59 protein-coding genes, 1 tRNA gene, 1 pseudogene and 1 riboswitch (2 of these 62 cut by a window edge) are annotated in these 54,467 nt (G+C 65.2%); of the genes and pseudogenes, 19 read left to right on the top strand and 42 right to left on the bottom strand.

From position 1 onward, the window contains the following. Positions 1–302, top strand: partial view of a cation:proton antiporter domain-containing protein gene (locus QA639_RS25710; protein ID WP_167350417.1) — the 3' portion only. Its footprint begins 1,963 nt before the window's first position; the window shows 302 of its 2,265 coding nt (coding positions 1,964–2,265); its start codon lies off the left edge, out of view; it ends in the stop codon at positions 300–302. Between the two features lie 63 nt (positions 303–365). Here QA639_RS25710 and QA639_RS25715 read toward each other — a convergent pair whose 3' ends face one another. Further along, positions 366–812 (bottom strand): hypothetical protein, encoded by a 447-nt coding sequence (locus QA639_RS25715; RefSeq protein WP_018272072.1) that lies wholly within the window; start codon positions 810–812, stop codon positions 366–368. 212 nt (positions 813–1,024) lie between these two features. Between QA639_RS25715 and QA639_RS25720 the strand changes: the two genes are divergently transcribed. Together QA639_RS25720 and QA639_RS25725 are read left to right on the top strand one after the other, a co-directional pair. Continuing rightward, positions 1,025–1,297, top strand: a complete 273-nt coding sequence (locus QA639_RS25720; RefSeq protein WP_028337633.1) for a hypothetical protein — start codon at positions 1,025–1,027, stop codon at positions 1,295–1,297. 100 nt (positions 1,298–1,397) lie between these two features. Beyond that, positions 1,398–1,474: transfer RNA gene (locus QA639_RS25725), tRNA-Arg, on the top strand. A gap of 281 nt (positions 1,475–1,755) precedes the next feature. Here QA639_RS25725 and QA639_RS25730 read toward each other — a convergent pair. Next, the gene (locus QA639_RS25730) at positions 1,756–2,766 is read right to left on the bottom strand and encodes a helix-turn-helix domain-containing protein (protein WP_283087627.1); all 1,011 of its coding nucleotides are present in this window, start codon (positions 2,764–2,766) and stop codon (positions 1,756–1,758) included. A 162-nt stretch (positions 2,767–2,928) separates the two neighbouring features. Here QA639_RS25730 and QA639_RS25735 point away from each other — a divergent pair, with 162 nt between their 5' ends. Then, entirely contained in the window at positions 2,929–4,074 is a 1,146-nt protein-coding gene (locus QA639_RS25735; protein ID WP_157348669.1) for an alkane 1-monooxygenase, read from the top strand. A 26-nt stretch (positions 4,075–4,100) separates the two neighbouring features. Here QA639_RS25735 and QA639_RS25740 read toward each other — a convergent pair whose 3' ends face one another. The 6 genes from QA639_RS25740 to QA639_RS25765 form a co-directional block, all read right to left on the bottom strand. Next, a complete protein-coding gene (locus tag QA639_RS25740; protein ID WP_157348668.1) occupies positions 4,101–4,898 on the bottom strand; it encodes a class I SAM-dependent methyltransferase in 798 nt (265 codons plus the stop codon). 188 nt (positions 4,899–5,086) lie between these two features. Next, positions 5,087–5,458, bottom strand: a complete 372-nt coding sequence (locus tag QA639_RS25745; protein ID WP_016846479.1) for an SANT/Myb-like DNA-binding domain-containing protein — start codon at positions 5,456–5,458, stop codon at positions 5,087–5,089. 224 nt (positions 5,459–5,682) lie between these two features. Further along, complete coding sequence (locus QA639_RS25750; protein ID WP_028337629.1) at positions 5,683–5,976, bottom strand: hypothetical protein; 294 nt, start codon at positions 5,974–5,976, stop codon at positions 5,683–5,685. Positions 5,977–6,200: 224 nt separating this feature from the next. Beyond that, entirely contained in the window at positions 6,201–6,623 is a 423-nt protein-coding gene (locus QA639_RS25755; protein ID WP_198400343.1) for a zinc-ribbon domain containing protein, read from the bottom strand. Positions 6,624–6,844: 221 nt separating this feature from the next. Continuing rightward, positions 6,845–7,297: a MaoC/PaaZ C-terminal domain-containing protein gene (locus QA639_RS25760; RefSeq protein WP_028337627.1), complete on the bottom strand. Its 453-nt coding sequence runs from the start codon at positions 7,295–7,297 to the stop codon at positions 6,845–6,847. A 129-nt stretch (positions 7,298–7,426) separates the two neighbouring features. Continuing rightward, positions 7,427–8,290, bottom strand: coding sequence for a bifunctional 5,10-methylenetetrahydrofolate dehydrogenase/5,10-methenyltetrahydrofolate cyclohydrolase (locus QA639_RS25765; RefSeq protein ID WP_028337626.1), 864 nt, complete (start codon positions 8,288–8,290; stop codon positions 7,427–7,429). 15 nt (positions 8,291–8,305) lie between these two features. After that, positions 8,306–8,385: riboswitch (ZMP/ZTP riboswitch) on the bottom strand. 217 nt (positions 8,386–8,602) lie between these two features. Between QA639_RS25765 and QA639_RS25770 the strand changes: the two genes are divergently transcribed. Next, positions 8,603–9,010 (top strand): hypothetical protein, encoded by a 408-nt coding sequence (locus QA639_RS25770; protein ID WP_028337625.1) that lies wholly within the window; start codon positions 8,603–8,605, stop codon positions 9,008–9,010. A 120-nt stretch (positions 9,011–9,130) separates the two neighbouring features. Here QA639_RS25770 and QA639_RS25775 read toward each other — a convergent pair whose 3' ends face one another. Beyond that, on the bottom strand, positions 9,131–9,658 hold the full coding sequence (locus QA639_RS25775; protein WP_198400342.1) for a hypothetical protein: 528 nt from the start codon (positions 9,656–9,658) through the stop codon (positions 9,131–9,133). A gap of 215 nt (positions 9,659–9,873) precedes the next feature. Next, complete coding sequence (locus tag QA639_RS25780; protein WP_051376369.1) at positions 9,874–10,509, bottom strand: hypothetical protein; 636 nt, start codon at positions 10,507–10,509, stop codon at positions 9,874–9,876. A gap of 262 nt (positions 10,510–10,771) precedes the next feature. Here QA639_RS25780 and QA639_RS25785 point away from each other — a divergent pair, with 262 nt between their 5' ends. Next, positions 10,772–11,155 (top strand): VOC family protein, encoded by a 384-nt coding sequence (locus QA639_RS25785; protein WP_283090623.1) that lies wholly within the window; start codon positions 10,772–10,774, stop codon positions 11,153–11,155. A 15-nt stretch (positions 11,156–11,170) separates the two neighbouring features. Here the strand turns inward: QA639_RS25785 and QA639_RS25790 are convergent, their stop codons facing one another. After that, a complete protein-coding gene (locus QA639_RS25790) occupies positions 11,171–11,602 on the bottom strand; it encodes a hypothetical protein (RefSeq protein WP_410712072.1) in 432 nt (143 codons plus the stop codon). Between the two features lie 237 nt (positions 11,603–11,839). On the opposite strand from QA639_RS25790, the gene QA639_RS25795 reads away from it, so the two are divergent. Next, the gene (locus tag QA639_RS25795) at positions 11,840–12,190 is read left to right on the top strand and encodes a GrlR family regulatory protein (protein WP_026192881.1); all 351 of its coding nucleotides are present in this window, start codon (positions 11,840–11,842) and stop codon (positions 12,188–12,190) included. Positions 12,191–12,291: 101 nt separating this feature from the next. On the opposite strand, the gene QA639_RS25800 is transcribed toward QA639_RS25795, so the two are convergent. From QA639_RS25800 to QA639_RS25855, 11 genes and pseudogenes are all read right to left on the bottom strand, one after another. Continuing rightward, the gene (locus tag QA639_RS25800; protein ID WP_283087628.1) at positions 12,292–14,973 is read right to left on the bottom strand and encodes a PAS domain S-box protein; all 2,682 of its coding nucleotides are present in this window, start codon (positions 14,971–14,973) and stop codon (positions 12,292–12,294) included. Positions 14,974–15,122: 149 nt separating this feature from the next. After that, positions 15,123–16,094, bottom strand: a complete 972-nt coding sequence (locus tag QA639_RS25805) for a Bug family tripartite tricarboxylate transporter substrate binding protein (protein WP_283087629.1) — start codon at positions 16,092–16,094, stop codon at positions 15,123–15,125. Positions 16,095–16,232: 138 nt separating this feature from the next. Continuing rightward, positions 16,233–17,141: a DMT family transporter gene (locus tag QA639_RS25810; RefSeq protein WP_283087630.1), complete on the bottom strand. Its 909-nt coding sequence runs from the start codon at positions 17,139–17,141 to the stop codon at positions 16,233–16,235. Positions 17,142–17,390: 249 nt separating this feature from the next. Continuing rightward, positions 17,391–18,154: pseudogene (locus tag QA639_RS41945) on the bottom strand (IS5 family transposase). Positions 18,155–18,395: 241 nt separating this feature from the next. Further along, on the bottom strand, positions 18,396–19,193 hold the full coding sequence (locus QA639_RS25825) for an NUDIX hydrolase (protein ID WP_028337620.1): 798 nt from the start codon (positions 19,191–19,193) through the stop codon (positions 18,396–18,398). A 2-nt stretch (positions 19,194–19,195) separates the two neighbouring features. After that, positions 19,196–20,152, bottom strand: a complete 957-nt coding sequence (locus QA639_RS25830) for a dihydrodipicolinate synthase family protein (protein ID WP_028337619.1) — start codon at positions 20,150–20,152, stop codon at positions 19,196–19,198. A 103-nt stretch (positions 20,153–20,255) separates the two neighbouring features. Next, positions 20,256–21,134 (bottom strand): SDR family oxidoreductase, encoded by an 879-nt coding sequence (locus tag QA639_RS25835; RefSeq protein WP_283087631.1) that lies wholly within the window; start codon positions 21,132–21,134, stop codon positions 20,256–20,258. Between the two features lie 126 nt (positions 21,135–21,260). Continuing rightward, positions 21,261–22,121, bottom strand: a complete 861-nt coding sequence (locus tag QA639_RS25840; protein ID WP_028337617.1) for a MaoC family dehydratase — start codon at positions 22,119–22,121, stop codon at positions 21,261–21,263. Positions 22,122–22,326: 205 nt separating this feature from the next. Beyond that, positions 22,327–22,716, bottom strand: a complete 390-nt coding sequence (locus QA639_RS25845) for a Zn-ribbon domain-containing OB-fold protein (protein ID WP_028337616.1) — start codon at positions 22,714–22,716, stop codon at positions 22,327–22,329. Then, on the bottom strand, positions 22,716–23,873 hold the full coding sequence (locus QA639_RS25850; RefSeq protein WP_225646197.1) for a thiolase domain-containing protein: 1,158 nt from the start codon (positions 23,871–23,873) through the stop codon (positions 22,716–22,718). Before QA639_RS25850 ends, QA639_RS25845 begins: the two co-directional genes overlap by 1 nt. Positions 23,874–24,122: 249 nt before the next feature. After that, a complete protein-coding gene (locus QA639_RS25855; protein WP_157348664.1) occupies positions 24,123–27,614 on the bottom strand; it encodes an indolepyruvate ferredoxin oxidoreductase family protein in 3,492 nt (1,163 codons plus the stop codon). Positions 27,615–27,848: 234 nt separating this feature from the next. On the opposite strand from QA639_RS25855, the gene QA639_RS25860 reads away from it, so the two are divergent. Then, positions 27,849–29,075, top strand: coding sequence for a c-type cytochrome (locus QA639_RS25860; RefSeq protein ID WP_157348663.1), 1,227 nt, complete (start codon positions 27,849–27,851; stop codon positions 29,073–29,075). A gap of 4 nt (positions 29,076–29,079) precedes the next feature. On the opposite strand, the gene QA639_RS25865 is transcribed toward QA639_RS25860, so the two are convergent. Next, complete coding sequence (locus QA639_RS25865; protein ID WP_028338219.1) at positions 29,080–29,721, bottom strand: trimeric intracellular cation channel family protein; 642 nt, start codon at positions 29,719–29,721, stop codon at positions 29,080–29,082. Positions 29,722–29,865: 144 nt separating this feature from the next. On the opposite strand from QA639_RS25865, the gene QA639_RS25870 reads away from it, so the two are divergent. Further along, the gene (locus QA639_RS25870) at positions 29,866–30,306 is read left to right on the top strand and encodes a hypothetical protein (protein WP_028338220.1); all 441 of its coding nucleotides are present in this window, start codon (positions 29,866–29,868) and stop codon (positions 30,304–30,306) included. 66 nt (positions 30,307–30,372) lie between these two features. Here QA639_RS25870 and QA639_RS25875 read toward each other — a convergent pair whose 3' ends face one another. Genes QA639_RS25875 through QA639_RS25885 form a run of 3 tightly spaced genes read right to left on the bottom strand, consistent with a single transcriptional unit; the run spans position 30,373 to position 31,940 of the window. Further along, positions 30,373–31,191: an isocitrate lyase/PEP mutase family protein gene (locus tag QA639_RS25875; protein WP_028338221.1), complete on the bottom strand. Its 819-nt coding sequence runs from the start codon at positions 31,189–31,191 to the stop codon at positions 30,373–30,375. A 56-nt stretch (positions 31,192–31,247) separates the two neighbouring features. Continuing rightward, the gene (locus tag QA639_RS25880) at positions 31,248–31,598 is read right to left on the bottom strand and encodes an antibiotic biosynthesis monooxygenase family protein (RefSeq protein WP_028338223.1); all 351 of its coding nucleotides are present in this window, start codon (positions 31,596–31,598) and stop codon (positions 31,248–31,250) included. 33 nt (positions 31,599–31,631) lie between these two features. Continuing rightward, the gene (locus tag QA639_RS25885) at positions 31,632–31,940 is read right to left on the bottom strand and encodes an NIPSNAP family protein (RefSeq protein WP_050384507.1); all 309 of its coding nucleotides are present in this window, start codon (positions 31,938–31,940) and stop codon (positions 31,632–31,634) included. A 117-nt stretch (positions 31,941–32,057) separates the two neighbouring features. On the opposite strand from QA639_RS25885, the gene QA639_RS25890 reads away from it, so the two are divergent. Both QA639_RS25890 and QA639_RS25895 read left to right on the top strand, forming a co-directional pair. Continuing rightward, the gene (locus QA639_RS25890; RefSeq protein ID WP_028338225.1) at positions 32,058–32,753 is read left to right on the top strand and encodes an ArsR/SmtB family transcription factor; all 696 of its coding nucleotides are present in this window, start codon (positions 32,058–32,060) and stop codon (positions 32,751–32,753) included. A 303-nt stretch (positions 32,754–33,056) separates the two neighbouring features. After that, positions 33,057–33,320, top strand: a complete 264-nt coding sequence (locus QA639_RS25895; protein ID WP_028338226.1) for a GCG_CRPN prefix-to-repeats domain-containing protein — start codon at positions 33,057–33,059, stop codon at positions 33,318–33,320. 69 nt (positions 33,321–33,389) lie between these two features. On the opposite strand, the gene QA639_RS25900 is transcribed toward QA639_RS25895, so the two are convergent. Next, entirely contained in the window at positions 33,390–33,686 is a 297-nt protein-coding gene (locus QA639_RS25900; protein WP_028338227.1) for a twin-arginine translocation signal domain-containing protein, read from the bottom strand. Between the two features lie 134 nt (positions 33,687–33,820). Further along, positions 33,821–34,138, bottom strand: a complete 318-nt coding sequence (locus QA639_RS25905) for a hypothetical protein (protein WP_050384506.1) — start codon at positions 34,136–34,138, stop codon at positions 33,821–33,823. 92 nt (positions 34,139–34,230) lie between these two features. Here QA639_RS25905 and QA639_RS25910 point away from each other — a divergent pair, with 92 nt between their 5' ends. Together QA639_RS25910 and QA639_RS25915 are read left to right on the top strand one after the other, a co-directional pair. After that, on the top strand, positions 34,231–35,478 hold the full coding sequence (locus QA639_RS25910; RefSeq protein WP_157348661.1) for a glycerophosphodiester phosphodiesterase family protein: 1,248 nt from the start codon (positions 34,231–34,233) through the stop codon (positions 35,476–35,478). Between the two features lie 138 nt (positions 35,479–35,616). After that, positions 35,617–35,967, top strand: coding sequence for a cupin domain-containing protein (locus tag QA639_RS25915; protein ID WP_050384504.1), 351 nt, complete (start codon positions 35,617–35,619; stop codon positions 35,965–35,967). A 554-nt stretch (positions 35,968–36,521) separates the two neighbouring features. Here QA639_RS25915 and QA639_RS25920 read toward each other — a convergent pair. Continuing rightward, a complete protein-coding gene (locus QA639_RS25920; RefSeq protein ID WP_028338231.1) occupies positions 36,522–36,869 on the bottom strand; it encodes a hypothetical protein in 348 nt (115 codons plus the stop codon). A gap of 106 nt (positions 36,870–36,975) precedes the next feature. Continuing rightward, positions 36,976–38,508 (bottom strand): acyl-CoA carboxylase subunit beta, encoded by a 1,533-nt coding sequence (locus QA639_RS25925; RefSeq protein WP_050384503.1) that lies wholly within the window; start codon positions 38,506–38,508, stop codon positions 36,976–36,978. A 146-nt stretch (positions 38,509–38,654) separates the two neighbouring features. Here QA639_RS25925 and QA639_RS25930 point away from each other — a divergent pair, with 146 nt between their 5' ends. Further along, complete coding sequence (locus QA639_RS25930; RefSeq protein ID WP_428841063.1) at positions 38,655–39,077, top strand: DUF4260 domain-containing protein; 423 nt, start codon at positions 38,655–38,657, stop codon at positions 39,075–39,077. Between the two features lie 97 nt (positions 39,078–39,174). Further along, positions 39,175–40,176, top strand: coding sequence for a dienelactone hydrolase family protein (locus QA639_RS25935; RefSeq protein ID WP_028335493.1), 1,002 nt, complete (start codon positions 39,175–39,177; stop codon positions 40,174–40,176). Between the two features lie 153 nt (positions 40,177–40,329). Here QA639_RS25935 and QA639_RS25940 read toward each other — a convergent pair whose 3' ends face one another. Further along, complete coding sequence (locus QA639_RS25940; protein ID WP_283087632.1) at positions 40,330–41,193, bottom strand: DMT family transporter; 864 nt, start codon at positions 41,191–41,193, stop codon at positions 40,330–40,332. Between the two features lie 167 nt (positions 41,194–41,360). Between QA639_RS25940 and QA639_RS25945 the strand changes: the two genes are divergently transcribed. Continuing rightward, positions 41,361–42,716 (top strand): aminotransferase-like domain-containing protein, encoded by a 1,356-nt coding sequence (locus QA639_RS25945; RefSeq protein ID WP_157348045.1) that lies wholly within the window; start codon positions 41,361–41,363, stop codon positions 42,714–42,716. 124 nt (positions 42,717–42,840) lie between these two features. Here the strand turns inward: QA639_RS25945 and QA639_RS25950 are convergent, their stop codons facing one another. The 5 genes from QA639_RS25950 to QA639_RS25970 form a co-directional block, all read right to left on the bottom strand. Further along, entirely contained in the window at positions 42,841–43,497 is a 657-nt protein-coding gene (locus tag QA639_RS25950) for a carboxymuconolactone decarboxylase family protein (protein ID WP_028335490.1), read from the bottom strand. Between the two features lie 81 nt (positions 43,498–43,578). Beyond that, complete coding sequence (gene blaOXA / locus QA639_RS25955; protein ID WP_050384499.1) at positions 43,579–44,391, bottom strand: class D beta-lactamase; 813 nt, start codon at positions 44,389–44,391, stop codon at positions 43,579–43,581. A gap of 133 nt (positions 44,392–44,524) precedes the next feature. After that, entirely contained in the window at positions 44,525–44,788 is a 264-nt protein-coding gene (locus QA639_RS25960; RefSeq protein WP_028335488.1) for an EscU/YscU/HrcU family type III secretion system export apparatus switch protein, read from the bottom strand. Continuing rightward, on the bottom strand, positions 44,785–46,368 hold the full coding sequence (gene fliK / locus QA639_RS25965; RefSeq protein ID WP_283087633.1) for a flagellar hook-length control protein FliK: 1,584 nt from the start codon (positions 46,366–46,368) through the stop codon (positions 44,785–44,787). Before fliK ends, QA639_RS25960 begins: the two co-directional genes overlap by 4 nt. 64 nt (positions 46,369–46,432) lie before the next feature. Further along, positions 46,433–47,218, bottom strand: coding sequence for an ATP12 family chaperone protein (locus QA639_RS25970; protein WP_028335486.1), 786 nt, complete (start codon positions 47,216–47,218; stop codon positions 46,433–46,435). 70 nt (positions 47,219–47,288) lie between these two features. Here QA639_RS25970 and QA639_RS25975 point away from each other — a divergent pair, with 70 nt between their 5' ends. Further along, a complete protein-coding gene (locus QA639_RS25975; protein ID WP_038377669.1) occupies positions 47,289–47,744 on the top strand; it encodes a hypothetical protein in 456 nt (151 codons plus the stop codon). 103 nt (positions 47,745–47,847) lie between these two features. Here QA639_RS25975 and QA639_RS25980 read toward each other — a convergent pair whose 3' ends face one another. Together QA639_RS25980 and QA639_RS25985 are read right to left on the bottom strand one after the other, a co-directional pair. Beyond that, positions 47,848–49,155: a metal-dependent hydrolase family protein gene (locus QA639_RS25980; RefSeq protein WP_028352164.1), complete on the bottom strand. Its 1,308-nt coding sequence runs from the start codon at positions 49,153–49,155 to the stop codon at positions 47,848–47,850. Positions 49,156–49,320: 165 nt separating this feature from the next. Further along, positions 49,321–49,884, bottom strand: coding sequence for an HdeD family acid-resistance protein (locus tag QA639_RS25985; RefSeq protein ID WP_028335483.1), 564 nt, complete (start codon positions 49,882–49,884; stop codon positions 49,321–49,323). Positions 49,885–50,086: 202 nt separating this feature from the next. On the opposite strand from QA639_RS25985, the gene QA639_RS25990 reads away from it, so the two are divergent. After that, positions 50,087–50,254 (top strand): hypothetical protein, encoded by a 168-nt coding sequence (locus QA639_RS25990; protein WP_157348039.1) that lies wholly within the window; start codon positions 50,087–50,089, stop codon positions 50,252–50,254. Positions 50,255–50,306: 52 nt separating this feature from the next. Here QA639_RS25990 and QA639_RS25995 read toward each other — a convergent pair whose 3' ends face one another. Next, complete coding sequence (locus QA639_RS25995) at positions 50,307–51,959, bottom strand: MFS transporter (RefSeq protein WP_028335481.1); 1,653 nt, start codon at positions 51,957–51,959, stop codon at positions 50,307–50,309. A gap of 70 nt (positions 51,960–52,029) precedes the next feature. After that, positions 52,030–53,028, bottom strand: coding sequence for a glutaminase A (gene glsA / locus QA639_RS26000; RefSeq protein ID WP_283087634.1), 999 nt, complete (start codon positions 53,026–53,028; stop codon positions 52,030–52,032). Between the two features lie 428 nt (positions 53,029–53,456). Between glsA and QA639_RS26005 the strand changes: the two genes are divergently transcribed. After that, complete coding sequence (locus QA639_RS26005) at positions 53,457–53,666, top strand: hypothetical protein (RefSeq protein ID WP_028335479.1); 210 nt, start codon at positions 53,457–53,459, stop codon at positions 53,664–53,666. Between the two features lie 152 nt (positions 53,667–53,818). Here QA639_RS26005 and QA639_RS26010 read toward each other — a convergent pair whose 3' ends face one another. Then, positions 53,819–54,121: a hypothetical protein gene (locus QA639_RS26010; protein WP_028335478.1), complete on the bottom strand. Its 303-nt coding sequence runs from the start codon at positions 54,119–54,121 to the stop codon at positions 53,819–53,821. Positions 54,122–54,209: 88 nt separating this feature from the next. Beyond that, positions 54,210–54,467, bottom strand: the end of a protein-coding gene (locus QA639_RS26015; RefSeq protein WP_283087635.1) for an amidohydrolase family protein. Its footprint extends 957 nt past the window's final position; the window shows 258 of its 1,215 coding nt (coding positions 958–1,215); its start codon lies off the right edge, out of view; the stop codon is at positions 54,210–54,212.

A 54,467-nucleotide genomic window follows, 5' to 3' on the forward strand; every position in this document is an offset into this window, starting at 1 on the left:
AGGGCGCCCGCCGCACCAGCCCCAGTATGTCGCTGGCGCATGAGGAAGCAATCCTGAAGGACATCGCGGCGACCGCGGCGCGCTACGACATCAACGTGACGACGCGGCTGCGCGCCAACACCGCACCTGAGGTCGCGATCCAGCAGGAGATCGCGTCAAGCCGGGCAGACCTCGTTGTGATCGGCGTCGACCGCATCCAGGGCGACAGCCTGAATTTCGGCAGCGTCGCCACGGCCGTGCTTGGCAAGTCGAAGGCGTCCGTGCTGCTGGTGTCGGATGGCGACGTCAGGCCCAGGACCTGAAATCCCAAGACTTGAAGCCCCAAGAGAGACCTGAGGAGGTTCGAAGCGCGAGCGCGTCCGCGCCTACCACTCTTCCGGACAGGGATCGACGATCTTCCAGAGATCGACCCCGTTCTTGATCTTCTTCATCTCGGTGGTGAGCCCGCCATTGCGGCGGATCCAGTCCTTCACCGTATCGGGGTAGTAGGACATCAGATCGGAGGTGCCCTCGAGGCTGGTGACCTTGATACCGAAGGTGAAGGCCTTGTCGTAATAGGCCTGGTGGAAGCCGATGCTGGCCCGCGGCGTGACGCAGATCTTGTTCAGCGGCACGATGCCGAACACCAGCGTGCAGGCCGAGTTGCAGATGCCGTCGATCACGACGCGCTCGCGGCGCTCGCGGATCTGCTTGTACTTGGCCTTGTACTCCTCGACATAGCCGCCATGGTCGCGCGTGATGTGCAGCACCGCCCGCGCGGGCGTCGCGGCCAGAACCGAGAGCAGCAAGGCGACAAGGGGCGTGATGCGCATGGATCGTTCGAAACCGCGGGAAAGGCCGGGCCCGGGCGGACCTGACCGCAAGACTCTGGCCGGACTGTGTTGGCAATCCGTTAAGCATCCGCAAAAAGGCAAAATTTGGCGCGCTGTGACTGATTTCCCGCAGCTTTTGGCCCCGATTCCAGGTTAAATGGGGCCCGGGGCGGCCCACAATGCCGATTCCCGTAAATGACCGGAGGCCGCCCATGACCAAGACCAAGCTTTTCGCCGCCCTCGCTCTGGCCGTGATGGCCCTGACCCCGGCGGCTGCGGCCGACCTCACGGCCCATCCGCGCCACCACCGGCATCACCACCACGCCCATTGGGGCCTGCCCTACCACATCAGCTATTTGCACAATTACGGCCCCGGCCCGACTGCCGGCACGTTCGCCTATTACGATGGCTCCCCGCGCAACAAGTGCTACCAGGGCGCGGCCGCCTATATCGGCCAGGACCACCGACGGCATCCCTGCTTCTGACGGCTTTAAGGGAGAGGACCGCCGGGGCGCCGGCACCGCCGGGTGCCGCGCTTCGTGCCTGCTGGCCCTCCCCGCCCAAGTCTGATAATCGACCCGCAACGCGCTCGTAGCTCAGCTGGATAGAGCATCGGATTTCGATTCCGAGGGTCGGGAGTTCGAATCTCTCCGAGCGCGCCATCATTTGGACGCCCCCGTGGCAGCGTGCGACGGCAGCCACGAAACCATTTTCATCAGCGGACGAAACCGGGCGGAAACATTTGACCGGTACCACTTCTCCCAAACAATAATGGGGAAGTGTCATGATGGAAGCGACCATTGTCGCGCTGCTGCTCCTCAGCGCCGCTGTGTTTTTTGCTCACGCCTACGACGCCCTGCATACGCATTGACGGGATCGGCATCGTTTAAGTCTGCGTACCGTCCACCAGGTCTGTGGGCTTGCGCGAGCCGTCAACCGCGCCCTAACCCCGCCCGCCCTTCTCTCCGAACCACCGCCGACACGCCCGGCTGAAGCTCGTCGCATCGGTGTAGCCGAGCGCGGCCGCCATTTCGTCGCGCGATTGGGTGCCGGCCGCGAGCATGATCCTTGCGCGCTCGCGCAGCACGCCATCGAGCAGCGGGCGGAAGGCGCTGCCGGTCTCGGCGAGCCGCCGCACCAGCGTTCGCCGCGAGGTGCCGACGAGGCGCGCGGCCTCCTCCTCAGCGAGACGCCGCGGCAGGCGGGCCGCGATCAGGCGCTCGACGATCCCCGCCAGCGCCGTGGTGTCGGGCTGCGGATTTTCGATCGCCTCGAGCGCTTCGATGGCCTTGGCGTGCAATTGCGGATCGGCAAACGGCGACGGCCGCGCGCCAAGCGCTTTCGGTACCTCGAAGATGAAGGCGGCAGCGTTGAACTTCACCGCGCAGGAATAATGCTCGAGCAGCCGCTCCGCGCCCGCAGGCGGCGGCCAGGGAAATTGCAGCGTCGCCTCACCGATCGCATCCTCGAGCAGCTGGACGTACACCGCGTGCACGTTGAGGCTGACCGCCAGCGCCACGGCGTGCCACAGCGCTTCGTCCATCGCGACGGCGGGAGAGATTTCGATCTGGATCGCGCGCGCGGTCTTGCGCAGCCGGTTGCGGACGAAGGGCGCGCGGGTCGACCCGAAACGCGCGCCGGTCGCCAACGCATCCGCGATGGTCGGCGCCGTCCTGGTCGCGACGTCGAGCGCGCCTTGCAGCGATGTCGACCACACCGCCGCGGCCGACAATGGCCATAGCTCGCCATGCCGGCGGGTGATGTTGGCCGCCAGCACCACCAGCGAGGATACCGGCATGTGACCACCGGGCTGGTCGAGCGCTTCGAGCCGAATTCCGGTGCCCTTCAGCAGCTCGTCGCGATCGCTTCGCGTCTGGCCAAATGCCCGCACCAGGGCCCGCGCATAGGCCGCGGACACCGGCGTGCGAAGGGCATCGGATTCCGATCCGTGCATGGCGTCGGCGACCTCCCCCTCGCGAACGTCCGGCCGAACGAGGCTTGGCGCAAAATGCCACAAGATTGGCCTGTTGTGAACTGGCGGCGCAGGCCCGCCTCGCGGCATGCTCGGCCCAACAATGGCGAACGCCACCTCGCAAGAGACGCTGGAGGGAATGCGATGATCTTCACGGGCACCAATGCTGCTGGCGAAACGATCACCTACCGGGACGGCAAACGCTATCTCTGGATGCTCTCGTTCATTCCGCCGCTGATCCCACTGTTGTCCTACTGGCTGTTCCTGCGGACGCACAATGCGCTGGTGACGCTGATCCCCTTCGTCTTCATCTTCATCCTGATCCCGCTGCTCGACGTCGTGTTCGGCGAAGACACCCACAATCCGCCGGCGGAAGTGGTCGCCGCGATGGAGGCCGATCCCTATTACCTGCGGCTCGCGCGCATCACCGTGGTGTTTCCCTGGATCAACTACGTCGCGCTGATTGCGTTGTTCGGCACCCAGGATCTGCCGTGGTGGTCCTATGTCGCCTTGCTGCTCGGCGTCGGCACCATCAATGGCGGCGCGCTGTTGATCGGGCACGAACTCGGCCACAAGCCGGACAGGCTCAACATCCTGTTCGGCATGCTCGCCAACTGCGCGGTCGGCTACGCGCATTTCCGCGTCGAGCACAATCGCGGCCATCACACCTGGGTCGCAACCCCCGAGGATCCCGCCAGCGCGCGCTTCGGTGAATCGATCTATGCGTTCGCAACGCGCGAGCTGCCCGGCGCCTTCAAGCGCGGCTGGCGCAATGAAGCCGAACGGCTGACCCGGCGCGGCGAGCCGGTCTGGTCGGTCAACAACGAGATCCTGCAAGGCTTTGCGCTGACGCTCGTCGTCGCGGCCGTCCTGATCGCGCTGTTCGGCTGGAAGGTCGCGCCCTTCATCGTCGCGCACCATTTCCTCGGCTGGTACGCGCTGACCCAGGCCAACTATGTCGAGCACTACGGGCTACTGCGCGAGAAGCTGCCGAACGGCCGCTACCAGGCGGTCGAGCCGCGCCACTCATGGAATACCAACCACATCGTCTCGAACCTGATGACGTTCCACTTGCAACGTCACTCCGACCACCACGCCAACCCGATGCGCCCCTATCAGTCGCTGCGCGATTTCGACGACATCCCGCGGCTGCCGAACGGCTACACCGGCATGTTCGGGCTGGCGGCGATCCCACCGCTCTGGTTCCGCGTGATGGACCCGAAGACCCTGGCCTGGGCCGGCGGCGACAAGAGCAAACTGAACCTCCGCGATCGGCCCGCGAGCTCGTGATCGCGGCGATTGCCCGGCTCCCGGTCCTATATCTGCGCCGATCGCCGCTTCATGGCGCCGATGCCGAGGAATGAGCCATTCACCGACGGATACTGGCCGGTGAATTCGTACGTATCGAAGCTTGGCGCTTCCAACTGCTTCAGCGCCTTCCAGAGCAGCGTGGTATCGGGACAGGCTTGGGAATGGATGTCATGATGCACGATGATGCGGGCGTGGGAACGCACCAGCAGATGATCCTGTAGCGCACCGCGCAGGCTGTGATCGCCGTCGATGAAGACGCAGTCCGGCTTCAGTCGGTCGACATGCGCACCGACCAGCGGGGAGGTCGAAAAATCCTGCATGTAGATCGGTTCGATAGCGGCCTGCTGCTGCAGCAGATCGAAATAGGTCGAGATAAAGGGCGTCGGCGCGATCGGATCGAGTGCAATCACGGTCTTCAGGTCGGCGCCGCTGTTCCTGAGCCACTCAGTAACAAGGATGAACATGCCGCCCCAGCGGCAGCCGATTTCCATGTACGAGGAGACGCCGGACGAATTACGCGCAAGCCAGGCGAGGTATGGCGCAAGCTGGTTCGGGTATTGCCAAAGGTGGAGGCCCTTGCCGAAGTTCGGCGCCAGTTCCGGCGGCTGCTCATGAAGCAGTTCGTCATTGAGCCCCAGTGCCGGGATGAATTCGCGTTCGAGGAAGTCCACGTCGGTACGCTGAGCCGGATTCAACCCGGCGATCGCATCGATCGCGTCGCCGACGGTGACAGCGAGATCGGCGAAACGCTGGTATCGGTCGGCTTGGTATCGGTCGGCTTGGGCTAGCTGGGCGTTGAGCATCGGCGCAATCGGATCGGTGGGCTAAAGAGAACACAGAGAGGCCGCAGGTCGTCGTGCCCCCCGATGATTGAACGGACGGGGCGTCCGTCTCGGGCGCGAAATCTTGCATTCGGTCGCGAATGGTCCGCCTTCCCCCACCGGATGCGCGAGCCACTTCGGCATGGCGCGCCCGGCGTGCATCCATTCCTTCAGCCGCTCGGAATCTTCCGCCGTACCGCCTCCACGCCGGCGTCGGTCACGTTGTATCTGCGGCCCATCTCCGGGACGATCCAGCCCTTCTCGATCATTCCGGCAATGGTGCTCGGACCGACGCCCGCGGGAAACGGACGGCGGTTGCGGATCGCGTCGATCGCGACCCGCTCGAGATGGGTGGCGACATGCGAGGGGCGCGCGCGAAACGCCTTTGCCATGATCAGGACCGACAGGACCTCGGCGCGCCGGCGCACGGCCGAAGCGCTGCGGGTCAGTTCGTTGCTGATCTCGAGAGCGTTCTTGCCGGCCCTGGCGAGTTCTCTGAGCTTCTCGTCCTCGTCAGGGCTCCAGCGCCGCACGATCCCCATCTGCCCCTCACCGCCTGGATACCCATCTCAAACCGATGCATACGCAGGCGGCGCTGATTTGCCATGTGACTTTCGGCACCTCTTGATGTGACGTCGGGACTGTCGCCACCAGGACTGCCGATCGCGGGTGCCGCGCGATGCAGCACAAAGAGCATGATCCGATTGAATCGGATCATGCTCTCAATCCCCTTGCTTGGTTGCGTTTGCTTGCGCGCGAAAACGCTTCAGTGCTTGCTGGGTTCAAGCGCGATGAGCACGCCGGTCGGCTCCGGCTCGTGCGGCCGAAGCGACGTCAGCTCCGGATCGCTCCATTCGGCGAGACTGACGACTTCGCCGGTCTGCCCCGACATGTCGGAGGTCTGGGCAGGTTCGAGCACCTTGAGCCCGCTGGTGTCGACGAAGAATGTGTGCTCACCGAACACGCTGTTCAGTTGCGCCACGGCCGGGTGATCGTCCGGAAGTACCTGGGCATTCAGTTGCGTCATGGTCTGCTTGACTTGCGTGGAATTGAGTTTCATCCGCTGCTCCTTCTCGTTGGTTCCGGCCGCGATGGCTTCCTTGACAGGTTTCCTTGACAAGTTTTCCTTGGCTGGTTCCTCCCCGCCCGCACCCCACATCGGGGGCTTCAAGGTCTCGAACCGATCAGGCACCGAAACGTTCCGCACGCGCGACGCATTGACCGCCTGCGCAGCGGTTCCCCGCGTATCAGACGTGAAGTGCGACTCTGAAGTCACGCCCATCGCTACGAGACAGGAGGCTTCTTCCTTGCGAGCCCTTCCAGATGCACACGGCGCGCGGCGGATTTGCGCGCGCGCTCCTTGGTGCGGCAGGCCCGGCAGCGCACCGCCTTCATGAACACGTCGCCCTTGGCGGTCTCGTACCACCATTTCTGCTGCAACGGCGTCCAGACCTCGGCAACGCCACAGTCCTTGCAGATGAAAGGCTCGGGTCGATAGGTTCCGCGCAGCACAAAGTCGGGGGTCGAATAGCTGTTCGAGGGCGCCAGCGCGCTCGTCACCACGGCAACCTCGCCGCGCGCCAGCGCAATCCTGTACTCATGGAGACGGCGCTGTTCGGCGGCGCGCTGCGCCTGCATGCGGCGCCACTCCTCGGCCTTGCGCCGCTTGGCTTCGATCTCCCCGCGCTTCCGCTTGTTGCTCTTCACGCCCACATCCGTCCAGGCTGATACCCCACAGCGCGTAGCTGAACCAACTCCCGGGCAGCACGACCTCGTCGATGTTGACGTCATTGATGCGCTGCTGTTCTGCCGCCGGCTTGTCATAATTGCCGCAACATTGCGCGACGACAAGGTCGCGTGCGGGGAACGCGTAGAGGCGCTGACGGCCGTCCGAGGCGGATGACTTCGGAATGCCCCTCAGGCCGCGCCTATGCCCGCCCCTGCTCCGCCGGCCGCATGCGGATCAGCGCGTCGAGCACGAGGACAAGAACCGGGCGCTGCTCGTCGTTGACCAGCTCCGTCTTGAAGATCACGACAGCGTCGCGCCGCTCCGGCCTGATGGTGATCTTCTGGATCTGGGATTGGCCGGTGAGCGTGGCGCCGGGCCGAACCGGGCTCGGCAGGCGAATCTCGAAGCTCCGCCCGACGATCCCCGCCACCTTGGTCCAGATCGCCTCCACGACGAGCCGCTGATAGATCGCAATGGTGTTGAAGCCGCTTGCGATCAGTCCGCCGAACGGGCCTGACGCAGCCGCGACGGGATCGGCATGGATCGGCACCGGATCATATTTGCCGGCGAACTCCAGGATCTCGGCCTCGCCGATCGTGTAGCTGCCAAGCCTGAACGTCTGGCCCTCGGTGAGATCTTCCGCATACAGCATCGCGCGCCTCCATCTGTCGCGCGACGATAGACGAATGGTGCGGGCTTTCCATTACCCCGGACGTCATGAACTTCGTGCGCGATACGCGAGCGACACCCGCCGCTCGCATATCGCCGCAGGTATCCCGCGCTATTGCAGCCGGGCCGCCCTCGCCTTTGCGGCCTTCAGCGTGTTCTCCATCAGGCAGGCGATCGTCATCGGGCCGACGCCGCGCGGCACCGGCGTGATCGCACCGGCGACCTGCACCGCCTCGTCGAACGAGACGTCGCCGCACACCGCATAGCCGCCGTCCGGCTTCTCGACACGCGTGGTGCCGACGTCGATGACGATGGCCTGCGGCTTGATCCAGTCGCCGCGCACGAGGCCCGCCTTGCCCACCGCGCTCACCAGGATGTCGGCCTCGCGGCAGATCCTGCTGATGCCGCGGGTGTGGATATGGGTCTGGGTCACGGTCGCGTGCTCCTGCAGCAGCAGCGCGGCCATCGGCTTGCCGACGATGTTGGAGCTGCCGATCACCACGGCATGGGCGCCGGTGAGGTCCGGCAGGGTCGATTTGATCAGCCGGAGACAGCCGAGCGGCGTGCACGGCACCAGCGCATCGTCGCCGTGAAACAGCCGGCCGGCGTTCAGGGCGTGCAGGCCGTCGACGTCCTTGGCGGGATCGACCGCCGCCATCACGCGCAAGGCGTCGATATGCGCCGGCAACGGCAGCTGCACGAGGATGCCGTCGATATCGTCGCGCGCATTGAGCGCCTCTACTCCGGCAAGCAGATCGGCCTCGCTGGCATCATCCGGCAGGCGTGCGACCTCGCCGCGCAGGCCGAGCCGTCCGGCCATCCTGACCTTGCTCTGCACATAGATCTGGCTCGCCGGATCACAGCCGACCAGCACGACCGCAAGCCCCGGCGCGCGGGGCAGCCGGTCGAGTTCGCCAGCAATCTTGTCGATGACAATTTGGGCATGTGCATGCCCATCGAGAATGTTCGCCGTCATGGCACCTCCGTTTCGAAGCGGTGCCCAGGCGCGCGGCGTTCAGTCTCTGCGCTCCCCGATGGTGGTCCATCCAAGCGCCAGTCGCGCAGATGGCGTCGTCATAGCCGCCCCGCCGGGCAAAGGCAATTCACGCTCTCCCGCGGGTCGAGCGGCGACGAATTGCCCTCACTTTTGCCGGTGGATCGGTGCCGGGCGGGTCACCTCTGGGGGTAGGATTCGGGCAAGACTTGCGTTAAGTCTCGGCGCTTGCCGGGCTTTTCCGATCCCCGGCGCCATCCTTCCGGTCATCACGCCATTTCGGACATTTTCGACATGAGACATATCATCCTCGCGCTGGCGCTCTTCTGCCCGGCTGCCGCGCTTGCCCAAGGCACCACGCCGGCCCCCGCCGACGCCGACAAGCCGGCGGCGACCTCGCAGCCGATGGTCGGCGACAAGCCGCTGGTCCAGGTCGGCAAGAAGTCGGCCGCCAAGAAGGGCGAGAAGCCTGCTGCGCCCGGCAAGCCGCAATCGGTCGCCCAGAAGCTTCAAGCCTGTCAGGACATCGACGACGCCACCAAGGAGCGGCTGATCTGCTACGACGAGATCTTCAAGCCGCAGCCGAAGCCGAAAGCCGCCCCGGCCAAGGGCGTTAACGATTGCCGCTTCGTGAAGGAAGAGGACGAGCGGCTGACCTGCTACAACGGCTTCGCGGACAAGATTCCGCGCCTGCCGCGCTAAAGGTAGCGGGCGGCACTCGGACGCCTTCCCGCATCCGGCGAGGTGCCTGATCGCGGACGTGAAAATGCCGCCGCAAGTGTTTGCGGCGGCGGATCGATTGCCGGCTGCGGCAGCCTTTTCTTACCAAGTCCCGAAGCCGCCGAAGAAGCCCATGCGCTGCTGCTGCTGCGCGACGCGGTAAGGCTGATACATGCCGGGCTGCGCCAGCCGCATCGGCTGCTGGGGATGGGCATGGTAGCGCGCGACCTTGCGCTTCTTCGGCGCCTGAGGCTGGGCCTGCGCCGGTTGTTCAGCCGATTTTGCCTCAGCCGCGACCTTCTGCGCATCAGCCTTCTCCGGCGGAATGAACTGGGCGAACGTATTGCGGACGCGGGCTTGCGCCGACGCATCGCCCGTAGCCGACGGGACGGCCGCGGCGACCGCGTTGACCTGCGCTGGAACAATGGTCGGCAAATTGGTGTCGTAGACCACCCGCTCGGGCAATTTCTGGGTCGACTTGATGCGCACCATGGTCTTGTCGACACCCGACGACGACAGTCCCTGGGCCTGGCCGGCGACCACGGTCTCCTGCGGCACGATGGCATTGACGACGAAGAGCAGCGCGAGCAGCACTCCACCAACGAACAGGAAATAACGCGCCACAGGCATTTTGGTAGCTCCCCCCGCGCAGCAGGGCGCGGTTCATCTCGGCGCGACGACATCAGTCATCGCGCGGGCGATTTCATCGTCTGCGCATGATCACCCGGACGCTATCCGCGCTCCCGGGTCGGTCACTAACGGCTGGTTTATTAGTTAGTTCCGGCCCGGCCGTTACGGTTCACCCGGCAGGTCAATTTGCGGTCACTTTTTCGAGATGCCGGGAATTAAAGGCGGCTGGCCGTCACGACCGAGCATTTCGCCTTGTTTGCGTTAACGTTGACGAACCCGACCAACATCTGCGAGTAGGTCTTGCGGCTTTTCATGGCGATGGTGTCGGAGATCAGCCGCTTGCGCTCGGTCAGCGGCCGACCGTCCCGGCGGATGAAGGCGCAGGCGATCTCGATATCCTTGACGGCGAAATCATTGGCATTGCGCAGCGTCAGGGTGACCAGCGCCTTCGAACCCAGCCCGCCGCGCCGCCACGATTGCGAGGCGATCCGCAGCTTGTCCAGCGGCGACCTTTCAGCGCCGGGCCCGGACGGCTTGGCCTCCTCTGCTCCCTGTGGGGCGGCGGCAACGCCGACGGTAGTCGGCTCGTCCGCCGGTGCGGCCAGCGCATCCCTCGCGGTCTGATTTGTGATTTGGGCTGGTTGCGCGCCGGTCGGGGCATTCTGCGCGGTACGGATCATGGAGGACACCGGCCAAATATCCTGGTCTCCGGCGTCGCTCGGCTCGGGGAGCATGAACCATGCGGCGATCCCGGCGAGCGCAATCAGCGGCAGCAGCAGGCTGGCGTAGAAGCCCCCTTCACCGAGACGTCCGGCGGCCAACCTCCGAAACGACGCCAAGCCGATCCGCATCGTCGTGCCCTCACCCTGGCAGCCTGATCGGGCCGCCCCCCACACAGAGAGGAAGCCGCACCGCGCGGCTTCCGGGACGGCCGCAGGTCGAGCGGCCACGCGAAGACAATCGCTGACGGCCGCAATGGTTTCATTCCGGGACGACAATCTTGCGGCCGGCAGCACGGAGGGATGGCCTCACGGCCGGCCGCTCGCTAAGTTCGCGCCGCCCGAGAGCGAGTGCCGCGCGCCGAAGCGGCGCGAGAACAGCAAGGAGATCGCAATGCCTGTCGTCACCTGGGACCACGTCCACCTGCGCAGTCCCGATCCCGAGGCCACTGCGACCTGGCTGCGCGACATTCTCGGCGGCGAGATCATCCGCGGCCCCGGCCGCATCGACGTCCAACTCGGCGGTGCCAAGGTGTTCATTGCGGAGGTGACCCAGGGCGACGGCGTCAACGCCGCGCCGGTGACGCCCTATCAGGGGCTCGATCATTTCGGGCTCACGGTGAAGGAAATCGACGCGGTCGCGGCCGAGATCAAGGCCAAGGGCGTCGAATTCACCAAGGAGCCGACCACGATCCGTCCGGGCGTGCGGATCTGCTTCATCCGCGGTCCGCAGGGCATCTCGATCGAACTGCTCGAGCGCGACCAGAAATACGTCTGAGCCACGCGTGCGGCGCTAAGTCATGCTGCCGGGCATGAAGCAGCGGATCGTCACGCCCATGTAGCTGGGAATCGGCCAGACCATGGCGCGGCCGACCCGGTTGGGCTCGGTGACCACGGCCTCGTCGGGGACATCGATCCACGCCCCGTCGAGGCGCACACGATAGTGCCCGTCCTTGGATTCCCAGTCGACATCGCTGACCGCTGTACCGTCGGCATCCGAACAGCACGGCCCTTTGCCGCTGCGCAGGCCATCGAACCATTCCTTCAGCGGCGAATTGGCGTAGCGGCCGTCGGGATCGCGCGCCTGCGCGATTCGCATGGCCGCGACCAACACCAGCGTTATCAGCACGAGGGATACGATCATGTGGCCCGCATAGCGGGCCGGAGTTCCATTGAGCCTGCGAGGGCGTGCCCAATGGCCGCCGGATTCAATCCAGTCAGACATGTGTTTGCTCCAGCACTCACCGGCCAGTGCAACCAGAGCTATGCATTTCGCGGGCCACTTTGATTCGCGCGTACGGTCCGCTGTCATCGCGCCGTCACACTGCCTGGCAGGAACCGAGGGTGTCACCCGAACGCGGAACACCCGGGAATCAACCTGCCGCATTGCACGAGGTTGCTCGCTTTGGCATAAAAAACCAACTGGCTTGCCGTGGGCGCGGCGGCCAGCAATCGGGACATCATGAAGAACGGACTTTACTCAATTCACGTCACCCTGCTGGACGGTCGCGTCGGTAAGGGCAGCGGCGTCATTCTCTTCCGCGACGGCCAGATTCTGGGCGGCGACGCCTATCTTTACTACACCGGCAGCTACACGGTGAAGGGCGATGCCTTCAAGGGCGAAGTCCTTGTGCAACGCCACACGACGCCGCGCGACACCGACAACCCGCTGTTCGGCGGGCCCGCGCCCGTCGGCATCGGCGTCTCCGGCACCTTCACCGACACCCGCGGCACCATGAGTGGGACCGCGCTGGTCGGCAAGGCGAGCCTGATCTTCGGCGCCACGCTGCACAAGCTCGCGGATATCAATTAGCGGTTTGAAACTCGCTGCGAGATCCGTCATCCCCGCGCAAAGGCTTTGCGCGGGGATGACGGAACGAGAGCGAGCGCGCGGCTGGCCATTTCGCTTCGTGCCTACTCCGCGGCCTGCTCCAGCGGCGCGACGCGCGGCAGGATCATCTGGATGCGTGTGCCGTTGCCCGGCGCGGAATCCAGCGAGAGCCGGCCGCCGAGCCGCGTGGTGACGATGCTGTAGACGATGTGCAGGCCGAGCCCGGTGCCGCCCTGATCGCGCCGCGTCGTGAAGAACGGATCGAAGGCGCGGCGGCGCACGTCGAGACTCATGCCGCAGCCATTGTCGGCGAAGATCACCTCGACATTGTCGCCGCCTGCGGCGTGGACCTGGATCTCGACCTCGCCGGCCTTGCCGTCCGGGAACGCATGCGCGACCGCGTTGAGGAACAGATTGGTCAGCACCTGGCCATACGGTCCCGGATAGGAATTCATGATCAGGTTCGGCTCGCAATCGACATTGAGCGTCAGATTGTGCTTCCGCAGGCCGGGCCTCAGACTCATCACCACCTGCTCGGTGAGATCGCCGAGGTCGAAGGTGCGCTGGTCCGAATAGTTGCGGTCGGCGGCGACCTGCTTGAACGACTGGATCAGCTCCGCGGCGCGGTTGAGATTGGCGACGAGTTGCGAGGAGGCATCGCGCGCCGTGTTCAGGAAATCGTTGAGGCTGGAGCGGCGCAGGTCGCCGCGCTCGACCTGGGTGGCGAAATTCGCGGTCTTGCGCTCCAGCGCGGACGCCACCGTCAGGCTGATGCCGACGGGATTGTTGACCTCATGGGCGACGCCGGCCACCAGACGGCCGAGCGCGGCGAGCTTTTCGGCCTCGATCAGCGAATTCTGGGTTTCCCGCAGATTGCGCAACGCGGCCTCCGCGGAATCCCTTGCCTTGCGCATCTCCTGCTCGGAGCGCTTGCGCTCGCCGATGTCCAGCGCGACCGTGACGATGTTCTCGATCTCGCCTTGCGCATCGAGGATCGGCAGCTTGTTGACCAGCCATTGCCGCATGTTGCCGGCGACGTCCTTGTACTCCTCTTCATAGAAGCCGAGCTCGCGGCGCGCCGACAGGACGCGCTTGTCGTTTTCATCGGTCTTCGCCGCGCCATAGCGCGACATCAGCTCGCCTGTGGTCTGGCCGATCGCGTCCTGCGGCTCGATGCCGAAGATTCCTGCCATGTAGCGGTTCATCAGCACGTAGCGCAGGTCGCGGTCCTTGACGTTGATGACGGCGGGCACGGTGTCGATGACCATCTGCAACAGCCGACGGCCTTCGGCGATCGCGTCTTCGGCGCGCTTCTGGTCGGTGATGTCGCGCACCGTGCCCTCGTAGCGGATCACTTCGCCCGCGTCGTTGCGGACGACGGTCGCCGAATCGGACAGCCACAGCACGGTGCCGTCGCTCGCGCGCACCTGGTACTCGTAGTCACGCACCGTGCCGTCGCGCTGCATCAGCTGCTGGTACTGCTCGCGCGCCGCCGGATCGAGGTAGACGGTGGTGGCGATGTCGTCGATGCCCTTGATCAGGTCCTGCGGCGTGGCATAGCCCATCATCCGTGCCAGCGCCGGATTGGCGTTGAGCAGCGCGCCGCCCGGCGTCGTGACGTAGATGCCATCCACCGACGCCTCGAACAACTTGTGGTAGCTCTCTTCGGCAAGCCGCTGCTCGGCGAGCGCGCGCAGCGCCGCTTCGCGCGCGCTGTCGGCGTCGACCAGGGTCTGGCGGAACACTTCGGCGGCGCGCGCGATGTCGCCGATCTCGTTGTCGAGGTCGGCGCCGGGAATGAACGCGCTCTTCTCGCCGCCGGCGACCTTGCGGATCGAGCCCGCGATCCTGGCAAGCGGGCGGACGGTGCGGCGAACCACCAGCACCGACGCGAACAGGCCGATCAGCACGCCCGCCGTGCCGAGCACGATGCTCTGCCATTTCGCTTCAGCCAGCGTCCGGGCAAAATCGCGCGACAGCACATGGCCGCGGCGAGAGCTGAGCTCGCGCAGCAGCTCGGTGACCTTCTGGATCAGCCGTCCTTCGGCGCCGAGCACCTCCTTGTCAATGTCGGCGATCTGGCCCTCACGCACCGAGACCGCGATGATCGCCTCGGCATAATTGTCGACGGCGCCGCGCAGCGCGGGATCGGAGATGGCCATCGCCCGCATGCTCTGCGCGGCCTGCTCGGCGGCCGACGTGTTGTGCGCCAGCAGCGCGGTGGCAATCCGGCTCTGGGATTGCGACAGCGCATTGGCCAGCGCCGCATCGTTGCTCGCGGCGACCGCCTTGTCGAAGGCGTCGCGCAGCGGCGGCAGCCCGGCGACCAGCTCGGCGCGGCGGCTGAGCAGCGCCGAGATGCGCTCGATGCCGTTGCGATAGGTCGCCAGCCGCTGGGTGACGCCGTCGATCATGTCCTGCTGCTCGGGCGCCAGCTTGATGCGGGTCTTTTTCAGAATCTCGCTCAGCGACTGGGCCGCCTCCGCAACCTGGACCGACTGGCTGCCCGGCTCGGTGACGAAGTCGCGCGCCGCCAGCCGCAGCTCGTTCATGCGGCGGTCGATATCCTCGGCGATGTCGCCGACGCTCTGCAGCCGCTGCAGCTCGGCGAAGGTCGTATCGATGTGGCGGATCGCGATCACGCTGGCGGTGGATGTGATGATGATCACAGCCAGGACCAGCAGGAAGCTGCCGAACGTGAGCTGGCCAATGGAGAGGGAGAACGCACGCGGCGCTTGCGAATTCGGCGGCAATTCAGCGGTCATGTCATCAAGGCCGGGGTCCAATGCGCCCTAATATACGGGAAATTACGGGCTTTGGGGAAACATGCTGCACGGCCCAACCCGCCGGCGGGGTGACCGGCGTCACCCCGGGGCGGGTGCCGGTGGTCGATTCCGGCACAGGCAGCGTCGGCCTAGTCCGGCGGGATGCCAGCCTCCTTGACCACCCGTGCCCAGAGGGCGACGTCCGCCGCGATGACGTCGGCAAAGCGCTTCAGTGGTGCGCTCCGGGCGTCGCAACCGGCAACATCGAGCTTCTTCCGCACCTCGGCGGAGGCCAGCGCGGTTTCCAGCGCCGCGCTGATGCGTTCGACCACCGGCTGCGGCGTGCCCGCCGGCACCACGAAGCCGAACCACGGCGTCACCTGGGCCTCGGCAAACCCCTGTTCGGCCATGGTCGGCACGTCGGGAAAGTATTTCGAGCGGCCGTCGCTGATCGCGCCGATGATCCGGATGCTGCCGGACTGCACCTGGGCCAGCGCCTGGTTGGCCGACAGGAAGCTCGAGGTGATCAGGCCGCTCGCGATATCGGGCACCATCTGCGGATAGCCGCGATAGCCGATCGCGGTGACGTCGATGCCGGCGAGCCGCTTGAACAGCTCGAAGCCGAGATGGCCGGTCGAGCCCTTGCCGGGATGGCTGTAGTTCAGCGTCCCCGGCTTGGCCTTGGCCAGCGCGACATAGTCAGCGACGGTTTTCACCGGCAACGAGGTCGGCACGATGAAGAAGTTCGGGGCGAGACAGATCTGCCCGACCGGCACGAAATCCCTGACCGGATCCCAGCGCAGCTGCGTGTTCAGCGCCGGGCTTGCGGTGAAGAAGGTCGTCACCAATAGCCATGTGTATCCGTCGGGAGTGGCGCGTGCGACCTCCTCGGCCGCGATCGAGCCATTGGCGCCGGATTTAGCCTCGACGACGATCGTCCCCTTCCACTGCTCCTGCATGTCCTGCGCCATGATGCGCGCGAACACGTCGGCGACGCTGCCCGGTGCGTAGGGAATGACGATGCGGATCGGCCGGTTCGGGAAGTCCTGCGCGCGCACCGTGCCCGCCATCGCCAGCAACGCCAGGCACGCACCGGCAATGAGGCTGACCCGCTGCAACATCGTCTCGTTTCCCGCCCAGTGATCTCGTTGCGGGCAGCATGCAGGCATTGGCCGGCGGCAGCAAGGCGCCGGTTTCAGCGGGCGAAACTTCAGGCGGTGGCGGCCCTTCGCGCCGGAATCGTCATCGCGGCGATGACCTCAGGCCGTGGCGACTCTTCGTGCGGGAATCGTCATCGCGGCGACACCGATCACGACGCAGGCGAGCCCGATCCATGCCGTCGGGCTCAGCCGTTCGCCCAGCAACATGACGCTGAGCGCAACCCCGATCGGCACCCGCAAGTAAGCTTGCGCGGTGGTGCCGACCGAGCCGAGGGTCTGGATCAGGCGGAAGTAGATCACGAACGCGATCGCGGTCGAGAACACTGCAAGCGCGAGCAATGCGGCGAGCGACGTCGTCGACGGCGACAGCGTCCAGGGCCGCTCGACGGCAACGCTGAGCGGAACGAGGATCGCAGCACCCGCGATCAGCGAACCCGCCGCCGGCGCCATCGGATCGAGCCCCTTGAAGCCGCGGCTGAAGATCGCGGCACAGGCATAGCAGATGGTGGCGGCGACGATCGTGACCTCGGCTACGATCCCCTGCCCGAGATCGCGGAACGCATCGACGCCGACGATCAGGCAGATGCCGGCCATGCCTGATATCACCCCGAACAGCTTGCGCGGGCTCGCGGCCTCGTGGCGGGTGATCGCGGTGGTGAACAGGAAGGTGAGGATCGGCGAGGCCGAATTGAGGATGGTGGCGAGCCCCGCATCGACGAAGCGCTCGCCCCAGGCGATCAGCGTCCACGGGATCACGCTGTTGAGGCAGGCCTGGAAGATGAAGCGGCGCCAGGTCGCGCGATCGGTCGGCATCGTCACGCCGCGCATCCGCATGATGACGAGCAGCAGCAGCCCCGCGATCGCGGTGCGCGCCGCGATCAGCGTGATCGGCGGGATGGTCGCGACACCGAGCTTGATAAAGGTATAGGAGCCGCCCCACAGTGTGGCGAGCGCGAGCAGCAAGGCGAGCTCGAAGGCCATGCTCGGCTGTCGTGGAGTGGTGGTCATTGGCGGGATTCCGTCTCGATGGTTGAGACGGAAGCTACATCGATGTGAGTGTGTGATCCTTCGCTACAGACCGAAGTGTGGTTAGAAAGCGCCTCGCTTTCCCATCGTCGTCCCGGCGAAAGCCAGGACCCATTACCACAGGGTTGTGCTGTAAGAAAAAGGTGCGGCCCCAGCGTCGCTCAACAATGAACGTCGGTGGTTATGGGTCCCGGCTCCCGTGCGCAATTGCGCACTAGGTGGTGTTGACACTTATCGCATCCATAGGACGATTGCAGCGAGCGTGACGATGGCTCGGTAATCTCGGGCGGTCTTTTCGAAGCGGGTTGCGACGCGACGGAACTGCTTGAGCTTGCTGAAGCAGCATTCCACGAGGTGGCGCTGGGCATAGAGATGCTTGTCGAGCGGATGTTTGAGGGCTCGCGAGGGGTTGTTGGGGATGACGGCGATCGCGCCTTTGGCTGCGATGGCCTGGCGCAAATGATCGGCGTCATAGGCTGCATCGGCCATGACGACCTCGGCGGGCAATCCCTCGATCAACGTGGCGGCTTGCGGGGCATCGCCCTTCTGGCCTGCGGTGAGGGTGAACCGCACGGGACATCCCAAACCTCGAACGGCCATATGTATCTTGGTGCTCAAGCCGCCGCGCGAGCGCCCGATCGCTTGATCTTCAGACCCCCTTTTTTTGCCCCGGCGGCGTGCTGATGCGCCCGGACGATGGTGGAATCGACGATCAAATATTCGAAGTCCGGATCATCGGACATCGCCTCGAAGATCCGCAACCAGACACCCTTGGTGCTCCATCGACTGAAGCGCCGGAACACGCTGTTCCAATCCCCAAACGCCTCCGGAAGATCACGCCAGGGAGAGCCCGTGCGAACGATCCAGAGCACCCCTTCCACGAACATCCGGTTGTCGCGTCCGGTCGAACCTTTCTGGTCGGGCCGGCCAATGATGAGCGGCGCCATGCGCTCCCAAGCCGCGTCGCTCAACACCAAACGATCCATCACACCCAAGGCCGCCTCCCAAAAGAAGCCTTGAATCTGATTTGGCCTCAAAAGGGAATCCCTAGAGTCCACACCGCCTAAAGCATGATCCGGAAAAGTGCGAAGCGGTTTTCCGAAAAGATCATGCTCAAACAAGGAGCTAAGGCGCGATGACGATTCAACCTAATCTCATCGCGCTTTAGGCCGGGACGACATTGAATGTGTTGCGCCGCCCGTGAGTCACGACACGCCATCTCTCAGGACGACGGACCTACCCCAGCGCTCCGACGTCGAACACCTCGCCGTCGTACCCCGCTTCCTTGGGAATGCGGAGCTGGCGACCGGTGGCGGTTTTGGTCATCACGGGCATCACGGCGACAATCGACTTGCCCTCGCTGTCGGCGAGCGCGGCGCCGACGTTCGGCTGCTTGCCGAGCCGGATCAGGTTGCGCGTGGTCGGGAACGGCAGCTTGAAGCGGCCGCTCTCGCCGCCCTCCAGCGCCTCGCGCGTCGACACCCAGATCGAGTCGGTCGATTCCTTGCCGTCATGGGCGCCGAGCTGCTCGGGCGGCGCGGCGGCGAGGAAGAACCAGGTGTCGAAGCGCTTCGGCATGCCCTCCGGCGTGATCCAGTGCGCGTACGGCACGAGCTCGTCGAGCGCGAGCACCATGCCGTTGTCGGTCAGCACCTTGAGGAAGCTGATCTTGCCTTCGTTCAGCGCCGCGCGATGCGCGGTCGCGATCTCGTTCGCACGCTTGGCATCGACCAGATCCTTCGAGCCTACCGGCCGCGCCAGCAGGATGCCGCTCTCCTCGAAGGTCTCGCGGATCGCCGCGATGCGGAAGCCGAGCGCGTCGCCGTCGAGCCCTTCCCCGCCGGAAAAGAGCGCAGGATCGGCAGCGATCTCCTTGTCATTCTTGTCGACGCTGCCGCCCGGAAACACCAGCGCACCCGAGTTGAACTCGATCTGGTGATGGCGAACCATCATGAAGACTTCGATTTCAGACGACGCTCCATCCCGCAGCAGCAGCACGGTCGAGGCAAGGCGCGGGGCAACGATCTCGGTCATGATTAGCCTGCTGCACTGGATTGCGGTTGCAGATTGGCGCGGCGATCGACGCGCGCCACACGGGACAAGAGATAGTCGACCTCCGCCCTCGCCTGTGGCGTGATGACCGCACCCGGCTTGCGCTGGGCGCTGGAGGAGATGATGCCGCGCTTCTGCAGCACGTATTTGCGCACGGTCAGGCCGACGCCGGGCTGCTGCTCGTAGCGGATCAACGGCAGATGCGCATCGAACAGATCATGCGCGGCATCGCGCTTGCCGGCCTTGGACAGGTTGACGACGTCGATCAGCAGCTCAGGAAAGGCATAGCCGGTCATCGCACCATCGGCGCCGCGCTCCATCTCGAAATCGAGGAACAGGCCGCCATTGCCGACCAGGATCGACAGCGGCCGCAGCGAGCCGTCCTTCTGGAAGTTGCGCAAGGTCGAGATCTTCTCCAGGCCCGGCCAGTCCTCGTGCTTGAGCATCACGCAGGACGGCGAATCCATCACGATCTTGCGGATCACGGCCGGCGTGAACACGACGGTCAGCGTCAGCGGATAGTCCTGCAGCACCCAGGGAATGTCGTCGCCGATCGCTTCCTGCGCCTGCTTGAAATAGCTGATGATCTGGTCGTCGGTACGCAGATGCGGCGGCGGCGCGATCATGACGCCGGCGGCGCCCGCATCCATCGACTTCTTCGCCAGCGAGCGCATCGTGGCAAAGCCGGGCGCCGAGACGCCGACGATGACCTGCAGCTTCTTGGCGCGCTTGACGAAGCGCAGCGCGACCTGCTCGGCCTCGGCGGCGTCGAGCTTCGGCGCCTCGCCCAGGATGCCGAGCACGGTGACGCCGTCGCAGCCGACATCGGTATAGAAATCGGTCAGCCGGTCGATCGATGCCTCGTCGATGCGGCCGTCATCGTGGAACGGCGTCGGCGCGATCGCAAAGGTTCCTGCGGCCTGGGCGGTGAGTTTGGTCATGGCTATCCTCTTATCCGTCATTCCGGGGCGATGCGTCAGCATCGAACCCGGAATCTCGAGGTTCCGGGTTCGTCCTTCGGACGCCCCGGAACGACAGGTAGCATCAGAACCGCCGCGCGCCCATCTTGATCTGCTCCTCGGAGAAGAAGATGTCCTTGGCGTGGGTGACGATGTCTTCGGCCCTCCAGCCGGTAAATGGCGGCTTCCAGCCCTCCATTTCCATCATCCGCATCTCGCGGACCCCGCGCGGGCCCGAGACGCCGAGGACCTTGCCGGTCTGGTCGCCCGACAGGTCGCTGACCATGTAGAGCACGGCCGGCGCGATGCCGTCCGGGCCGAGTGCCGCGCCCGGGTTCTCCTTGTAGCGCGGCAGGTCCGCGGTCATGCGGGTCAGCGCGCCCGGCGCCAGGGTCCAGATCCGGATGTTGTACTTGCGCCCCTCGATCGCCAGCACGTTGGACAGGCCCCAGATGCCGCCCTTGGCGGCGCCGTAATTGCTCTGGCCGAAATTGCCGATCAGGCCCGAGGTCGAGGACGTGTTGACGATGACGCCGCCGCCATTGTCGCGCATCCATTTGAACACCGGCTGGGTGCAGCAGAAGGTGCCCTTCAGATGCACCTTCATCACCTTGTCCCAGTTCGCTTCCTTGGCCTTGTGGAAGGTCTCGTCGAGCAAGATGCCGGCATTGTTGACCAGGATGTCGGCGCGGCCGAAATGCTTGATGGCATCGTCGAACACCGACTGGCCGCCGGCCAAGGTCGAGATGTCGGCGCCGTTGGCGACCGCACGGCCGCCCTCGACCTTGATCGCGTCGACCACCTTGTCGGCCATCGACTTGTCGGAGCCCGAGCCGTCACGCGGGCCGCCGAGATCGTTGACCACCACGGCCGCGCCCTCGCGCGCAAACAGCTTCGCATAGGCTTCACCAAGCCCGCCGCCGGCGCCCGTGATCAGCGCCACCTTGCCGTCGAGTAATCCCATGGTTGTTTTCTCCCTTGTCGTTGTCCTGTCATTCCGGGGCAGCCCGCAGGGCTGAACCCGGAATCCGGAGATTGTGGCGCGAGATTCCGGGTTCGATGCTTCGCATCGCCCCGGAATGACGGAAAGCTACGCCAGCACCGTCTTGCCGCTCTTGATCACGGTGACGCCGCGCGACTTCACCTTGGCCTCGAACGACACCACATTGCCGTCCTTCCACAGCTCCATGGTCACGGTCTCACCGGGGAACACCGGCGAGGAGAACCGCGCCACGTGCTGCTTGAAGGCGGACGGATCGTAGTCGGCGTAGGTCTGCAGCACGCCGCGGCAGGTGATGCCGTAGGTGCACATGCCGTGCAGGATCGGCCGCGGGAAGCCGGCCTTCTTGGCAAACTCCGGATCGGAATGCAGCGGGTTGCGGTCGCCGCACAGCCGATAGACCAGCGCCTGGTCCGGCCGCGTCGTGATGTCGACGACCTTGTCCGGCGCGCGCTCCGGCACCTTGTGCGGCTCGGGCTGGCCGTCGGACGGGCCGCCGAACCCACCATCGCCGCGGGCGAAGCGCGAAGCGACCAGCGTGGCGAGCTTCTCGCCCTTCTCGTCCTTCAGCACGGTCTGGTGGCGGATCACCGCGCCCTTGTCCTTGCCCTTGTCGAACACGTCGAGCACCGTTGAGTCGGCCGTGATGTGGGCCGCGGTAGCGAACGGCTTGTGGAAGGTGATGTCGCGCTCGCCGTCGACCACCATCACGCGGTTGAGGTTCATCTCGCCGGGACCGGCGCCCCAGGCCGCGACCGAGGCAAACGTCGGCACCACCTTGAGCGGGCGCGGCGTCAGCACACCCTCATTGACGAAGGCGAGTTCCTTCTCGTCCATCGGATCGGCACCCAAGCCGATGCCATAGGCATAGAGCATCACGTCGCGGTCGCTGTAGCTGTATTTCTGGCCGAGATTCTTCAGGGCCATCAGCTGTTCGTACACGATCGGCATTGTTGTTTTCTCCCCGAATGTATTCTTAACGGCACGGTGCCCATTACTGCGCCCTCTCCCCTTGTGGGAGAGGGCTACGCGGGCGTCAGCCGCAAACTCGCTTGGGTGAGGGGTTGCTTCCGCAGATGCATCTCTATCGCGGATAGAACCCCTCATCCGGCGGCCTCCGGCCGCCACCTTCTCCCACAAGGGGAGAAGGTACTTTCTAGGCCGGTGTGAAGAACGGCAGCGGGGCGCCGTCGGTCGGCTTCCACACCACCTTCACCTTCTGGCCGATCTTCACCTGCTCCAAATCGCAATCGACGATGTTGGTCTGCAGCGACGGACCTTCCTTCAGCGTCACGTAGGCGATCGCATAGGGACCGGTCGGCGACTTCCGCATCAGGCTGTAGGTGTAGACCGTGGCCTCGCCGCTCGACTCTTCCCACACCGTCTTGTCGGAGAAGCAGAACGGGCAGATCGCGCGCGGGAAGTAATGCGCTTCGCCGCAGGTGTTGCAGCGCTTGATCATGAACTTGCCCGCCTTCGCCGCTTCCCAGAACGGCGCGGTCTCCGGATTGGTCACCGGGGCATTGTACTTCTTCGCTTCAGACATCACGCACGCTCCAGAATGCAGGTTGAGGCGGCGTGGCGAACGCCGAGCAGACCGCCGGTGCCGTGGGCGATCGCGAGGTCGCAGTTCTTCACCTGCACCTTCGGATGCGCCTCGCCGCGCAACTGGCGCACAGCCTCGAGGATTTTGGTCATGCCGCCGCGATTGACGGGATGGTTGCTGCACAGGCCGCCGCCGTCGGTGTTGAACGGCAGCTTGCCGACGCCCGAGATCAGATTGCCGTCGGCGACGAACTTGCCGCCCTCGCCCTTCTTGCAGAAGCCGAGGTCCTCGAGCTGCATCAGCACCGTGATGGTGAAGCTGTCATAGATCGAGGCGTATTTGATGTCCTTCGGCGTCACGCCCGCCTCCTCGAAGGCGCGCGGACCGGACCACACGCCGGCGGAGTAGGTCAGATCGAGATCCTTGCCGCCGCGCGGGCCCTTCATCGCCTCGCCATGGCCAATCAGGCGCACCAGCGGCTTCTTCAGGCTCTTGGCGATCTCCGGCGTCGTGACGATCATCGCGCCGCCGCCGTCAGTGACGACGCAGCAATCCATCCGGTGCAGCGGATCGGAGATCATCGGCGAGTTCAATACGTCCTCGACGGTGACGACCTCCTTCAGCATCGCATGCGGATTGTATTGCGCGTGATGCGAGGCCGCGACCTTGATCCAGGCGAGCTGTTCGGAGGTGGTGCCGTAGTCGTGCATATGGCGCATGGCACACATGCCATAGGCATTGTGCGTGGTAGCCCCGTAAGCGGATTCGAAATCGGCCTCGGCGCCGGAGGCGCGCGGCGGCATCGGGCCGGTGCGCGGTTTGCCCGCCAGCGTGACCAGCGCGACCGAGCATTTGCCCGCGGCGATCGCCTCGGCGGCGTGGCCGAGATGGATCAGATAGGAACAGCCACCGGTCTCGGTGGAGTCGACGTGACGCAGCTTCTTGGTGTTGAGGCCGAGATAATCGACCATCGGCCACAGCCCGCCCGGCGCGTCGCCGGCGCAGAAATAGCCGTCGATATCGTCCTTGGTGAGCCCGGCATCCTCGATCGCGCCCTTGGCGACCTCGGCATGAAGCTGTGCTGTTGATTTATCGGGTGCGTGCCGGGTGGGATGTTCGTAGATCCCGGCAATGTAGGCCTTGCCCTTGATGGTCAAATCGCTCTCCGCTGGCGTTTCTTCGCTCGAGCGTTTTTCTGAACCGACGACGCGACCTTGGCAAGCGCGGAAATATTCCGTCAGGCGAGACTGCATCCGCAACTCAATCGTCGTCCCTGCGAAAGCCGGGACCCATAACCACAGGGTTGTGTGGTGAGAGTGAGCTGTGACCCCAGCGTCGCGCTACAACAAAGTACGGTGGTTATGGGTCCCGGCTTTCGCCGGGACGACACCGCGTGTGTGGCGACACTACTCCGCCGCCATCTGCCGCGGCGCGGGCGGCGGGTTGGCGAGGTCGGCGGCGAGTTGCGCGTAGCGAACCTTCGCTTCCTTGATCGCCTTGTCCTTCACCGGACCGTAGCCGCGGATACGGTCAGGCAACGCCAGCAGTTCGACTGCGACGTCGTGATTGAGCGGCGACAGCAGGTTCAGCACCGTCGCGACATCCTTCTCGTAGCCCGCGATCAGATCGCGCTCCAGCTTGCGGTCGGCGTTGTAGCCGAAGATGTCGAGCGGCGTGCCGCGCAGGAAGCGGAATCTCGCCAGCACCCTGAAGGCCGACATCATCCACGAACCGAAGGCGCGCTTCTTCGGCCGGCCCTGCGCGTCGAGACCGCCGCCGAGGATCGGCGGCGCCAGATTGAAGTTGAACTTGAACTCGCCCTCGAACTGATCGCGCAGCTGCTTCTCGAAGCGGCCATCGGTGAACAGCCGCGCCACCTCATACTCGTCCTTGTAGGCGAGCAGCTTTGCGTAGTTGATCGCGACCGCGCGCGGCAGCGCCTCGCCATAGCCGCCCTTGGTCGCGGCGTCGCGCACCTGGTCGACCAGCTTGCGGTAGCGTCTTGCCAGACGCGCATTCTGGTAGTCGGTCAGGAACGCCATGCGATGGGTGATGATCTCGTCCAGCGACATCGCATCCAGCGATTTCGGTGGCACGATCTCGTCGTCGCCCTTCATCATCCCGCTCAGCCGCGCCGGATCGGCGGCGGCCAGGCGCCCGAGCTGGAACGCCTGGGTGTTCATCTTGATCGAGACGCCGTTGACCTCGATCGCCTGCAGGATCGCCTCCGCCGATAGCGGCAGCAGCCCGCGCTGATAGGCAAAGCCCAGCATCATGATGTTGGTGGCGATGGAGTCGCCGAGCAGCGCCTCGGCCGGCTTGGTGAAGTCGAAGAAGGCGGAGTCCTTGCGCAGTTCGGTCTCCAGCACGCTGTTGACCTTGCGGCTCTGGAAGTTGAAGTCGCGGTTCAGGATGAAGTCCGCGGTCGGGATCACGTGGCTGTTGATGATGCCGACGGTGCGGCTCGCATCGCACAGCGTGATGGTGTCCTTCGACGCCGCCACGACCTCGTCGGCCGCGAGCACCAGATCGGCCGTTCCGGTCACGATGCGCGAACAGGTCACGTCGGCGGTGTGCTCGGAGAGCCGGACGTGGCTCAGCACCGCGCCGCCCTTCTGCGCGAGGCCCGACATGTCGAGGATCATCGAAGCCTTGCCCTCGATATGCGCGGCCATGCCGAGCAGCGCGCCGATCGTCAGCACGCCGGTGCCGCCGACACCGCCGACCGCGATGTTGTAGGGCCGGTCGAGCGCGGGCTTGGAGGCCGGCTCCGGCAGATTATCGATGCTGCCGAGCTCGGGCGGCGCGCGCCGCCTGAGCTTGCCGCCGTCGACCGTGACGAAGGACGGGCAAAAACCCTTCACGCAGGAATAGTCCTTGTTGCAGGTCGACTGGTTGATGGTGCGCTTGCGTCCGAGCTCCGTCTCCAGCGGCTCGACCGAGATGCAGTTCGACTGCACCGAGCAGTCGCCGCAGCCTTCGCAGACCGCTGGATTGATCAGCACGCGGCGCTGCGGATCCTCCATCAAGCCGCGCTTGCGGCGGCGGCGCTTTTCGGCGGCGCAGGTCTGCACGAACACGATCGCCGAGGTGCCCTTGTACTCGCGGCACATCTTCATGACGTTCTCGAGCTCGTCGCGGTGGTACAGCTTGACGCCGGGCGCGATGGTGTCGGCCGGATAGGAATCCGGGTTCTCCGAGACCAAATAGATCTCGCGGATGCCTTCGGCGTGGAGCTGGAAGGTGATCTGCTGCGGCGAGAGATCGCCGTCATGGCGCTGGCCGCCGGTCATCGCGACCGCGTCGTTGTAGAGGATCTTGTAGGTGATGTTGGCCTTGGAGGCGACCGCCTGGCGGATCGCGAGAATGCCGGAGTGGAAATAGGTGCCGTCGCCGAGATTGGCGAAGATGTGGTTCTCATTGGTGAACGGCGCGATGCCGACCCACGGCACGCCCTCGCCGCCCATATGGGTGAAGGTCTCGGTTGACCGGTTCATCCACAGTGCCATGAAGTGGCAGCCGATGCCGGCCAGCGCGCGGCTGCCTTCGGGCACCTTGGTCGAGGTGTTGTGCGGGCAGCCCGAGCAGAAATACGGCGTGCGGCTGACGGGCGCGGTCGCCTGCATCTGCGTCGACTGACGGCCGTTGAACCAGTCGGCCTTGGCGCGCAGCATCTCGGCGATTTCAGGATTGAGATTAAGTCGAAGCAGCCGTTCGGTGAGCGAGCTGGCAAGCGAGGCAACGCTGAGCTCGGCGGCGAAGGTCAGGAAGCGCTTGTCGTGATCGTCCATCTTGCCGACGATGCGCGGGCGCACGTCGTCGCGCCAGTTGAACAGCTCCTGCTTGACCTGGTTCTCGACGATCTCGCGGCGTTCCTCGACGATGAAGATCTCCTCGAGGCCGACGGCGAAGTTGCGCACGCCCTCCGGCTCCAGCGGCCAGGGCATGCCGATCTTGTAGAGGCGGATGCCGATCTTGCCGGCGATCTCGGGCGTGATGCCGAGCTCGCGCAGCGCCTGGCGGATGTCCTCGTAGCTCTTGCCCGAGGCCATGATGCCGTAGCGCGCGTTCGGCGAATCCATGGTGACGCGATTGACCTTGTTGGCGCGGGCGAAGGCGATCGCGGCAAAGCCCTTGTAGTCCTGCAGCCGGCGGTCCTGCTCGAAGCGGTCGTCGGGCCAGCGGATGTTGAGGCCGCCGGGCGGCAGCTCGAAATCGGTCGGAATGATGAACGGCGTCATCTCGTCGGTGAGGTCGATCTCGGCGGTGGTCTCGACCGTCTCGGTGATCACCTTCATGCCGACCCAGCAGCCGGAGTAGCGCGACATCGCGATACCCAGGAGGCCCATCTCGATCATTTCGTGGATGCTGGAGGGGTAGAGGTAGGGCATCAGCGCGGAGATGAAGGCGTGGTCGGACTGATGCGGGACGGTGGAGGATTTCGCGCCATGGTCGTCGCCGGCAAGGCAGAGCACGCCGCCATGCTTGGCGGAGCCGGCCGCATTGCCGTGGCGGAACACGTCGCCGCAGCGGTCGACGCCGGGGCCCTTGCCGTACCAGATGCCGACCGCGCCATCATATTTGGCGCCCGGCGACAGGGCGAGCTGCTGCGAGCCCCAGATCGCGGTGGCCGCGAGGTCCTCGTTCACGCCAGGCTGGAATTTGATGTTGTACTGCTCAAGATGCTTGCGGGCGGCGAACAGCTGCTGGTCGTAGCCGCCGAGGGGGGAACCGCGATAGCCGGAAATGAAGCCTGCCGTGTTGAGACCCGCGGCGCGGTCGCGCCTGATCTGCGCCATGGGCAGACGGACCAGCGCCTGGATGCCGGTCATGAAGACGTGGCCGGTGCCCTGGGTGTATTTCTGGTCGAGGCTGATAGGCCCTTGGTTGATTCCCATTTAGCCCTCTTTTCGCTGGTCGCGACGACTGCTTTTTAGCTAGTCATCCGAGCTTGTTAGAACCAGTCTATGTCGGATTTTCCGGCCCGCGCAGCACAATTCTGGGCGACCCGGCCCGTCGCTCAAAAATCGCAATTTCGTGCCGGGAATATTGCGGGGCCGTTTCGGTTTCTGTCGCAGGACAGGCCCGCGGCGAAATGGCGTAACGCGTCTTGTGGACCGGAAGGTGATCGGATGCGGCGACGATTTCGAACGACGGGTGCGATTCTGGTCGCCGCGCTGTTGTGCGGTGCGCTCGCGACCCGAGAATGTGCCGCCGCGCCGACCGACGACGTCATCGCCCGCGGCAAGGCGCTCACGATCGCCGGCGACTGTGCCAGCTGCCACACGGCCGATCCGGCAAAGCCCTTCGCCGGGGGCAAGCGGATCGACACGCCGTTCGGTGCGGTGTTCTCGCCGAACCTCACCCCCGACCGCGATACCGGAATCGGCGGCTGGAGCGACGACGATTTCCTGCGCGCGCTGCGGACCGGCGTCGCGCCGAGCGGCGCGCATTATTATCCCGCCTTCCCCTACCCCAATTTCACGAAGCTGATCCGCGACGACATCCTGGCGATCCGTGCCTATCTCGCGACGCTGGCGCCGGTCAGCAACAAGGCGCCGCCGCCGGAGCTGCCTTGGCCGTTGAACTACCGCGTGCTGATGCGGGCGTGGAACGCGCTGTTCTTCACGCCGGGCATCATCCAGCCGGATCAGGGCAAGGGTGCGGAATGGAATCGCGGACGCTATCTCGTCGAGGCCCTCGCCCATTGCGGCGCCTGCCACACGCCCAAGAACGCCTTCGGAGCCGACAGGCGCGACCAGGCGCTCAGTGGCAGCATGGTGCAAGGCATGTTCGCGCCAAGGCTCGATGGCGCCGCGCGCAGCGGGCTGAAGTCATGGAGCGCGGCTGATATCGCCGAATATCTGCAAAGCGGCCGCAACGGGCACAGCCATGCCGGCCCCCTGATGTCCGAGGTGGTGCTCAATTCGACCTCGAAGATGCGCGACGCCGACGTGCGCGCGATCGCGGTCTATCTGAAGAGCCTGCCTGCCGGTGCGCCGGAGCCGGAGGTCACCCCGCCCTCGCCGGCGCAGATGAGCGATGGCGAACGGATCTACCGCGGGGCCTGCATCGCCTGCCATGAACTCGACGGCTCCGGCGCGCCGCGGATCTATCCGCCGCTGCCCGGCAACGCCAATCTGCAATCGGCCAATCCGACAAGCACGCTGCGCATCATCCTCGACGGCGCACAGACCGTGACCACGCCGCGCGCCCCGAACGGCGGCTCGATGCCGGCCTATCCCAAGCTCACCGACCAGGAGGTCGCGGACGTTGCGACCTACATCCGCAACGCCTGGGGCAACGCGGCGCCGGCCGTCACCGCGGACGAGGTCGCTAAGGCGCGGACGGCGAAATAATCGTTCAGCGTTCCTCGTCGCTGAACACGAATTTCGGCATCTCCCATCGGTAGCGGATCGCAAGCATGCGGAACGTCAGCCCGAGTGCGAAGGTCAGCGCGGTCCAGAGCTGGGCGTTCACCTGCAGCCCGGAGCCGGTCACATAGAACAGTCCGGTCACCACGGAGACGCTGGCGTAGAGCTCGCTGCGAAACAACAGCGGCACCTCGTTGCAGAGGATGTCGCGCAGCACGCCGCCGGCGCAGCCGGTGATCATGCCGGCGACGATCACGATCGGCAGCGGGACGTCGACTTGCGAGGCCACATCGCAGCCGGCCATGGTGAACACCACAAGTCCGATCGCATCGAGCACCAGGAATGCGAGGTTGAGCCGGTGCACCAGCCGCGCCAGCAGAATGGTGGCGAAGGCGCCGGCCGCCGCGACCGCAAGATAGATCGGATGCGCGACCCAGAGCAGCGGATAATGCCCCAGCAGCACGTCGCGGATGGTGCCGCCGCCGAGCGCGGTGATCGCGCCGAGCATGCAGACGCCGGCCCAATCCATGCTGCGCCTGCCGGCCGCCAGCGCCGCCGTCATCGACTGCGCCGCAACCGCAATGAAGGAGAGCACGTGCAGCACCGAATCGGTGGGCGGCATGGTCCACATTGAAAAGGCCTCATGAAACAGGTTGGAACCCGAGGAATCGGCGGTTCCTGCATGAACAGGTTGCAACATTGGCGCGGAACATCCTCGCGCGCCAGCCATTGTCCCCTGCGTTTAGCTTTGAGGTGCTAACGGAGGAACTTTGCAATGGCCCATCAACCTGACGATCCGTATCGCGCCAACCTGACCGAGGACGAAATGCGCCGCCAGGCGCGCTTCAACAGCCTGGACAACGAGCTGCAGCCGGATCCGGAACTCCAGGAGGGACCGGCCAGCACCACCAAGATCGCGATGTTTGCAGTCGCGGTGGCCGTGGTGCTCGGTGCGTTGTTCTACGGCTTGAACAATACGTCGGTGCATGAGGCGGGCACCACGCCGTCAGCGCAGACCGCGCAGCAGCAGCCGGCCAATCCGGCCGCGCCGCCTCCGGGCATGCGCGACGTGACGCCGAAGCCGAACAGCCAGCCCGGCACGACCACGGGCGCGGCGCCGGCACAGCCGGCCTCGCCGTCGGCCAACAAGCCGACCGGACAGGAAATCGACCGCTCGGCGGCGCCGTCCGACTCGACCGGCGACAAGAGCAAGTAATCCGCTCGCTATCGTGAGCGACGAAGCAGCGGGCCCCAGCGGCCCGCTGCTTTTTTGCGTGTGAGTCTACTTGAACATCTTGTTGAGCTCGCCGCCGGGATAGCCGTTGGCGAATTCGGTGAAGGTGCCCTTCTCGGCCATCTCCTTGGCCGCCTTCATCACGCCGGTCCAGGCCATCCGCGCCAGCGCTCCGCCGACGCTGATCCGTCGCACGCCGAGATCGGCGACCGCTTGCAGCGTCAGCTCCGACGCACCGCCGATCAACAGATTGACCGGCTTTGGCGCCACCGCCTTCACGACCGCGGAAATCTCCTCCTTGGTCGCGATGCCCGGCGAATAAAGGACGTCCGCTCCTGCTTCCGAATAGGCCTGCAGCCGTTCGATCACCAGATTGAGGTCCTTCTTGCCCCACAAGAATGCCTCACAGCGGCCGGTGAGCAACACACCGCTGTTGTCGGCATCGATGGCCTTGCGCGCCGCCTTGATGCGCTCGACCGCAAGCTTGTGCTCGAACAGCGGGTTGGCGGCGTCTCCGGTGGAATCCTCGATCGAAAGCCCGGCGACGCCGGTCTTGACGCCGCGCGCGACATTGGCGGCGACCTTGTCGGGCTCAACCGCGAAGCCGCCCTCGAAATCCGCATTGACAGGAATATCGACCGCCGCACACAGCGCAGTCAGGTGGTCGCAGACGTCGTCGACGGTGACGCGATTGTCGGCCTTGGCGATGGTCCAGGCAAAGCCCGCGCTGGTCGACGCCAGCGCCTTGAAGCCGAGATGCTGCAAGGCTCGGGCGCTGCCGACATCGAACGGATTCGGAATGATGAAGCAGCCGCTCTCATGCAGCTTCTCGAAGGCGGCGCGTTTGTCAGCAGTTGGCAGTGGCATTGGTCGCTCCCTGGAGTCATTGGCCGCGCACAGATAGGCACCCACGCATCCGCCCGCTAGTGCGGCTCATGCGCCGCGCGGCTGTCCTTCGGGGCCTGATCGCGTTCGTTCAGGCCGTAATCACGGATCACGCTCGCCACCCGCAAGCGATAGTTCTCGAAAATCCGCGCGCGGCCCTTGGCCTGGGTACGGCGATGTTCGATCGTGTTGCGCCAGGCTTCCACCGCAGCCTCGTCGCGAAAGAATGACAGCGACACGAACTTGCCCTTCTCGGTAATGCTCTCGAACCGCTCGACCGAGATGAAGCCGTCGATCTCCTGCAGGATCGGCTTCAGCTCGGCGGCGAGGTCGAAATAGAGATCCCGTTGCTCAGGCTTCGGCCAGACTTCGAAGATCACTGCGATCATGGGCGCCTCCCGCACATTGCCGTTGTGGCCCTACTATACCTCGACCTTGCGGAGAAATGTCCGTTCCTCGGCGAGGATGAAGCGGTTTTCTTCCGCGAAGTTGAAGTTCGCCACGCCCTCCTTGTCCTGGCGAAGCCGCGCGCGATAGGCCTCATAGGCGGCAAGGCTGTCGAACGAGATCAGCGCAAAGGCGATGTTGTTGGTTCCCTCATGCGGCATCCAGTAGCCGATGAGGTCGCCGCCGCAGCGCGGGATGATCGAGAGCCAGTTTCTCGAATACTCCTCGAACATCGCGCGCTTGAACGGATCGAGCTGGTAGCGGATGAAGACGGTGACGGTCATTGATGGCCTCCGGTCATGTTTCCGTTATTGCGAGCGTCAGCGAAGCAATCCTCGCAACGACGGCACGGTGAATAATAGCGGCTTGTCCGACCTCGATGCTTCGGCTATCATCGAACTATGAAAGCAGGACCCGACATCTCCCGGATCGCCGCTCTGGTCGGCGATCCCGCGCGCTGCAACATGCTGACCGCGCTGATGACCGGCCGCGCGCTGACCGCGAGTGAGCTGGCGCAAGAGGCCGGCATCACGCCGCAGACGGCGAGCTCGCATCTTTCCAAGCTCGAGGCCGGCGGGCTGATCGAGCCCGAGAAGCAGGGCCGCCACCGCTACTACCGCCTCTCCGACCCCGACGTCGCCGACGTGCTCGAAGGCCTGCAGGGCATTGCCGCCCGCGCCGGCCATATGCGGGTGCGCACCGGGCCGAAGGATCCGGCGCTGCGCCGGGCCCGCATCTGCTACGACCATCTCGCCGGCGATCTCGGCGTGCAGATGCTCGACAGCATGAAGCGGCAGAAGCTGGTCCGCCAGAGCAAGCAGGCGATCGAGCTCACCGGCGAAGGCAGGCGCTTCATGGCCGAGGAGCTGCAGATCGACGCCGATGCGCTGACGCATCCGCGCCGGCCGGTGTGCAAGGCTTGCCTCGACTGGAGCGAGCGGCGGCATCATCTCGCTGGCACGCTGGGCGCTGCCATGATGGACCGCTTCACGGAACTGAAATGGGCCGCTCGCGACGCGACGCCGGGCAGCCGCGTGGTCAATTTTTCGCGCAACGGCGAGAAGCGATTCGCCGCGCTGTTCGGCACGGACCAATAGCGGCGCGCCTTCGGGCAAGCGTCGGTGAACCGCCGGTCTCGCTTGCCTCGCCTTCCGATGTATTTTCGTACGCTCGCCATCAGCGCGCGGCTGCCCGCGTCCACGAAATATTTCGAAGTGATGCTGAGCCGGCTTGCGGCGCGCTGACGCAGCTGTGAGCTGCAACATTCATGTCGCATTCAGGCCGCAACATTATGGTCGGCGACATCGGGCACGCCTTCTGCAATGATCCGGCCGGGCGAATCGGTAGACGAAAGTTTGTTGCGGTGCCGCAGCGCGGCCCAAATAAAAAAAGGAGAAGACATGAAGTATCTTTTTGCTGCAGCAGTTCTGGTGACGACCGCATTCGCCGGCATCAGCGCCGCTGATGCAGCCGGTGGCTGCGGCCCCGGCTGGCACCGTGGCCCCTATGGCGGCTGCGTCAGGAATCGCGGCGTCGTCGTCGCACCGGGCGCCGTTGTCGTGCGCCCGCCGGTCGTGGTCGAGCGCCCCGTCGTGGTGGCGCCGCGTGTCCGCGCCTGCCCCTACGGCTTTGTCTGGCGCTACGGCCGTTGCCGCCCGATCTGATCGCGGCAGATTGCGAACTAACAAAACCCCGCCTGGCGCGGGGTTTTTCTTTTCATCATGGAGTCGATATCACCAGCGGCGCCAGTGATGACGGCGCCAATGGTGGCGGCGCCAGCCCCAATGCCTGCGGTGCCAGTGCCGGTGACGCCAACCCCAGTGGCGATGATGCCAGCGTACTTGCTCGGGCTTCATGCGGCCGACCTCCTCGCCCGTGGTGACGGCGGGATGCGCATCGCCAGCCGCTGGTGCGCGTGCATCCTGGTTGAGGGGAAGCGGCGCGAGCGGCGCCGCCTGCGCCGCCGCTGCGAAGGTGACGGCTCCGGCGGCGACACCGAAGGCCATCTTCAGAAAATCCCGGCGTTCCATGAGCGTTTCCCTTTGTTGCTGGGTTGGACCAACTGCAGCGGCGAGTTTTTGCCTCGCGAGCTGAACGCTCGCTGAACTGCGCGTTCACGTTCATGGAACTCGAGGGTTCTCGAGGTCGTGACGTCACGCAGCCATCATGCCGCCGTCGCCTCCTCCGCCAGCACCAGGAGATCGCGCGTGCGCGTCACCTCCGGCCAGTCACGGTTGAAGTCGGCGACCAGCCGCTTCATGTCCGCGCTGTTCACCGCGCGCTCGAGCGCCTTCTCGTCGGCGAACTGATAGGTCGCCTGGTGCAGCGAGGGATCGCTCAGGCTCCAGCATCGCCAGGCGCGCTCGGCGCCGAACGATTTCATCGCGTCCGGCAGATGCTCGCGCGAATACCAGGCGTCGAAGGCGGGACGCCTGGCGGCATCCGTGACGGTGGCGCGGACGACGAAATAGGCTGCGGGCATTGGTTCCTCCATGGTTTCATTTCGCACAGGCGGCCGGCATATGCTCCGTGATATGTCGGCTTGCTGACAATGCCTGATCAGGGGGATCACCTATGCTTGCCCGTCTCCGCACCGCCCTGCTCTCGTTCCTGCTCGCCCTCGGCGCCGCGCTGCCGGCTGCCGCCGGGGAGATCGCGCTGCTGCGCGAGGCGCAGCTCGGGCCGCGCCCGTTCTATCTGGTCGACAAGATGAAGGACGGGCCCCTGAAGCAGCAACTCAGCCAATGCACCGGGCCGTTCCACAAGACGGATTTTTCGATCGGCCATCGCGGCGCAGCGCTGCAATTTCCCGAGCATAGCCGCGAATCCTATCTCGCCGCCGCGCGGATGGGCGCCGGCGTGATCGAATGCGACGTCACCTTCACGCGGGATCGCCAGCTGGTGTGCCGGCACTCGCAATGCGACCTGCACACCACGACCAACATCCTGACGGTGCCGGACCTCGCGGCAAAATGCACGCAACCCTTCAGCCCGGCCGATCCGGCCGCCGGCAGGAGGGCCTCGGCGAAGTGCTGCACCAGCGACATCACGCTCGCCGAATTCAAGCGGCTCACCGCGAAAATGGACGGCTTCAATCCGGATGCGAGGACGCCGGAGGAGTACCAGAATGGCACGCCGCGCTGGCGCACCGAGCTCTACGCCAGTTCCGGCACGCTGATGAGCCATGACGAGAGCATCGCCCTGATCAGGAGTCTCGGCGCAAAATTCACGCCCGAGCTGAAGGCACCGGAAGTGGCGATGCCGTTCGACGGCGACTACACCCGGGAGACATATGCGACCCAGATGCTCGCCGCCTACAAGGCTGCCGGCATTCCGCCAAGCGACGTGTTCCCGCAGAGCTTCAGCCTCAAGGACATCCTCTATTGGGTGAAGACCGAACCCGACTTTGCCCGCCAGGCGCTCTATCTCGAGGACCGCTACGAGAAAGCAGGACTCGATCCGAACCGGCCGGAGACCTGGAAGCCGTCGATGCAGGAATTGAAGGCCTCCGGCGTCGCGATCCTGGGGCCGCCGATCTTCGCGATGCTGGCGCTGAACGACAAGGGCGAGATCGTCCCGTCGGCTTACGCCAGGGCGGCGAAGGCCGCCGGCCTCGATCTGATCGGCTGGTCGCTGGAGCGCGACGGGCCGCTCAACCGAGGCGGTGCGTTCTACCACAAGTCGGTGAAGGCTGCGATCGACCGGGACGGCGACACGCTGACCGTGCTCGACGTGCTGGCAAGGCAGGTCGGCGTCCGCGCGATGTTCTCCGACTGGCCGGCGACAACAACGTTCTATGCGAACTGCATGGGAATGAAGTGAGCACACCGTAGCGCGGGTTGGGCGCGACCGTATCCCGCGCTTCGCGCCCGCCGCGCGCACCCGTCATGCCCATTCCGACCGTTTCATGGATCGTCGAACAGGACTAGCATCGCTGAACAACATCCCAGGGAGGCCGCCATGAAGCCAGGACAACCGGTCAAGGACGCCAGCCATCTCTACGAAGTCGAGCGCCGCGCCGAGCACGCCGCCCGCCCCGGCTTCCGCATCATGGAGCTGCAACTCTCGCCGACCCAGAAGGTGCCGTGGCACACCCACAGCAACATCTCCGACACCTTCTACGTGCTGGAGGGCCAGATGCGGCTGTTCCTGCAGGAGCCGAAGGAGGAAGTGAACCTGAAGGTCGGCGAAGTCTACGCCGTCCGCCCGACCCGCCCTCACCTCGTCACCAACGCCGGCACGACGTCGCTGACGTTCCTGATCCTGCAAGGCGTCGGGGAGTACGACTACGTGCCGCTAGCGTCGAAGTAGGAGCGTGCAGTGCTCTCTCCGCTCGTCGTCCCTGCGAAAGCAGGGACCCATAACCACAGTTTTGCATTGTTGCGGCAAGCTGTAGCCCCAGCACGGTACAATCACGACCAACTGTGGTTATGGGTCCGGGTCGCGCTCCGCTTGCCCGGGACGACGTCGGTGAGATTCCGATTCACAACTCAAACAGCCTGTACGGTGTCATCACCCGCGTATGCGCATGCGGGTGATTCAGTATTCCAGAGACGCCGGTGCTTGAGCCGAGAAACCGCGGCGTACTGGATCGCCCGGTCCCGTCTTCGCCAAGGCTTCGACGAGGCCATGCATCCCTTTCACGCCGAAGCTTGAGCGGAGGCGGCGAACCTGGCGATGACGGTGCGGGTTCCTCACACACGATCGGTCGTCTGGCGAAAGCCAGGACCCATAACCACCGCATTTGATGATGAACGGGATCGCAGCCCCAGCGTCGCGCAACAATTCAGATTTGGGGCAATGGGTCCTGGCTTTCGCCGAGACGACACTGAGTTTGCGGCGCCGCTTTGCGCGCCCGCCGCGCCTCACATCAGCTTCAGCGGCGCGTCGTGAACCAGGCGCAGGTCGATGTTGCCGATCAGGCGCGCGCGGCGCGCCTCGGCGGTGCTGATCGCGGCCTCGGTCTGCCGCAACGTGCTGACATTCGAGCCGAGCGACACGATACCGCCGAGCACCAGCGCGATCGACCCGAGTGCCGCAGTCTGACCGGCGCCCAGCAGCCCGAGCAGCGCGACGGCCAGCAACGCGAACCCGCCTGCGATCGCGACCTTCGACCCGAGAATGATCCGCCGGGAGCGCTCGGCGCTCTCGGCAAGCTCCTCGATCTGCGCCTCGATCTCGGAGATCTCGTCGGTCGGCTCGTCTTCGGTCATCAAGTTCGAACCTGTAGGGCGGGTCAGGCGGAAGCCGCAACCCGCCACGGATCGTGCGGAGCGAAGATGGTGGGTTACGCTTGTGCTAACCCACCCTATGCTCTCCTCACAACGGCAGATTGTCGTGCTTCTTCGCGGGGATTTCCACCTTCTTGTCCTTCAGCATCGCCAGCGCCCGTGCGATCCGCCGCCTCGTCGAATGCGGCATGATGACGTCGTCGATGTAGCCGCGCTCGGCGGCGATGAAGGGGGACAGGAAGCGGTCTTCGTATTCCTTGGTGCGCGCGGCGATCTTGTCGGGGTCGCCGATGTCACTGCGGAAGATGATCTCGACTGCGCCCTTGGCGCCCATCACGGCGATCTGGGCGGTCGGCCAGGCGTAGTTCATGTCGGCGCCGATCTCCTTCGAGGCCATGACGTCGAAGGCGCCGCCATAGGCCTTGCGGGTGATGATGGTGACGAGCGGCACCGTGCACTGCGAATAGGCGAACAGCAGTTTCGCACCGTGCTTGATCAGGCCGCCATATTCTTGGCTCGTACCCGGCAGGAAGCCCGGCACGTCGACGAAGGTGACGATCGGGATGTTGAAGGCATCGCAGAACCGCACGAAGCGCGCGGCCTTGCGTGAGGCGTCGCTGTCGAGCACGCCGGCCAGCACCATCGGCTGGTTGGCGACGAAGCCGACGGTGCGGCCGGCGATGCGGCCGAAGCCGGTGACGATGTTTTTCGCGAAGGTCTCAGAGATCTCGAAGAAGTCGCCCTCGTCGACGACCTTCAGGATCAGCTCCTTCATGTCGTAGGGCTTGTTCGGATTGTCGGGGATCAGCGTGTCGAGCGACATGTCGACCCGGCCGATATCGTCGAAGCTCGGCCACTCCGGCACGCCGTCGGTGTTGTTCGAGGGCAGGAAGTCGATCAGGCGGCGCATCTGCAGCAGCGCGTCGACGTCGTTCTCGAACGCGCCGTCGGCGATCGAGGAGCGCGTGGCATGCACCGAGGCGCCGCCGAGCTCCTCGGCGGTCACCACCTCGTTGGTGACGGTCTTCACCACGTCGGGGCCGGTGACGAACATGTAGCTGGTGTTCTTCACCATGAAGATAAAGTCGGTCATCGCGGGCGAATAGACGTCGCCGCCGGCACAGGGGCCCATGATGACGGAGATCTGCGGGATCACGCCTGACGCGATGACGTTGCGGCGGAATACATAGGAATAACCCGCCAGCGCCGCGACGCCCTCCTGGATGCGCGCGCCGCCGGCGTCATAGAGGCCGATGATCGGCGCCCTCGCCTTCATCGCCATGTCCTGCAGTTTCGTGATCTTCAGCGCGTGGGTCTCGGAGAGCGAGCCGCCGAACACCGTAAAATCCTTGGCGAAGACAAACGTCTTGCGGCCGTTGACCGTGCCCCAGCCGGTGACGACGCCGTCGCCGGGAATCCTGGTCTTCTCCATACCGAACTCGATCGAGCGGTGCTCGACGAACATGTCGAATTCCTCGAACGAGCCCTTGTCCAGCAGGAGCTCGATCCGCTCGCGGGCGGTCAGCTTGCCGCGGGCGTGCTGCGCCTCGATGCGCTTTTCGCCGCCGCCCAGCTTGGCGCCGGCGCGCCGCTCTTCGAGGGTATCGAGGATATCTTTCATTTGTTTCCGCCCGTGTTAGCTACAGTCCGCGTCCCGGCGCGAGCCGAGGTTCGGAAATGGCTTAGCACGGCCATTTCGGAACCGGAAAGGCGGTTGTGGCCGGGTTCGGGCGCAAAAAACGGTAGGATTTTCCGATATCTGGGGAGATGGCGATGACCGACACGAACACGGCCACGGTCGAGACCGGCGCACCGACCGGCGGGGTGCGCACCCTGCTCCGGCTGGAGGGCCTGGTGCTGTTCCTCGGCATGACCGTGCTCTATGCCCAATGGGAGGGCTCGTGGCTGGTCTATGTCCTGCTGTTCCTGGTGCCGGATTTGAGCTTTGCCGCCTATCTCGCCGGACCGCGGGTCGGCGCCATCGTCTACAACGCCGCCCACAGCTATCTGGCGCCGGTGGCGCTGATGACGCTGGGCTTTGCCGCCGCGGCGCCGCTGGTGCTGTCGATCGCGATGATCTGGCTCGCCCATATCGGGATCGACCGCGCGCTCGGCTACGGGCTGAAATATTCCAAGGGCTTCGGCTTCACCCATCTCGGGCGGATCGGGAAAGCGCAGGAGCCCGCCTAGCGCCCGCTTCCTGACGTCACGCACGGCCGGTCAAATTGACAGCGTGCGCGTCGATTGCTGTAGTCGCGGCCAATCAAGACAACATCGGGGGGAATCGATGCTGACCGACTGGCGCCTCGCCGCGACCGCGATCCTGTTCTGCTGCGCCGTGCTGTTCACCTGCATCGAGACCAGCGCGCAGCAGATTCCGAAGGAGATCGCGGCGCGCACCGAGATCTACGGCATCCCCTCGCTGACGATCTCCGACCAGCAATTCCTGAACGGCGACAGCAACGGCAAGGCGGTCACCGTCGGCGGCGAATTCCGTATCGCGCAAGGCAGCGGCCGGCTGCCGGTCGTGGTCCTGATGCACGGCTCGAGCGGCGTCGGCGCCGGGATGGACGGCTGGGTGCGCCACTTCAACGGCATGGGCATCTCGACCTTCGTGATCGACGGCTTCTCCGGCCGCGGCCTCACCGCGACCGGGCCGAACCAGGCCCTGCTCGGCCGGCTCAACCTGATCGTCGACATCTACCATTCGCTGGAGATCCTCGCGAAGCATCCGCGGGTCGACCCCGAGCGCATCGTGCTGATGGGATTTTCGCGCGGCGGCCAGGCCACGCTCTATGCCAGCCTCGACCGCTTCAACAAGCTCTGGAACAAGTCCGGCGTGCAGTTCGCGGCCTACATCCCGTTCTATCCGGACTGCTCGACCGGCTATCTGACCGACACCGAGGTCGCGGCGCGGCCGATCCGGATCTTTCACGGCACGCCCGACGACTATAACCCGGTAGCGAGTTGCAAGGCTTATGTCGCGCGGCTGCAAGCAGCCAAGCGCGACGTGGTGCTGACCGAGTATCCCGATTCCGCGCACGGCTTCGACGCCGGCCTGATCGGCAACAACACGGTGGTGGAAGCAACGGGATCGCAGACCGTGCGCCACTGCACCATCAGGGAAGGCGAAGGCGGCGTGCTGATGAATGCATCGACCCAGGCGCCGTTCAGCTACAAGGATGCCTGCGTCGAGCTCGGCCCGCATGTCGGCGGCAACCCAACCACCGCGCTCGAGGCCCGCAAGGCGGTCAGCGACTTCCTGCAGGCGCTGTTCAAGCTGAGCTGACAGACGCGGGTGTTCCAGTGATGCTTTACACTGCCGTCATTGCGAGGAGCGATAGCGACGAAGCAATCCATTTCTCCGATTGCAGAGCGATGGATTGCTTCGCTTCGCTCGCAATGACGTGGATGGAGCAATGTGTGTCCCTCTGAAGAACAGTTAAGCGAAGCCGCGCGCGAACACCACGCAGACCACGACCGCCAGGGTCGCCGCGATCATCGACCACGGCACCTGCTCGTGCAGCAACAGGCCGGCCAGCGCGAGGCCGAAGAACGGCTGCAGCAGCTGCAATTGGCCGACGCTGGCGATGCCGCCGATCGCAAGGCCGCGATACCAGAACACGAAGCCGACCAGCATGCTGAAGATCGAGACATAGGCGAGCCCGAGCCAGGCCGGCGCACCGATGCCCTGCCAGCTCGGCGGCAGCGTCATGATCGTCATCAGGAGCACCACCGGCGCCGACAGCACCAGCGCCCAGGAGATCACCTGCCAGCCCCCGAGCCGCCGCGACAGCGCCGCGCCTTCGGCATAGCCGAGGCCGCAGACGATAATCGCCGCGACCATCAGGAGGTCGCCAGTCAGGGACGCCGATCCGTCGCTCGACAGAGCGAACGCGCCGACCGTCGCGCTGCCGACGCAGGAGAACAGCCAGAACAGCGGCTGCGGCCGCTCGCCGCCGCGCAGCACGCCGAACACGGCGGTCGACAGCGGCAGCAGCCCGATGAACACGATCGAATGCGCCGAGGTGATGTGCTGCAGCGCGAGCGCGGTCAGCAGCGGAAAACCGATCACCACGCCCAGCGCGACGATGGTCAGCGACACCAGGTCCTTGCGCTGCGGCCAGGGCTGCCGCAGCACCGCCAGCAACGCGGCGCCGAGCAGCGCCGCGATCGCCGCCCGCGCCGAAGTCAAAAACAGCGGCGAGAACCCGGCCACGGCCACGCGGGTCGCCGGCAGCGAGCCGCTGAAGATAATCACGCCGAGCAGGCCGCTGCCCCAGCCGTCGATCGAAGCCTTGTCCATCGTACCTCACTTCCGAACGCCGACCATAGCCGGCGGAGGCTCGCCAAGGCAGCTACAGATCAGTACAATACTGCAAAACTGTATGGGCAAAGGTAGGCATACACTTGCAACAGCAATCCGATGCGCCGCAATCCGACGCAGCGAAGGCCACGCGGACCACGGACGTGATGAACGCGATCCGCGCCAAGGTGGCGAGCCGCGCGCTGGTCGCCGACGACCGCCTGCCCTCGATCCGCGGCCTGGCCGCGACCATGGGAGTGTCGCCCTCCACCGTCGTCGAGGCCTATGACCGCCTGGTGGCCGAGGGCCTGATCCGCGCCCGGCCCGGCTCCGGCTTCTATGTCTCGTCCGCGGCCCTGCCGCCACTCGCGCTCGCCAAGGACCAGCCGCAGCGCGATCGCGCGGTGGATCCGTTCTGGGTGTCGCGGCAATCGCTCGATGCCGAGACCGGCGCGCTCAAACCCGGCTGCGGCTGGCTGCCCGCCGAGTGGATGCCGACCGAAGCGCTGCGGCGCGCGTTGCGCGGCCTGGCGCGGGCCGACGACGCCGTGCTTTCCGACTATGGCGCGACGCGCGGCTCGCTCACGCTGCGCCGGATCCTGATGGCACGGTTTGCCGACGAAGGCCTCGAGGTGCCGCCCGAGCAGCTCTTGCTGACCGCGTCCGGCACGCAGGCGATCGATCTCGTCTGCCGCTTCCTGCTGCGGCCGGGCGACACCGTGCTGGTCGACGATCCCTGCTACTTCAATTTTCGCGCACTGCTGCGCGCGCATCAGGTTCGCATCGTCAGCGTGCCCTACACGGCATCGGGCCCCGATATCGCGAGTTTCGAGGCGACGCTTGCCGCCGAGCGGCCGCGGCTTTATGTCACCAATTCGGCGCTGCATAATCCGACCGGTGCGACGCTGTCGCCGCAGACCGCGCACCGCGTGCTGAACGCGGCCACAGCCCATGATCTCACCATCGTCGAGGACGACATCTTTGCGGACTTCGAGCCCGAGCCGTCGGCGCGGCTCGCCGCGCTCGATGGCCTGAACCGCGTGATCCGGATCGGCAGCTTCTCCAAGACGCTGTCGGCATCGGTGCGCTGCGGCTTCATCGCCGCGCGCGCGGACTGGATCGAGGATCTCGTCGATCTCCAGGTCGCGACCGGTTTCGGCGGCCCCAGCGCGGTCGCGACCGAGATCATCGCCAGCGTGCTGTCGAGCGGTTTCTATCGCAAGCATGTCGAGGAGCTGCGCCGACGCCTTGCTCGCGCCCGCCGCGACGTCGGCGACAAGCTGCAGCGCATCGGCGTCACACCCTGGCTGATGCCGCGCGGCGGCTTCTATCTGTGGTGCCATCTGCCCGACGGGTGCGACTCGGCCGACGTGGCGCGGCTGGCGCTCGCGGACAATGTCGTGCTGGCGCCGGGGAACGTGTTCAGCGCCTCGCAGACGGCCGCCGCCTTCATGCGCTTCAACGTCGCGCAATGCCGCGACCCGAAACTGATGCCAACCTTGCAGCGGGCGATCGGGCGCTGAGGCATGATGAGATCGAACTGGGGCAGCGGCGGTACTTCACCTCTCCCCGGCGGGGAGAGGTGAACCGAACCCGCGACCAAAGCGATTGAGTCCAAACCATCGCGCGCAAGCCAGCAGCGGCGCCCTACTTCTCACCCACCTTGAACGGCTCCTCCTTGCCCGGCGGCACTGTCTCCTCAGCCATCGCCAGGATCATCGCCACCATCACGTAATTGCCGGCGACTGCGGTGAGGTCGACGATCTGCTGATCGTTGAAAATCTTCTTGGCTCGCGCATAGGTCTCGTCGGAGACCTTCTTGGTCGTGGTCAGTTCGGTGACGAAGTCGTACACCACCGCCTCGTCGTCGGCCATCTTCGATGGGCGGTTGCCGGCCTTCAGCTCGGCGATGACGTCGGGCGGCAGACCGGCCTTGGCGGCGAGCGGCGCGTGCGCGAACCACTCGACCTGTGAACGCCACTGCCGGCCGATGATCAGGATCGCGAACTCGTTCAGCCTGGTCGGCACCGAGGTCTGCCAGCGCAAATAGTAGAACAGATCGTAGAGGCGCTGGCCGAGCACCGGGCTCCGGATCATCGGATTGTAGGGACCGCCGATGCCGACGCTCGAGACCTTCATGATCTGCTCGCCGAGCGGTTTTTGCAGGTCGCTGAGCTGCTCCATCGTGAGCTGCGGGAAGCGCGGCTCCTTGCTGGTGGCCGGCACCGAAAACACGGTTGCTGCGAGCCAGCCGCCGGCCGCAGCCAGCGTGAGCGACGAGAGCCAGACTGTTGCTGAATGCATGATTCCTCCGCTTTGATTTATCGGAGGATGCTAGTCGAGCCGCACAGCGTCGACCAGCCGCGGTGCGCGCAGGTCAGCTCGTCACAGCGCGACGATATCGGTGAGGCATTGCTGCGAGACGCTCATCCGCGCATCGATCTGCGCCTGCGTCTTGCAGTCCATGTTCATCGCGAACACGGTGATGTCGGTGCCCTTCTCGGCCCAGCCGACCAGCCAGCCGAGCGAGCCGTGCTCCTTGTCGGTCAAGCCGGTCTTGGCGCGAATGACGGCGGCGCCGACCTTCGTCACCGGGAGAATGTCGCACACCAGCTGCTGGCTGCGCTTGCCGACCGGCAGCACGCCGCGGCGCAGCCGGTCGAGGAAATCGATCTGCTGCACCGGATCGATCCGCAAATTACCGGTTACCCAGAACTGGTCGATGCCGCCGCCGATGTCGCGGTTGCCGTAGTCGATGATGTCGAGATATTTCTTCATCCGCTCCTCGCCGATGCGGCGGGCGATCTCCTGGAACACCGGAAAGGCCGACACCGCGAGCGCGGAGCGCAGCGTGTGATCCTTGTTCCAGGCCTCGATGCTGCGGGTTGTGCCGTCCCACTTGAAGACGTCCTTGTCGGGATCCTGCACCACGCCGGTCTCGAGCGCGATCAGCGCGTTCGGAATCTTGAAGGTCGAGGCCGGCAATTTGCCCTCGCCCGAGCGGACCTTGTCGCTGGCGATGATCAGATAGTCCTCGACCTTGTAGCCGACGAAGGTGCCCTCGGTGCCGAGCTCGAAGAAGCGCTTTTGCAGCTCCTCGCGAAACTCGCTGCGCTGATAGGACACGTTGGCGAAGCTGCGCGACGGCAGGATCGCGGCGGCAGCAAGCAGACCGAGCGCATGACGGCGATGGATCACGACAAGTCCTGGGCAGGTTCGCGTTGACGACGATGGTGGATGCCATCGTGGTGAAAGGATGGCAAGAAGACTCACTTGTTTGTCGCGTTTTCTTCACGCGAACCGGTGCCCGCTTCGCTCGAAAACGCGATCGCTAGCGCGCCCGGCCCGACATCCGCAGCACGAAGACCAGCACCTCGGCGACGGCCTTGTAGAGCTCGGCCGGAATCTCGTCGCCGAGCTCGACATTGGAGAGCGCGCCGGCCAAGACCTCGTTCTCCTCGATCGGAATGTCGTTGGCCTTGGCGACCTCGATGATCTTGGCGCCGATCGCGCCCTTGCCTTTCGCCACCACGCGCGGCGCGCCGGCGTGGTCGTAATGCAGCGCGACCGCGAGCTGGTTGTTGGCCTCGCTCATGATGCGCGGTCCAGGAAATGGCCGGCGCGCGCGGGCGCAGGTTGCGGCGGGCTGCCGTCGCGGATCTCGATATCGCCGGGCGTGAGCTCGGCCCTGGTCAGCGCCTGGCTCAGCTCGGAGGCGACGGCGCGCAGTTGCGCGGCGGTCGAGGGACGCTCGGCCCACATCCGCACCGAGGTGCGCTCGCCGTTCAGCGAGACCAGCGCGTGCACCGGCCCGGCGGGCTCGACGTCGAGCGTGAAGCGCGCGCGCCACACCCGCTTGGCGGCTTCGACCGCGCTGCCGCCGCCATCGCGGGAAATCTCGAACTGCGCCATCGCCGTGCCCTGCGGGGTCAGGAACGGGATCTCGAAATTCCAGCGCGGCAGCATGGCGTCGAGCTGCGGGCGCGTAGCGTCGCCGCGGTCCGGCAGCGAGGCGACCTGCAGCAGCGTCTGCCGCGCCAGCGCGGCGTCGGTGTTTTCCAGCAGGCGATGCGCGGCGGTCGCGAGCGGCGTGTTTGGGGCGATCGACGGCTCGGCGACGGCCTGCGCCGACGGCAGCGCGCCGTGAAATGGCGGCGGCGGTGTGTTGCCGCGTACGGACAACTCACCCGGCAGCATCTCCCTCGGCGCGGCGCCCTGCCGTGCGGGGTTGCCGAGTTCGTGCAGCGCTTCCTGAATGAGATTGAGCGCGCCGCCGGAGGACGGGCCGGCATCGAGCGCATCCGCGAGCGCGCCTGCGAGCCCTGTGGCGCCGCGGCTGACATCCTCGGCGACCGGCAGGCGGGCCTGCGGCAGCAGGATCTCCTGAACGTCGAGGTCTTGCGTGCCTGATGGCACGAGGCTCGGCGCCGTCGCGGCGCTGGCCAGCGCCGGTTGCTGGAGCGATGTGGTGGACGGCGGCCTGCCGGCATCACCGGCGCTGAGCGAGGTCAGCGCCTGGCGCAGCACGATCAGCGCGGCCTTCAGATCGGGCGCGCTGCCGCTCGCGGGCGTAATGCCCGCCGCCAGCATCGCCTCGAACAGCAGGCCGGACTTCTGCAAGCCGGCCTTGACCGCATCGCCGCTCAAATTCTCGTCGAGGCCGGTCTGCTGCGCCAGCACCTGCGCGATCGCGGCCTGCAGCTTCGGCGGCAGATTGGTGGGAGCGACCGCGGCAAGATTGGCGAACAGCGGCGCCTGGCTGCCCTGCACTGCCGCCGCAGTCTGCGCCGCCGCGGTGATGGTGACGCGCTCCAGCGGCGTCAATACAGGCTTCGGTGCCGTGGCGATCGGCTGGGCGGCAGCGGCAGCGTTGGCCGCTGCCGGCGACAGCCGTACGGCGTCGCCGGTGTCCGGGCCCGGCCCGACCAGCTGCAGGCGGATGCCGTCATTGGTCTGCGACACCGCAAGCTGCAGGTTCTGGCCCTGCTGCAGCGGCACTTCGGTCTGGACGTCGATCGACAGGCTCGCGATGGCGATCCGCACCAGATCGGCGGACAGCACCTTCAGCACCTGCGCATTGACGACGCTGCCGGCCTCCAGCGTGAGGTCCGGCGCAACGCTGTCCGCCTCCTTCGAGGCGAGCACCGGCAGCACGGGATTGATGGCGATTGCCATGTCGGAGGTCTCGGCCAGGCGCGAGGAACGAGCCGCAGGCTAGCCCGGCGCCGTAAACCCCTCGTTAACCGGCCGCCGGCGCCAGCTCCCTGAGCACGCCGGCGGCGGCCTTGAAATCGAGCTGGCGGGCGGCGCGGCGGGCGGCGACTTCCTCGTCGACGCCCCATTTCTCGATGTTCCAGTCCTCGTCGACATGGGCCGCGGCCCAGACCTGGTCCTCGTCGCGGATACCGTGCGCCAGCGCCAGCGCCAGCAGCGCCGAGCCGGTCAGCGTCGTCACCACATGGAGTGCCGCGACCGACCATGGGTCAGTCGGGAACGCCGCCCGCGCCGCCTTGATCGCAGGCTCGGGCTGGCCGACATGCATCACCCCCTCGGCCATCACGAAATGGGCGCCGAGCGCGTCGGCGGCCCAGAACAGGATCGGATCCCAGTGCTGGGCCTCGCGCGCCACCAGCGTCTCTGGATGGCCGGCGCGGTAGAACAAGAGGTCGCTGCCGAGGAACTTGGCCGCATCGTCGGCGACCTCGTCGACGCGATCAATCACCCCCTCGATCACGCTGTTGGCAAGGCGCGTCAGCGGCATGGTCATGGGATCGATGGTCTCGCCCTGCGCATTCCATTCCGCCGCCACCGCGTCCGCAATGGGCCGCGTGGGCACCGCGATCGGCTTGCCGGACGGAGAGCGGATCGGCTTGCCGTCGAGCGTGATCGAAAATTCGCCGTCGGCCTCGGCGACGCCGGCGCTGGTGTAGAACCGCTTGCGCTGGGGCGTGCGAATGTGGCGCCGCACCGCCTCCTGCGGATCGAACGGAGATTGTTCTGGGACATCGTCGAAAAGGTCGCGCATCGCGCCGGGTAGCTTTCGTTCAAAGGGATTTCCCTGCAAGATATGTCAGGGGCAACGGCAAATAAAGCTGATGGGACGCGGCAAATTCCTTGCGGGTTTTTCGCTGGTTGCGGCGGTTTTCGCCGCCGCCACGGCCTGTGCCGGGTTCCGTTCGCCGGAATCCCTGATCCGCAACGTCTACGCCTATTATGGGCGAGGCAGCGCCGAATATTCCAACGGCCTGCCGCGTGACGAGGAAACCGCTCGCCGATTCTTCGATCCCACCCTGCGCGGTGCCTGGACCGCGCTGCACGATGCGCCCTACGATTTTCTGGTGCAGAGCCCGACCTGGCGGCTCGGCCCGATCTCGATCGCAATCCCGCGCCGGCAGTTCGACAGGACCGACGTAACGGTGACATTCGACAATGAAGGCCGCGCCGTCACGCTCAACTTCATCGTCGTCAACGGTCCCGACGGCTGGGTGATTTCGGATGTCGAGAGCCCGCACGATTCCTTGCGGATGTTTCTGACGCAGTTTCGGCGGTAGGAGACTGCCCTTGCCGTTCCGGCGACCGCTGCTCCACCGGCCAAGGTCGGCAGCCATATCGGCTTTAACGCTGCCGCTTGGCCCGCCTTGTGATCATGTCCGCCTACCTGTTCCGGTCACCACCAAGAAGATTCTTGTAAACCTTCCCATCTTTCATGATGACCAGGAAGTTCTTCGCCGGATCTTCGATCAGCTTGATGTTGTCGATCGGATTGCCTTCGACCAGCAGAAGGTCGGCGAGCGCACCTTCCTCCACCACGCCCAGCTTGCCCGAATATGGATTGCGAAGCCCGGACAAAGCGAGCAATTCGGCATTCGTCGATGTCGCCATGATGAGCGCTTCAGCCGGCGTGTACCATCGCGTGAGGGCTGCCAGCATGGCGCCTTGCCGGTCAGCGAGCGCTTTCGAGAACAAGACGTCGGTACCGAAGGCCGTCTTCAACTTGTACTTCTTGGCAAAGCCGTAGACCCTGTCGGTGCCGGCAACGACCTGCCGCATCTTGTCCTGCTCCGCAGGTCCAAGAGCACTCGCGCCCGACAGATCGAGGAAGGGCTGGGTGCTCAGCCAAATTCCCTTCTCGGCCATCAGGCGGGCCGACGCGTCGTCCATCAAATGACCATGCTCGATGCATTTGACTCCCGCTGCGATCGATCGCTGGATCGCGACCGGCGTGTAGGCGTGTACGGCGACATAGGTACCCCAGTTCTCGGCAGCATCTACCGCGGCACGCAACTCCGGTTCAGTGAACGTGGACACATCGAGCGGACTGAACGGCGACGCCACGCCGCCGCCCGCCGTGAGCTTGACCTGTGTAGCCCCTTGCATGAGCTGCTCGCGCACGCGCACGCGAACTTCGTCCGGGCTGTCCGCGACCATGGCGCCGCCTATCCTCTCCATGCGGCTGAGCATGCCGCCGATCGTTCTGGGCAGATCGGACAGCTGCCGGAAGTCGCCATGGCCGCCGGTGATGGTGATCATGGCACCGGATGGGTAGATGCGGGGACCGGCGACGAGACCTTCGTCGATCGCGCGCTTGAGGGAAAAGGCCGGCCCGCCCATGTCGCGAATGGTGGTGAAGCCGCGCATGAGCGTGGCCGTTGCCTCGGCGGCCGCAAGAAGATTGGTGTAACCAACGTCGCTCGCCATCACGGCCGCCGGCGTCGGGCGTACCAGCAATGCATGCCAGTGCGCGTCGATCAGCCCGGGCATCAGCACCCGTCCGTCGCCGGCAATCAGCTGAGCCTCGGCCGCGATCGCCGCAGTCGAAATCTTCTCGATCTTGTTGTTCCGGATCAGCACATTGGACGGCCCGGACAGCGCGCCATTCCTGCCATCGAAAATTCGCACGTTCTGGAACAGCACGCCGCCATCCTGCTGGGCTTGCGCCGGCAGCAAGGCGACGAGGCTCATCACAATCGACGCAACCAGCGCCGAAACTCTGACGCCCTTCCGCAAACCTGACATGTCCACTCTCCCCCGATGGCGCATCGCGCGAGACCGTCACTGATCTCGCGTGGAGCCGACTTGATTTCAGACGATTAATGAGAGTTCTGCCGCTCCCTCACAATCGACGTCCTATTGAGCCGCTCTGGCGGCAGGCTGCAAAGCATAGCTCAGCCATCCGATGCCATGAGACAGCAGATCGATCCCCAGCAGCAGCCCGAGCACCCACAGCCCGGTTGCCGGAAATCCCGTCAGAATGACGAGGCCGGCCAGAACGCCAAACAGCCCGGATGCCAGCATGATCCAGCCGGACTGCTGCCAATGGCGGATGCCGATCAGCATACGCACAATCCCGGAGACTAAAAGCATGAGACCGAGGGCATAGGTCAGGAGCAGCGCGCTCGTCACCGGTTGGCTGAGCAGAACGATTCCGCAAGCAAGATAGAGCACCCCCAGCAGAAGCTGCCACACGAATCCGCCCCAGCCCTTGGTCCAGAAGGCGTGCAGGATTTCGAACCCGCCGGCAACGATGGCGGTCCAGCCGATAAAGATGGCGCTGATCACGGTGAAAAGCGCGACATCTCCCAGGACCAGAAGGCCCGCGGCGATCATGACGAGGCCCAGCAGAACGCAGACCCATAAAGGCGGGCCAGGCAGGCCGCGGAGCATCGTGGAACTGTTCTCATAGGTAGCCATGTCGTCCTCCTTGATCCCAGGCAGCCATGGACGGTCGCGGCAACCGGGCCACTCGAACTGCCGGAGCTTGTGCCTGCTCTCACCAGCGCCATCCACAACGGCGGCGACCTCTGTGCCACCAACAGACCCAGCGGCGCCGGCGATGCCGGCGGCGGCGCGGTGGCGGAGGACGCGGGCGCGGTGGTGGTCGGGCGACGACCATATGAAGCGGCCGCTCGGGATCATCCGTCTTCGTGACGAGGGCATCTTCAGGGACGAGTGGCAGCGCCTTGGCCGCCTGCGTCAGCAAGCCGGTTCCGAGACCAACGGCTGCAACGCCGCCGAGCATTCTCCGGAGCACGATGCGACGATCGAGTTCATCCATATTTGACACCCGTCCGTTCTTGCAGAGACCTTCTTGCCCGGCGGCGGCCAACATACGATCAGGCCGATCGCTCGCCCTCGCCGGTCGCTCCGTCGTCCGGTATCTCGCCCGGCCGATAATTCGGCAGCCGTCCTGCGGGAATGATCGCAAGCAGTGCGAGGCCGGCCATGATCAGCAATCCGATCTTCAAAGCGCGCAGGCGCGCTTCGGTATTGACCCGGACGGCTTCCTCGACCTGCTGCGGCGTACCGCTGGTGCCTTCGAGCACGCTGCGCAGCCGGTCATTGCTGACGAAGGTGATGTTGCCGAGATCAACCTGGCTCTGAAGCTCCTTGGTCAGCACCGGACTGGCCGCAATCCTGCCGAGCGCGATCGTGCTCAGAAGACCGACCAGAAGCGCTCCGGCGACAGCGGTGCCGACTGCAGCCGCCAGATTCTGTGTGGTTCCGCGCAACGACCCGACGTCCCCGGCCAATGCCTTGGGTGAGGCCGTGACCAGAACGTTGAACAGCAGCGTCACCAGCGAGCCCTGGCCGATACCGAACAGCACGAGGCCAAGGAGAACGGGAATCTCGCTCCAGTCGTTGCGCACGACGAACGCGAGCCACAGCAACGCGACAGTGCAGAGGCCAAAGCCGAAGCGTCCGATCCGGCGAGGCGTCAGTTTGTCGTAGAGATTGACGATCATCATCGCCGAGAGAAAAACGGTCAGATTGAAGGGCATCATCGCGATCGCCGTCGCAATTGGCGAACGTCCCTGCACAATCTGGATGTAGAGCGGGACCGTGAAGTTCAGCGCTGCCTCGAGCGCCACGACCGCGAACAGCGCGTAGACGGCGCACCTCTCCTCCGGTGAATCGATCACCTCCAACGCCAGCAAAGGCGTCCTCCCCGCGGCCTGCTGGCGATGGGTCCACATCAGGAATGCCTGCCCGAGCACAATGCCAAGCACGATCAGGACCGGTGCCGGCGAGACGCTCAGCAATTCGAATGGCGCGTTAGGGGTCGCCAGGATCACGCCCCAACTGTTCAGATTATTGAATCCGAAGCTGATGAAGATGATCGCGCTCGCGGCAAGAGCGACGCCGATCAGGTCGATCTGGACATCCGGGCGACCGCGGTCCGGCCGCAGGCGGAAACTCAGAGCGAAAGCGATCGCCGAGGCAACGATGAGAATTCCAAACGCGGGGCGCCAGCCGATATAGGTGCCAAGCAACCCGCCGACGACAAATGCCAGCACGCCGGCGGCAGCCCGCGCCGAGCCCAACGCGCCAAGGGCCGTCGCCTGCTGGCGTCCGCCATAATTCTCGGCAATCAGCGCGACGAGCGAGGGCACGATCACCGCGCCCGCGGCGCCGCAAAGCGCCTGAGCGGAAATCATGACGGAGGCCGTGGGGCTGAACGTCATCGCAATCTGCGCTATCAGGAAAAGCACGACCGCAGCACGAAATACCTGCACCGCCCCGAACCTTTGGGCGAGCTTGGCGCCAAGCATCACGAACCCGGCGACAAGCATCGAGTACGCCACGATTCCGGTCGCGACGGTGGTCGGCGGCACGCCGAAGCTGGCCACCATTCCCCCCATCGCAACCGGCAACGACGCGACGTTGAACGACATGATCATCTGACCGAACGCAATTGCGACCATGGGCACCCATGATGCGCGCTCCTCCTGATGAATGTCGCCGATCGAGATTGCTTGCGTTGCCATCGCGTCCTCCAACCTGCCCGACGTTGCGATCGATCGGGCCACAGCTCGACCGATCTTCAGTGCCTCTTGTTCACTCGTCCGGTTGGGACACGAACAGATCCATGCCCAGTCTTTGCGACAGGAACTTCGCGGCGAGCTGCCCTCGCACGCTGTTGCCGGCCGCATCCAGTGGCGGCCCGAAAGTGCCGAAACCACCCTTTCCCGGAGACACCGCGACGATGCCTCCACCAATGCCGCTTTTGCCGGGCAGGCCGATGTCGTACAGCCAATCCCCCGACGTTTCATACAGCCCCGCCGTAACCATGACGGCCAATGCATAGTGGCACACGGCCGCATCGACCACCCGCTGCCGGGTCACCGGATTCACGCCACCATCGGCGAGCGTCGCGCCCATCACGGCCAGATCCCTGGCGCTCACATTCAGCGAACACTGCCGGGTGTAGAGATCGGTCGCCTGCCTGGCGTCGCAGTAGATCCGGTCGTAGCTTTCCAGCAACCGCGCGATGCTTCGATTGCGAAAGTTGGTCTTGGATGCCGATGCGTAGACTTCCTCGTTGAGCGAAAGTTTGCGACCCGCGAAGCGCGACAAGCCGTCATGAATGAACCGCCATTGCTCGTCAACGCTCGAGCCCGGCACGAGGCTTGTGGTCGCGATCGCGCCTGCGTTCACCATGGGGTTGGTGCGCCCGGCTCCATGCTCGATCGCCGCCAGTGAATTGAACGGCAGCCCGGTCGCGTTCGCGCCCAGTTTTGCACGAGCCTCTTCAGGGCCGATGGCCTCGCACACCAATGCGAATACGAATGGCTTCGATACACTCATGATCGAGAATTCGTATTCGATATCGCCCGCGCCGTAGACACGTCCGCTGGTACCGGCCACGCAGACGCCGAACAGTTCACTCGGCACCCTGGCCAGGGCCGGATAAACCTGCGAATTGGTCCCTTCGCTGTTCGACTTGAAGCGCTGATGCGCTTGAGACACGAGCTCCTGCACCATCTCGGGTTCGGGCAAGTGCCCGGTCGAGATGTAGGGCCGCTCCGCTTGTTCCGCGATCGAAGGCGGCCACATTGGCTGTCCTTCCGGATTTCGACCTTATGGCTTCAGGTCTTCTAGTCGGCAACCAGAAGTAGGCTCCCAAAAAGCCACGGAGTCAACGATCCACCTGCACAGCCTTTGCAACACTTGCGTTGGTGCAGACCACTTTACGACAAATGCGCTGAACGCATTGCGTGTCGCGGAATTGCAGCGCCGTTGTGCGATACGACACTCGATTGAGTCATGCGACGTTTCGGCGCGGCTAGGTAAGCAAGGTTGCCCAATCGCCCGCGGCGCAATTGAATCAAAAGCGAAGTCATCATGGCAGCAACGAGCGATTTCCATCATTGGCACGCGAGAGTACGATCGTCGTGTGCGGATGTGAGCCCGCCGCTTGTCCAAGCAACACCGGCCCGCGGCGACGGTGGAATGACCGCATCATTTACAGAGTGAGGTTGATCATGGTGGCGCGCGCAAGCGACGGACAGCTTCTGTTGGTAAAGAAGCTTGGTGGGCTTATTGCTATCGTTGTTGGCTGCTTGCTGACAGCGGTTGGTGTGACATTCGAATCGACAAGCACAATTGTCGTCGGTGTCCTGCTTCTTGTGCTCGGTGCGGCCCTGCTCACGCTCAAGATCATGAGACGAAATCAAAGCGGTCCGTTTGGATAGCCAGACAGATTCGCACGGTCGACGGCCTCGAACCGGATCGCCGCGCCTCCGCCGGTCGATGCCGCTTGTCTGTTCGATAACGTGCTTGCGCCGGCGCGGCGGCAATTCCGTCAGTGCGTCAACAAGGCTTGTCTAGCAGACCACGCCCCGCCCTAATCGCGGTGGTTGGCGCAGGATCGCGAATAGGCGGCACGCTCGGCCTGGTTCAGGCCCGCGGCGGCGGCCTCGTCGAGGCACCGGCTGACGCGGTCGCCGAACGAGCTGCGCGGCCGCGAACGCAGGCTCGGCTGCGTCGGCGCGTCCATCCTGGGGATAGCCGGCACCTCGATCCGCGGCGGCGGCGGGGGTTGGGGGACCGGCGGATCCCACGTCGAGCGGCCGGGCGCAAGGATTTGCGCGCTCGCCGCGCCCATGGCCCAGAGCAGAATGCCGGCAGCAATCAGGGATCGCTTCATAGCCTATATGTCGTGACGCCGCAGCAACGGTTCAAGTGAACGCACCAAGCGTCAACGCTGCCCCCGCGATGCGAGTTCCCCGCCCTCGTCACGGCTTCTGGTAGATCACGTGACCGGCACGGATGGTACTGCTTACCTTCGCAAGATTGCCGACGTCGCCGAGCGGATCGCCGTCGAGCACCACGAGATCGGCGTCGAAGCCCTGCTCCACCCGTCCCTTCTTCGCGGCCTTGAAGAACCGCGCCGGATTGGTCGTCAGCGAGGCCAGCACCTGCCGCTCCGACAACACGCGGTGCATCATCTGAAATTCCTGCGTGGTGTCGTACAGCGTGGTGAAGCCGACATC

It is taken from the genome of Bradyrhizobium pachyrhizi (assembly GCF_029714545.1).
GTDB lineage: Bacteria > Pseudomonadota > Alphaproteobacteria > Rhizobiales > Xanthobacteraceae > Bradyrhizobium > Bradyrhizobium pachyrhizi.

Coding starts and splice junctions, on each gene's coding strand:
- QA639_RS25715 (WP_018272072.1), bottom strand. CDS start 812: ATGCGCATCACGCCCCTTGTCGCCTTGCTGCTCTCGGTTCTGGCCGCG.
- QA639_RS25720 (WP_028337633.1), top strand. CDS start 1,025: ATGACCAAGACCAAGCTTTTCGCCGCCCTCGCTCTGGCCGTGATGGCC.
- QA639_RS25730 (WP_283087627.1), bottom strand. CDS start 2,766: ATGCACGGATCGGAATCCGATGCCCTTCGCACGCCGGTGTCCGCGGCC.
- QA639_RS25735 (WP_157348669.1), top strand. CDS start 2,929: ATGATCTTCACGGGCACCAATGCTGCTGGCGAAACGATCACCTACCGG.
- QA639_RS25740 (WP_157348668.1), bottom strand. CDS start 4,898: ATGCTCAACGCCCAGCTAGCCCAAGCCGACCGATACCAAGCCGACCGA.
- QA639_RS25745 (WP_016846479.1), bottom strand. CDS start 5,458: ATGGGGATCGTGCGGCGCTGGAGCCCTGACGAGGACGAGAAGCTCAGA.
- QA639_RS25750 (WP_028337629.1), bottom strand. CDS start 5,976: ATGAAACTCAATTCCACGCAAGTCAAGCAGACCATGACGCAACTGAAT.
- QA639_RS25760 (WP_028337627.1), bottom strand. CDS start 7,297: ATGCTGTATGCGGAAGATCTCACCGAGGGCCAGACGTTCAGGCTTGGC.
- QA639_RS25765 (WP_028337626.1), bottom strand. CDS start 8,290: ATGACGGCGAACATTCTCGATGGGCATGCACATGCCCAAATTGTCATC.
- QA639_RS25770 (WP_028337625.1), top strand. CDS start 8,603: ATGAGACATATCATCCTCGCGCTGGCGCTCTTCTGCCCGGCTGCCGCG.
- QA639_RS25775 (WP_198400342.1), bottom strand. CDS start 9,658: ATGCCTGTGGCGCGTTATTTCCTGTTCGTTGGTGGAGTGCTGCTCGCG.
- QA639_RS25780 (WP_051376369.1), bottom strand. CDS start 10,509: ATGCGGATCGGCTTGGCGTCGTTTCGGAGGTTGGCCGCCGGACGTCTC.
- QA639_RS25785 (WP_283090623.1), top strand. CDS start 10,772: ATGCCTGTCGTCACCTGGGACCACGTCCACCTGCGCAGTCCCGATCCC.
- QA639_RS25790 (WP_410712072.1), bottom strand. CDS start 11,602: ATGTCTGACTGGATTGAATCCGGCGGCCATTGGGCACGCCCTCGCAGG.
- QA639_RS25795 (WP_026192881.1), top strand. CDS start 11,840: ATGAAGAACGGACTTTACTCAATTCACGTCACCCTGCTGGACGGTCGC.
- QA639_RS25800 (WP_283087628.1), bottom strand. CDS start 14,973: ATGACCGCTGAATTGCCGCCGAATTCGCAAGCGCCGCGTGCGTTCTCC.
- QA639_RS25805 (WP_283087629.1), bottom strand. CDS start 16,094: ATGTTGCAGCGGGTCAGCCTCATTGCCGGTGCGTGCCTGGCGTTGCTG.
- QA639_RS25810 (WP_283087630.1), bottom strand. CDS start 17,141: ATGACCACCACTCCACGACAGCCGAGCATGGCCTTCGAGCTCGCCTTG.
- QA639_RS25825 (WP_028337620.1), bottom strand. CDS start 19,193: ATGACCGAGATCGTTGCCCCGCGCCTTGCCTCGACCGTGCTGCTGCTG.
- QA639_RS25830 (WP_028337619.1), bottom strand. CDS start 20,152: ATGACCAAACTCACCGCCCAGGCCGCAGGAACCTTTGCGATCGCGCCG.
- QA639_RS25835 (WP_283087631.1), bottom strand. CDS start 21,134: ATGGGATTACTCGACGGCAAGGTGGCGCTGATCACGGGCGCCGGCGGC.
- QA639_RS25840 (WP_028337617.1), bottom strand. CDS start 22,121: ATGCCGATCGTGTACGAACAGCTGATGGCCCTGAAGAATCTCGGCCAG.
- QA639_RS25845 (WP_028337616.1), bottom strand. CDS start 22,716: ATGTCTGAAGCGAAGAAGTACAATGCCCCGGTGACCAATCCGGAGACC.
- QA639_RS25855 (WP_157348664.1), bottom strand. CDS start 27,614: ATGGGAATCAACCAAGGGCCTATCAGCCTCGACCAGAAATACACCCAG.
- QA639_RS25860 (WP_157348663.1), top strand. CDS start 27,849: ATGCGGCGACGATTTCGAACGACGGGTGCGATTCTGGTCGCCGCGCTG.
- QA639_RS25865 (WP_028338219.1), bottom strand. CDS start 29,721: ATGTGGACCATGCCGCCCACCGATTCGGTGCTGCACGTGCTCTCCTTC.
- QA639_RS25870 (WP_028338220.1), top strand. CDS start 29,866: ATGGCCCATCAACCTGACGATCCGTATCGCGCCAACCTGACCGAGGAC.
- QA639_RS25875 (WP_028338221.1), bottom strand. CDS start 31,191: ATGCCACTGCCAACTGCTGACAAACGCGCCGCCTTCGAGAAGCTGCAT.
- QA639_RS25880 (WP_028338223.1), bottom strand. CDS start 31,598: ATGATCGCAGTGATCTTCGAAGTCTGGCCGAAGCCTGAGCAACGGGAT.
- QA639_RS25885 (WP_050384507.1), bottom strand. CDS start 31,940: ATGACCGTCACCGTCTTCATCCGCTACCAGCTCGATCCGTTCAAGCGC.
- QA639_RS25890 (WP_028338225.1), top strand. CDS start 32,058: ATGAAAGCAGGACCCGACATCTCCCGGATCGCCGCTCTGGTCGGCGAT.
- QA639_RS25895 (WP_028338226.1), top strand. CDS start 33,057: ATGAAGTATCTTTTTGCTGCAGCAGTTCTGGTGACGACCGCATTCGCC.
- QA639_RS25900 (WP_028338227.1), bottom strand. CDS start 33,686: ATGGAACGCCGGGATTTTCTGAAGATGGCCTTCGGTGTCGCCGCCGGA.
- QA639_RS25905 (WP_050384506.1), bottom strand. CDS start 34,138: ATGCCCGCAGCCTATTTCGTCGTCCGCGCCACCGTCACGGATGCCGCC.
- QA639_RS25910 (WP_157348661.1), top strand. CDS start 34,231: ATGCTTGCCCGTCTCCGCACCGCCCTGCTCTCGTTCCTGCTCGCCCTC.
- QA639_RS25915 (WP_050384504.1), top strand. CDS start 35,617: ATGAAGCCAGGACAACCGGTCAAGGACGCCAGCCATCTCTACGAAGTC.
- QA639_RS25920 (WP_028338231.1), bottom strand. CDS start 36,869: ATGACCGAAGACGAGCCGACCGACGAGATCTCCGAGATCGAGGCGCAG.
- QA639_RS25925 (WP_050384503.1), bottom strand. CDS start 38,508: ATGAAAGATATCCTCGATACCCTCGAAGAGCGGCGCGCCGGCGCCAAG.
- QA639_RS25930 (WP_428841063.1), top strand. CDS start 38,655: ATGGCGATGACCGACACGAACACGGCCACGGTCGAGACCGGCGCACCG.
- QA639_RS25935 (WP_028335493.1), top strand. CDS start 39,175: ATGCTGACCGACTGGCGCCTCGCCGCGACCGCGATCCTGTTCTGCTGC.
- QA639_RS25940 (WP_283087632.1), bottom strand. CDS start 41,193: ATGGACAAGGCTTCGATCGACGGCTGGGGCAGCGGCCTGCTCGGCGTG.
- QA639_RS25945 (WP_157348045.1), top strand. CDS start 41,361: ATGAACGCGATCCGCGCCAAGGTGGCGAGCCGCGCGCTGGTCGCCGAC.
- QA639_RS25950 (WP_028335490.1), bottom strand. CDS start 43,497: ATGCATTCAGCAACAGTCTGGCTCTCGTCGCTCACGCTGGCTGCGGCC.
- QA639_RS25960 (WP_028335488.1), bottom strand. CDS start 44,788: ATGAGCGAGGCCAACAACCAGCTCGCGGTCGCGCTGCATTACGACCAC.
- fliK (WP_283087633.1), bottom strand. CDS start 46,368: ATGGCAATCGCCATCAATCCCGTGCTGCCGGTGCTCGCCTCGAAGGAG.
- QA639_RS25970 (WP_028335486.1), bottom strand. CDS start 47,218: ATGCGCGACCTTTTCGACGATGTCCCAGAACAATCTCCGTTCGATCCG.
- QA639_RS25975 (WP_038377669.1), top strand. CDS start 47,289: ATGGGACGCGGCAAATTCCTTGCGGGTTTTTCGCTGGTTGCGGCGGTT.
- QA639_RS25980 (WP_028352164.1), bottom strand. CDS start 49,155: ATGAGCCTCGTCGCCTTGCTGCCGGCGCAAGCCCAGCAGGATGGCGGC.
- QA639_RS25985 (WP_028335483.1), bottom strand. CDS start 49,884: ATGGCTACCTATGAGAACAGTTCCACGATGCTCCGCGGCCTGCCTGGC.
- QA639_RS25990 (WP_157348039.1), top strand. CDS start 50,087: ATGAAGCGGCCGCTCGGGATCATCCGTCTTCGTGACGAGGGCATCTTC.
- QA639_RS25995 (WP_028335481.1), bottom strand. CDS start 51,959: ATGGCAACGCAAGCAATCTCGATCGGCGACATTCATCAGGAGGAGCGC.
- glsA (WP_283087634.1), bottom strand. CDS start 53,028: ATGTGGCCGCCTTCGATCGCGGAACAAGCGGAGCGGCCCTACATCTCG.
- QA639_RS26005 (WP_028335479.1), top strand. CDS start 53,457: ATGGTGGCGCGCGCAAGCGACGGACAGCTTCTGTTGGTAAAGAAGCTT.
- QA639_RS26010 (WP_028335478.1), bottom strand. CDS start 54,121: ATGAAGCGATCCCTGATTGCTGCCGGCATTCTGCTCTGGGCCATGGGC.